The organism is Pseudomonas sp. K8 (genome assembly GCF_014889455.1).
Lineage (GTDB): Bacteria > Pseudomonadota > Gammaproteobacteria > Pseudomonadales > Pseudomonadaceae > Aquipseudomonas > Aquipseudomonas veronii.
Map to the genome: position 1 here is coordinate 57672 of NZ_VJWO01000015.1, position 57096 is coordinate 114767.

Sequence of the window (57096 nt, forward strand, 5' to 3'; positions counted from 1 at the left end):
GCTGGGCCTGCCGGCGGACACTGCCTGGGTCGACGTGGAATCACCGTTCAATGCCGCGCAGTTGCGGGTGCGGATTGTCGATGAGGTCTCCACCCGGTTCGTGCATCGCCAGGCCTCGCTGGAGCCCATCGTTGAATTGATTGCCAAGCAGTTCGCTCACCAACCGGGTAATTACCTGGCGTTCTTCAGCAGTTTCGATTATCTGCAACAAGTGGCGCTGTTACTCGCCGAGCGACACCCGCACATCGCACTGTGGCAGCAGTCTCGCGGCATGGCCGAAGCCGAGCGCCGGGCGTTTCTCGAACAGTTCACCGAACACAGCCAGGGCGTCGGTTTTGCGGTGCTGGGCGGCGCGTTTGGCGAAGGCATCGACCTGCCCGGTGCGCGCTTGATCGGCGCGTTCATCGCGACCCTGGGGCTGCCGCAACTGAACCCGGTCAACGAACAGATGAAGCAGCGCATGGGCGTGATCTTCGGCTCCGGCTACGACTACACCTACTTGTACCCGGGCATTCAGAAAGTCGTGCAGGCAGCGGGGCGGGTGATCCGCAGCCAGCAGGACCAAGGCGTGGTGATGTTGATCGATGACCGGTTCGGCGAAGCGCGGGTGCGGCAGCTGTTGCCTCGGTGGTGGGCGATAGCGACTAAAACGGCTTCCAGGCCAATGCCTGAATAACCACCGGTGACGATGGCAGTCATACCGTGCAAATCTTTACCCGCCAACGCTTGCATAGCGGTTGTCGTGCCGTCGAATCCGCTCTCGATAGGGCGTTGTTTATTGATCATAGGGAATTCTCCAGGGGGAGCCGTTATGTTCTCCCCTGGATGCCGGACGCGAAACGCCATAAAGTCCGTATTTCTGTCGCGATCGTCCGGAGTTTTTTTATGGATACCCTGTCCGACGTGGTGGCGCTGTTAAAGAGTCATCGGTCCTATTTCGCCGGCCTCAAGGCTGGCGGTGATTGGGCCCTGGATTTTCCACCGCCGGAGGGCATCAAGTTCAATGCCGTGGTGGAGGGAAAGTGTTGGCTGGAAGTCGAGGGCATGCCCGTACCGATGCCCTTGAGCGAGGGCGATTGCTTTTTGTTGACGCAGAACCGTCCCTGGAGGTTGTCCAGCAACCTTGCACTGGAGGGCGTTGACGCGCGCGCGGTGTACCGTGACGCTGTGGGGGGGATCGCTCGCCTGGGTGAGACTGTGGATCTGTTCCTGATAGGCGGGCGCTTTAGCTACGGTGACGACGCCCGTCTATTGCTGGAGGGGTTGCCGCCGGTGGTGCGTATCAGTGCGAGGTCCGAGCAGGCCAGCGTTTTGCGCTGGTGTCTGGATCGCCTGGCTCGGGAATATGCCAGCCCGATGCAAGGCGCGGCGTTGATGACCGAGCATCTGGCGCAAATGATGTTGGTGCAGATCCTGCGCCTCTATCAGTCATCCATGGGCGCCACTACCACCGGTTGGTTGGCGGCGTTGAACGATCCGCGGTTGGCGCCGGTGCTGCAGCAAATACACGCCGCGCCGGCACGCCGCTGGACCTTGAGCGACATGGCCGGTGTCGCGAGCCAGTCCCGGTCGACTTTTGCCCTGCACTTCAAGCAGCGGGTCGGAATGGCGCCCCAGGAGTATCTGACGCGCTGGCGCATGCACCTGGCGTTACAGGCCTTGAACACGTCTGCCAGGAGTGTTTCCTGTATCGGCCAGTCACTCGGGTATCAGTCGGACAGCGCGTTCAGCAGTGCCTTCAAGCGCCTGATGAACTGCTCCCCGCGGGAATACCGCGAGCGAAAGCACGCGCCCCTCGGTGTCTAAACCACCTCCAGGTACGAGTGGTGAATCGCCCGCGCCAATTCGCGTACCGTGTCGATGAATTCCGTCAGGCGGCTGTGCAAGCCTGCTTCGAGGATTTCATCGATCCCGGTATAGCGCAGCCGCGCTTCGAACTCGGCGGCCAAGCGCTGTGCGGTGCGCCCATAACTGCCTGGCAAGTCCGCCAGAATGTGGCTCAGTTCCTCGATACAGGCATGCAACGAACGCGGCACATCACTGCGCAACAGCAGCAACTCCGAGACCGAGCGTGCATTCAGCGCATTCGGATACAGCTCCGTGTACGCCTCGAATGACGACAGGGCGCGGAGCAGGGCGCTCCACTGGTAATAACCGCGTGCTGACAAGTCGCTGACTTCCTCCGATTCCTCGCCGAACATCTCGTAGCGCGCATCCAGCAGGCGTAAGGTGTTGTCGGCGCGCTCGACGAAGGTGCCCAGGCGAATGAACCGGTAGGCGTCATTGCGCATGATGGTGCCGGACGTCGCCCCGCGAAACAGGTGCGAACGCTGTTTGACCCAATCGCAGAAGTGGCTGATGCCATGGCGCGCCAGCCCGCCGGCGGCGATGCTGCGCATTTCCAGCCAGGTGGCGTTGAGGTTTTCCCACATGTCGGCGGTGATGCGCCCGCGCACGGCATGGGCGTTGCCCCGTGCGGCGCGCAGGCAGTTGTAGATGCTGGCCGGGTTTTCTTCGTCGAGGGCGAAGAAGTGCAGCATGCGCTCGGCATCCAGTTGGCCGTGGCGCTCCAGGTAGCTGTCCAGGGTGCCGCTGCTGAGCAGCGACATCGCCAGTTCGTCCAGGCCATCGCTGCGCCCGGCCTGGGGCATCAATGACAGCGAATAACTGACCTCGAGCATGCGCGCCAGGTTCTCGGCACGCTCCAGGTAACGGGACATCCAGTACAGGTCTGCGGCGGTTCTACTCAACATACTCAGCCCTCCACCACCCAGGTGTCCTTGGTTCCGCCGCCTTGCGACGAGTTGACGATCAACGACCCTTCGCGCAACGCCACGCGCGTGAGGCCACCGGGCACCAGGCGGGTCTCCTTGCCCGACAGCACGAACGGGCGCAGGTCGATATGCCGGGGGGCGATGCCGTTTTCGACAAATGTCGGGCAGGTGGACAGGCTCAGGGTCGGTTGGGCGATATAGGCGTGGGGACGCGCCTTGATGCGTTGGCGGAAGTCCTCGATCTCCGCCGCCGTGGAAGCGGGGCCGACCAACATGCCATAGCCGCCGGAGCCCTGGGTTTCCTTGACCACCAGTTCCGGCAGGTGGGCCAGCACATGGGACAGCTCATCCGGCTTGCGGCACTGAAACGTCGGCACGTTTTGCAGGACCGGTTCTTCGTCCAGGTAGAAGCGGATCATTTCCGGCACGTAGGGGTAGATCGACTTGTCGTCCGCGACGCCGGTGCCGATGGCGTTGGCCAGCACCACGTTGCCGGCGCAGTAGGCCGCGACCAGGCCGGGCACGCCGAGCATCGATTCCGGGTTGAACGCCAGCGGGTCGAGGAACGCGTCGTCGATACGGCGGTAGATCACATCCACGGCCTTGGGGCCGTCGGTGGTACGCATGAACACCTTGAGATCCTGCACGAACAGGTCGGCGCCTTCCACCAACTCCACGCCCATTTCCCGGGCCAGGAACGCATGCTCGAAAAATGCGCTGTTAAAGCGCCCCGGCGTCAGCACCACCACATTGGGGTTGTCCAGGCGGCTGGCGCTTTTCAGGGTTTTGAGCAGCAGGTTGGGGTAGTGGTCCACTGGCGCGATGCGCTGTTTGGCGAACACTTCGGGGAACAGGCGCATCATCATCTTGCGGTCTTCGAGCATATAGCTCACACCGCTGGGCGTGCGCAGGTTGTCTTCGAGCACGTAGTAGGTGCCGTCGCCATCGCGCACCAGGTCCACCCCGGAAATATGCGAGTAGATGTCGCGGTGCAGGTCGAGGCCGACCATCGCCTTCTGGTAACCCTCGTTGCCCAGCACCTGGTCCGCCGGAACGATCCCGGCCTTGATGATGCGCTGGTCGTGGTAGATATCGGCAAGGAACATGTTCAGCGCAGTGACGCGCTGGATACAGCCACGCTCGATGATGCTCCATTCACTGGCAGGGATGCTGCGCGGGATGATGTCGAAGGGGATCAGGCGCTCGGTGTCCTGCTCGTCGCCATACAAAGTGAAGGTGATCCCGGCGCGGTGGAACAACAGGTCGGCTTCGCGGCGACGCTGGTCCAGCAGTTCTGGCGGCGTATTGGCCAGCCAGCGGGAGAATTCCTGATAGTGCGCGCGGCATACACCGTGTGCGTCATTCATTTCATCAAAGAAAGATCGAGCCATTCCAGTACCTTGTCAGTGCCGAGGGAAGCGCGGGGGGCACTGCCGCTTTGAAAAACGCATTTTTTATGAGCCCGTGGCGCAGGGTGCCATCGGGCCAGGTCCTTACTTTCTTATGGGGTCGGCTCTGGGTCGGGGGGTAACGAATGCTCCTGTATCCGGGCATGGCGGGTGAACGATGAATGGATTAAGCAATGCCTGTGCCGAAACCGGCAAAGCGTCTCTATTCCCTTGTGGCGAGCGCGTTTGCTCGCCACCAGGGAACGGCGCGCGCACTACAACGGTGCATACGCGAACTTGAACGTCTCTGAATGCCCGGCCAGGGATTCATCGGAACTTTAACGACCCGCGCAGGGCCTCATCTTGACGCAGGCCGCGTTCTTCAAAAGAGCTACGCTATGTCAAGGCGATCAGAGGAGACGGTCATGTCAAAAGATTCGGAAGAAGACCTCAACGACCCCGGCAACGAAGACCCGGGGTCGCTGATGGATGATGCAGAAGTGCCGCTCAAGGAACCGGATGACGCCGCGGACCCTGGCAGCGGTGAACATCAAGACTGATTGTTCATACTTTGCCAGCGTTGGCCGGCTGCCGGTATGAGCATTAGTTGATCATGTTCCTATCCAGGAGTGTTCGGCACCAATCTTTATCTGGAGTTGGTGAAGAAGTGATAGGTAGTGCTCCTTCATTTTTTTTATCTGATTACCCAGCAGGTCCGGCGGAGTAATACCCTTGCTCGCATAATATTGGCGCGCTTCACGTTCAATATCGACTATCGGTCCGGATGAGACCAGCTTACCGTCGACAATCTTCGATTCTTTAGCCAACCCATCGAGGCCCAGATGGTACATGTCAGGTCTTTTTGACTGGAGCACGTCATCAAACATTGTTGGGCCTACCGTCTCGAAAATCTTACTTTCGTAGGTGCGAAATTCAGAGGTGTATTGGATTTCCCCTCCGGGCCCTCTGGTGACGGTGGGGCGGTTGCTTTCAAAGTAAGCTTTGTTAGCGGAAAATCGCTTGTTCATCTCCGCGATCATATCGTTAATAACCGGATTGCCAGGCTGCGTCGCAAAGTTACTGGTGTTGTAGAAGGGTTTGTAGTCCGTAATAGTATGGGCGACGGGTCTGTTAAGCAGAATGTCGCTGGAGCCCGCCTTCAATGCGGTAGCGCCAATATTGACTGGAATCGCATCATCGGTGTCGAGGTAAATGCCTCCGTATTTATTCATCAGTGGGTAACGGGCGACATCCGAAGTGGCGGCGAGATTTTTACCTTGCCCCTGTCGAAAATAGTTGTACATTTCAGTGTCTTTCAATTGTTTGAAAAAATCGTCCTCCTGCAGATTCATGACGCTTAGGCCAGGCGCTTGAGTGTGCAATTTGCTTTTTATTTTTTCAAACATCGCCGGGCTGTCCGCATCTACATGGATAATGGATTTATACCCAGGTGCATTGGCGGAGTTGTTGGCGATGTTTTCTATCAGGTTCGGCGGAATGTCACTGCCAGCCCAAAAATAGTGAATCTGTTTGGGGATAGGGTGAGCATCTTTTGGAACCCGTAAAATTGTCGGAGGGGAAACATCAACATATTTAAACGCGCGGGCATCGACTTTTTTTGCGTGTTTAAACTCACTAAGCGTTCCCCGTTGCCATTTTCCTTTGCCACTCCTCCAGAAGTAATCCTGGTCTGGGGCACCGCTTGCTGGTTTGAGGTTGCTGGATTTCCACGTACCGGCATAGATGTTGAAGGTGACATCATGTTCTACGCCCTTGTGGTTCAGCGAATAGGGGCGTGTCGGGTTTCCCGTCAGGTGGATATCGTCCAGCGGGATTAAGTAGGTATTTTCTCCGGGGTTCCAGGGGTTGCCGCCCGCGCCCCCCAGGAGGCGGTCGGTTCTGGAGAGCGGTTCCCATCCGGAAAGCCCCAGATCCCTGACCGGTAGGTCAGGCCCCGTGCGCGCCGGATGCCGGATAACTCGCTGGCCATCCTTGAGGTGTGACTCATAAAACTTACCATCGATTTTTACATATTCTTTTTTACTGCGACCCACGTACACATTGGACTGTAAGCCTTTTGTCGATAACTCTTGGGGCGCAATGTACTTGACCTCATAGCCCAACAAATCGGCGTCCATCGACCTCACATCACCATTGGCCGCGACCCGGCTCGGTTTGAAATCCGTCAGCGGCGAGCCGAAGGCACGTTTATTGATCGCGTCGTAGCGATGCCAATTACCTTGAAACAAAACCACGTTACCTTCGACCGTCTCTTGCCCCACGGTGAATGTGCCGGTTGCTGCCACGCCGTGCTGCTGACTGGCGGTCTTCACCACATCATTACTGCCGATCGAGTGCAGGCTATTGGGGTCATTCAACCTCGGCGTGTCGACGCTGAAGTTGTCCAACGGCCTGCCGTATGCCTGCTTCGTGAGCGGATCGTAGGCGTACCACTTATTGGTCGCCTCATCGAATTTGCCCAGCGCTTTGCTTTCGCGTGTGCCATTAGCTGTTTTGAGTGTGCCTTCGGCGACATCGGTTTTTTTCGCCAATTCAAGTAGATCGACACCTCGGTAAGAGCCGCGCAGATGTTTGACCCCCTTGATCGCTGTGCTGACGCCTTGATGCAGGCCGTTCGCCACGCCGCGAACCAGGTCGGCAACCCCGTCCAATGGATTGAGTGCGCCCACAGTCGCGCGCCCTATAATCTTGGCGACCTGACCAACCTTGGCAACTGTCGATGCGCCGGCCGCCGCGACTTTCGCGCCTTTTGCCGCGGCTCCCAAGCCGACGGCGAAACCAAAGATATCGAAGGCAAGATCGACAACGCCCCCACCAATATTGCCATTGGTAAAATTAACAATGGCTGACCGTAACGGGATCAGGTTGAGCGCGATCTCCTCAACGGTCTCATGCAGCGGTACTTCAGAGTCAAAGGTGGTTCTGCCCTTGGCGTACTTCTCCACCGCCGGCAAGTTGATATCCTCTACCAATGCATCAACGATGTATTGGGTTCTAGCGCTACTGAAACTATTGGGTGCGCCTTGTGCATCTTTGTTTTCATGGGTTATCCCCGCTGCATAGTGACCTACGGGTTTTACCTCATCAAAACGTTTGCCTGCTTTTATAGAATGAACCGTCGGCTCATAGTCCCGATAAGTCTTGTCCGGCAGCTTGGTCACCGTCCCTTTTAGTCGATCGATTTCATAGCTCATGCGCTGGCCATTGCGCTCGGTCTCGACCAGCAGAACACCGTCCGAAACACGCCTGGGCTGATCGGCGCGGTGGAACGACATTTCTTTGCGGATTGTTATTTTGCCACACTCCAGATTCTGCCGATCCTCCAGCGGCTGTTTCGAAATAAGGTGCTTGAGCTGCGCGGCGGTCGTTGTTTTGACGGCACTGGAGTAATCCGAGAACGTCTCGTTGAATATCTCCGTCGGGCGCGGTAGTTCGTTAAGCCGTTCCAGCACATCGCTAATGCTGAACCCGTCCGAGGAGGACACCCATGCGCTGGGACGACCGTCCGGCCGCAGAGTGACGCCGCCAAATGTCAGTAGGGTCACGAAACCACGGCCCGCTTCCCCCCAATTATCCGCTGAATCCGGTGCGCCTTTGAGTCCTCGACCATCGATATACATGTCCAGTATCGAGTAAGGCCCGGGGAAGTGCCGGTTGGAAGGCTGCAGGGTGATAGTTTTTTCTTCGAACAGTTCCGGGTCGACGTGAGGCAGCGCTACTTTTAACTGTTCCAGCGCAATGCCCCTCGTCGTCGGCATTTGCCCGATGTGCGTTTGCGCAGCCTCTCTCAACTCTCGAATCTGCGCGCTGTAGGCCTCGCGGGCAGTCGTCATTGAGGCATCCGTCGACGGGTAATCCATACCGTTGGCAACGCTCCAGTGTTTGATTGCGTCGGTCTGGGCGACATATTCGACAGTGCGTTCGTCGTCAGAGATCGGCGCAACGCTGGCTTCGAGCATAACGTCGGCGTAGCTCATCGACGCCGTGTTTCCTGGCGCTTTCGCTTCGATTCGGGCAACCGCCGTGGCAAGACTGACCCAGCTGTGGGTGCCCACGACGACGCCTTCCGGGATGTCCTTGATCAGGAATTCCGGTGCCCGGCTGGCCAGTAACAGGTGAGCCTGAATCGTGGCTTTTTCCGGGGATGAGGCTTTACCTTTGGCGACCAGGTGATCCTCCAGCTCCTTGACAACCGTCGACGGTGATTTGCCCGAGTTCTCCGCCGAGACCAGCCGATAGCCTTCAATTTGACCAGGGGCTTGGTGATCGACGTCGTCGCCAGAGACGCTGGCGCTTTCGCTGTTCAGGGCCGTGAGCAGCCAGTCAGAAGCACTGCCTTTGACACCCCGCGCCTCGAACGCAGTTTGAATGGCCTCACCCAGCGCCTTGCCTCTGGGCGATGTGATCCAGGTATCGATCAGCCGTCGCGGGTTACTCTGTTCCGCCGCGGAAATTGTCCTGCCGCTCAGCAGGTAGTCCAAGACATTTTTTGACGGTCCTAAGTCAATATCGCCAATTTTGCCCGTACCAATATCTGCCTTCAGCTGTTGCAGGTCTCCCTGATCCAGCGGCACAGGCCAAGCCAGCGCTCCGCCGAGGTTACCGTGCGCTGGCATCTTGGGCGCCGGGGTTGAGAGGGCGGTTGCGAGGTTCTCCAGCTGTTCGTGATGGGTGGGAATATGCCAGCCATGATCTTCCAGGAATTGCACGAGGCTGACCCTGTTCGATTGGCTAGCACTGATGGGTTGGTAGGTACTCGGGGAAGACAGAGAGAGCGTCCGCCTCTTCAATTCGCCCGGGATTTGCTCGGGATTGCGGATGTCCACGGACTTTGCCAGGTGCCGCAGCTCGTTGATGGCCTCATACCGATTCAGCACATCGCCCACCGTGGCTTCCTGTTTTTGGAGCGCGTCCGCGCTACGCGATTCAATCAAGCCTGCCGCGCTGCTCGGGTCGAGAGGTGAAAAACCTTGGTCCCGGTCGAGCTCTTCAGCGCGCCTGCGCATCGCCGGCCCTGTAAGGTCTTGCCGCTCTTGATAAAACCGCCCCACCATAAACCAAGGTGCGGATTCACTGAGATCACTTGCCGGCGGCGTGAAGGCCGTATCCTCGTGCCCCGCGTTGATCACACGTGCGGCCTGGAGGATGGGGCCGCTGATCGCGCCCCAGCGCCTGTCGTCTTGCCCGACGGTATGCAGTTTCTGCTCGGGATCAACCGAAGGCTTGAGCTTGAAGGTGATCGTTCCCGATTCCGGCTTGAGTGTTATCGACTCAGCATTAATACCTTTGTCACGCATCCACTGAACGACGTCGGGTGATCGAAAGGCGGTACGCAACTGCCCCCACCACCGACCGAATGAGGAATCGGCAGGTATCGGGCGGATGTTGATATTGCTCTCGCGATTGGCCGCCAGCAGCAACGCAGTACTGTATTCGGCCGCCAATGCGCGATCGCCTTCGGTACGAGCGTCGCCTGCCGACTCGGTGGGGGCAGGGGCTTCGCGTTTGTGTCTGGCGAGTGGCAGGTGGGATAGGGCGAATGGCTGGGGTTGTGCGGTGATGTGCGTGGAAACACTGGTCATGAGGTCTGTCGCCTGAGGTTACGAGATGACGCCAGGGGAGCAGTGCCCGTGGCATTAACCTTGTGTAGCGACAGAAGCGGTCTTGATTCCTTCGTTCAGCCAAAACACCGTTACCCGGTATTACGCAGTACCAAGCGCAGGTGCGGTTCACCCTGCTTACAGGCGTTCGCGCAACAGACGTTTTCGGTTCGGTATGAATACACTCAAACGAGTGTATGGAAGGCAAGGGCGGCGCGCCGCCCTTTTACCGTGCAGTGCTACTCAGAGCTTCACGCTGCTGATCACTTGGGTAGCGTCATCCGGATTGGTGACGGTGTGGAAGCCCAACGCGTTAGTCAGCTCACGCAACGGGGTGTTGCTCGCTTCATCCACGGTGTACATCGACGTGAAGCCGTTTTTTTTCGCCGCTGTCATCAGGTGTTGCATCAAAATGTGCCCAAGTCCCAGGTGCTGCCAAGGGTCCGCCACGGTGACCGCGCATTCGCATTCGTGCTCTTTGGCCGCGGCATAGCGCGCAACGCCGATTTCGATCAGTTTGCCGTTGTCATGCACCAGGGCAATAAACGCCACGCGTTGCTGATTGTCGACGTCCATCAATTGATCGAGCAGGGTCTTGCCGGGCTCGTTGATTTCGCCGAGGAAGCGCGCGTGCCGGGACTCGCGAGACAAGCTCTTGATGAAGTTATATTCGCGGTCCCGGTCTTCGATTCTCAGCGGGCGCACCAGCACATGGCGGCCGTCATTGAGCTTATCGATCCAGTGCGGTTCCGGGCTTGTTTTATAGGCGATGGCGGCTTGTCTGTTGTGCTCTTCGACGGTAAGCATGGTGTGAGCTCCGAGGTTTGGGGGCGACAGGAGCGGCCCCCTGTTGCTTCGGTTCTACGCCTTTGCCGACAGATAAAGCTGATTTGGATCAGATGAGGCCCTGTTACTCGGGACCATGCCGATGACAGCCGGATATGAACGTCTTGAGTTTCGCCAGGTCGAGAATCTCGACATTGCGCGCGCTGATATGCACCAGGCCCAGTTTGCGTAACTGCGCAATGCTGCGGCACACCGTCTCCAGGCGCAGGCCCAGATAAGAGCCGATCTCTTCTCGTCGCATGCGTAATATAAAAGATCGCGATGAATAACCACGCGTACTCATACGCATTGATATATTCAATACAAATGCACAAAGCCGCTCATCGGCGTTCATATTACCCATCTGCAATAACATGCCGTGATCACGCACAATTTCGCGGCTCATGATTTTGTTCAAGTTATGTTGCAACGACGGTATTTGACCGGCCAGTCGCTCCAGTTGGTTGAAGTGCAGAGGGCACACTTCGCTGTCTTCCAGCGCAATCGCGTTGCAGGCATGGGCATCGGCACTGATGGCGTCGAGGCCGAGCATTTCCCCGGCCATCTGGAACCCGGTGACTTGCTCGCGACCATCCATGGACAGTATGCAGGTCTTGAAGAATCCGGTACGCACGGCGTAAAGCGAGCGTAACGGATCAGCGGTGCGATACAGCGAAGCACCTTTTTTGACTTTGACGCGTTGTGGAATCAATGTGTCCAGGCGACCCACTTCGATCTCGGTCAAACCCAGGGGTAAACACAACTCTAAAACGCTGCAGCTCGCGCAGGTTGTTTTTAAATGTTGGACTTGTACAAGAACTGGAGTTGACTTCATCACAAAAGCCTCTTGCACACACACATATATATTCCCCCTACTTAACATCCAAATATTGGAGAAAGATAGGTGCATGTTTCATATATTTGACCGCTGATCGCTTTCGAGTGTGATGAGTCTCGTTATGCCCCCTCAATGAATGCCTTTGACATGCCCTCGCTGCGAGTGTGCAGCGAGGGTGTGCATACGATCACCGCGCTCAGTCGAGCACTTCCGGTTTAACCATCCACACGCTGCAAGGCATTTTGTACAGCAGCATTTCGGCGGTACTGCCGAGCAGGCGCGATAGGCCGCGATGACCGACCCGGCCCATGACGATCACATCGACGTTGTAGGCATCGGCATAGCTGGACAGCACTTTCGCCGGGTTACCCAAGATCATATGGCGCTGCGCTGGCGGAATACCGTTGCGCGCGGCCAAGTCATTGAAGGCCTGCCCCTGTTCGTCGAACAGCCGTTTGGCGGCCACCGAAGAGAAGAACCCGGCACCGCTGCCGAGTCCATACTCCTGAGCCCCGAGATCGGAAAGGTCATGGGCATAAATTACCTCGACCTCGGCATCGCAGGCTGTCGCCAGTTTGACGGCTTCATGCAGGATGCGGTCGTTAAGGCTGTCGTAGTGCTCGTCGTGATGGAACGGGTCGACGGCCGCCACGATCTTGCGCGGTAACGCATGGGGCGCACCGCTGACAAAATGCAGTGGCACCGGGCATTCGCGAATCAGGTGGACGTCCAGCGGCGTAAACAACAAGCGCGACAACAGGGACTCATGCTCCAGCGCCTTGATCACCACGGCCATGGGCTCTTCCTTAAGACGAATCAGAATTTCCTGCAGCGGGCGCTCCACCCACGCCACTTCGGTGGTGACGGTCAGGCCGAGGTTGCGCAAGGGCCTGGCCTGATCCTCCAGCCACTGGTGATGGCGCTCTACATAGCCAATTCGCATCTGTTCCAGGGCCTGCTCGTTGACCAGGCCGGCGGTAGCCAAGCCTTCCAGGTAATCGAAGGCGAGGATGTGCAGCGCGGCGCCTTCAGCCTTGGCCAGGGCGGCGGCCCGGTCGAAGGCGGGGCTGTGTTCCATCAGTGGCGAAACCAGCAGTAAGAAACGTGCTTGAGCAGACATGGGCAATCTCCCTTGGGTAACCAGCAGATAGCATCGGGCAATGATACTTACTCTAGATCATGGCGCCGGGCGCCGGCGCCGGTTTGACTTGCATCAAGTCGCCTTGAGCCAGCGCACGCTCAGCGACATCCAGCCGGGTGTCTCGATCAATCAGAGGATTGTTGATAATGATCAACCCCTGTGTTGTCATCGCGGTGCAGTCTGGATGTCATTCAGGCTTTTCCAGACGCAGGAGGTCACGCCGTGGCAACCATGAGAGCAGCTGTCTTCGTTGAAAAAAACCGCATCGTCCTCGACGACAAACCCATCCCCGAAGTCGGCCCGCTGGACGCGTTGGTGCGTATCACCACCACGACCATCTGCGGCACCGACGTGCATATCCTGCGCGGTGAGTACCCGGTGGCCAAAGGGCTGACCGTGGGCCACGAACCGGTGGGCGTGATCGAGCGGCTGGGCTCCCAGGTGCGCGGTTTCGTTGAGGGGCAGCGGGTGATCGCCGGCGCCATCACGCCCAGCGGGCAGAGTTATGCCTGCCTGTGCGGCTGCGGCTCCCAGGACGGCCCCGACACCCGGCATGGCTTTCGCGCGGCCGGCGGCTGGAAGTTCGGCAATACCATCGACGGCTGCCAGGCCGAATACGTGCTGGTCCCCGATGCGCTGGCCAACCTGTGCCCGATCCCCGATGGGCTGAGCGACGAACAAGTGCTCATGTGCCCGGACATCATGTCCACCGGCTTTTCCGGCGCCGAGCGCGGTGAGGTGACCATCGGCGACACCGTCGCGGTCTTCGCCCTCGGGCCGATCGGCCTGTGCGCGGTGGCGGGCGCCCGGCTCAAAGGCGCGTCGATGATTATCGGTGTCGATGGCGTCAGCGAGCGCATGAACGTCGGCCGCAGCCTGGGCGCCACCCATATCGTCGACTTCAAGAAAGGCAATGTGGTCGAGCAGATCATGACCATCACCGACGGCCGTGGGGTTGATGTGGCGATCGAGGCCCTGGGCACCCAGGGTACGTTCGAGTCGGCATTGCGCGTGCTGCGTCCGGGAGGGCGGGTCTCCAGCCTGGGGGTCTATTCCAGCGACCTGCACATTCCCTACGACGCGTTCAGCGCGGGCTTGGGGGATTACAGCATCGTGTCGACCCTGTGCCCTGGCGGCAAGGAACGCATGCGCCGTTTGCTCGCCGTGGTGGCCAGCGGCGGGGTGGATCTGTCGCCCCTGGTGACGCACCGTTTCAAGCTCGACGATATCGAGGCTGCCTATGAGCTGTTTGCCCATCAGCGCGACGGTGTCATGAAGGTCGCGATCACGCCCTGAAGGCGCCTGTAAATGACGCAAACCCTCGGGCTGGCCGGTGCCGCCGCGGCGCTGGGCATCGGCATGCTGATCGGCCTTGAGCGCGAACGCCACAAGGGCCAGGGCGAGTTGCGCGCGTTTGCCGGTTTGCGCACCTATTCGATTACCGCGTTATTGGGCTACGTCTCGCAGCAAGTCGGCGGTGGCCTGTTGCTGGGCCTGATCGCCGGGTGCCTGGCTGTGATCGTCAGTACCGCTTACTGGAAGAGCCGGGACAACGACCCGGGGATCACCAGTGAAGTGGCGTTGCTCACGGTGCTGCTATTGGGCGCATGGTGTGGGGTCGCTCCCGAACTGGCCACGGCCGTCGGCGTGGTGGTGGCCGGCCTGCTGGCCTATCGCGACAAGTTGCACAACTTTGCTCGCAGTCAATTGACCGATGTGGAAATGCGCGACGGCCTGTTGCTGTTGGTCGTTGCGCTGGTGGTCCTGCCGTTGGCGCCGGATCGCTTTATCGGCCCCTACGGCGCGCTGAACCCGCGCACTATCTGCACGTTGACGGTGTTGTTGATGGCGGTCGGCGCGGTGGGGCACGTGGCGGTGCGCGCGCTGGGGCCACGTTATGGCTACGTCGTGAGCGCCATTGCTTCGGGGTTCGCCTCCAGTACCGTGACCGTTGCCGCCATGGGCCAGATGGTCGCCAAAGAGCCGGAGCACCTGCGCATCCTCGCGGCGGCGGCCATTTTCTCGAATATTGCGACGGTGGCCCAGGTGGCGCTGATCCTCGGCACCGTGGAACCGGCACTGCTGTCGCAGATGGCCTGGCCACTGCTCGCCGGGTTTGCCACCACCGCGTTGTACGGTGCGTGCCTGATGTGGCACGCGCCGACGGCGGCGGCCAGCCAAACCATCAAGGTGGGCGGCGCATTCGACCTCAAGCTGGCGCTGATCATGGTCGTGACCCTGACCGGCATTACCTTCTTGTCGTCGCTGATGCTCCATCACTTCGGCCAGGTCGGCGTGATATTGACTGCCACCCTGAGTGGCTTTGCCGATGCCCACGCGTCCATCGCCTCGATCGCGGCCCTGGCCACCAGCGGCCAGCTGTCCCTGGAGGCCGCGTCCATCCCGGTGTTGCTCGCGGTCAGTTGCAACGCGCTGAGCAAGTGCGTGGTGGCCGGGGTCAGCGGCGGTCGTCACTTCGCGGTGTATGTGATCGTCGGCCAGGTCTTGCTGGTCGGCGCGATGTGGCTGGTCACATGGGCCGGCTGATGCTCCGTCAGGCAGGGATTTCCAGGGTCGCCCGCAGGCCGCCGGCCGCCAGGTTTTCCAGGCTGACCTGGCCGCCCAGGCGTTGGGCGATGGTTTGTACGATGGTCAGGCCCAGGCCTGCGCCTTGGGCATTGCCACGGCTGTAGAAGCGTTCGAACAGGCGCTCGCGCTGGTTTTCGTCGATGCCAGGGCCCTGATCGTCGACGGTAAGGGCAAAACGCATGGCGTTCTTGCGCAAGCCCACGGTGATCACCCCGTGTTCCGGGGAGAAATTCGCGGCGTTGGTCACCAGGTTGGTCAGGGCGATATTGATCGCGGCGGCGTCGGTATTCACCGGGCACGGGCCATCCTCGACGTCGAATACCAGCTCAAGGCCTTTGCTCAACAGCCACGGGGTCAACTGAATCAGGGTTTCGCGCACTGTTGTCGCCAGGTCGATGGCCTGTACCGGCGGTTGCCCGGCGCTGGGCTCCAGGCGCGCCATGGTCAGCAATTGGTTGACCAGGCGGCTGGTGCGGTCGACGCCGGCGATCAGAAAGGCCAGGGACTCGCGCCGTTCGGTTTCTGTGCCGGCTTCCAGCAGGTTCTGGGCATGCACGCGCAATACCGCCAATGGTGTACGCATCTCATGGGCCGCATCGGCAATAAAGCGCCGTTCGCGGCCGAGCATTTCCTGGATCTGCGCGAGCATGCGGTTGAGCGCCGCCTGCATCGGCTCAAGCTCCGTGGGCAGCGGCGTCAGTTGCATCGGTTCGAGGGAGCCCGAATGCCGCGCGCGCAGGGTGGCGGCCATATCGGCCAGGGGCTTGAGGCCCCAGCCGATCGCCAGCCAGACCATCGCCGCGAGAATCAGGCTGCCCAGCACGTTGGGCCACAAGGTATGCCGCACGATGCGTTGCACCAGGTCGTCGCGCACGTCGTCGCGCTCGCCCACCCAGATCCGCAGGCCGTTGTCCTTGTCCTTGAGCACGAAGCCGCGCCATTGACGGCCGTTCAGGTCTTCGACGTTACTGAAGCCCGGCTGGGTGGGCGCGGGAACAAATGACGGGGCGCTGGCGGTGAACACCAGCAGTTCGCCCTTGGGGTTCCACACCTGGAAGGCGACTTTGCTTTCGTAGGGGTGCCCATCCACTTTGGGCATCGCTTCGCCCAAGGCTTTGTTGAATGCGCGGTACAGGTCTTCCTGGTCCTGACTGGCCAGCGGCATGCTCATCACGCCCTGGAGCAGGCGGGCGTTCTGCGCCAGTTGCGCGTCATAGACTTCGGCGATTTCGTGGTTGCTGTCATGCAGGTTGAGCGCGCTGATCAGCAGCAGACCGGCGAGCAGCAGGCCGATGATCAGGGTCAGGGTTCGCCGTCGTATAGAAGTCATCCGCGCTCCTCAACCAGATAACCGACGCCGCGAACGGTGCGGATCAGCTCGCTGGAGAACTTCTTGCGCAGGTGATGGATATGCACTTCCAGGGTGTTGCTTTCAGCTTCTTCGTTCCAGCCGTAGAGCAACTGCATCAACTGGTCGCGGGTCATGACGCGGCCCGGTGGCGACAGCAGTTCGTGCAGCAGTTGATACTCCTTGGGGGTGAGCAGCACCGGTTCGCCGTGGTAGCTGACCTGTTGCGTGCTCGGGTCCAGGCAGATGCCCGCGTGCTCGATCATCACCCGTGCGCGCCCGGCGCTGCGGCGCAGCAACGCGCGCAGGCGCGCCTTGAGCTCGGCCAGGTCGAAGGGCTTGATCAGATAATCGTCGGCGCCGGCGTCCAGCCCGGCGATCCGGTCTTCGGTGGCATCCCGTGCCGTGAGGATCAGCACCGGCAGGTTCGAGCCGCTGTCGCGCAAGCGGCGCAGCACCTCCAGCCCATCCATGCGCGGCAGCCCGAGATCGAGCACCGCCACGTCAAAGGTTTCGCTGAGCAGTGCATGTAATGCACTGCTGCCATCTTTGAGCCAATCAACGGTGTAGCCTTCCCGCACCAGCGCCTGGTGAATACCTTCACCCAATGCTTCGTCATCCTCGATCAGTAATAGGCGCACGCGGACTCCCGTCAGTTGAGTTTTTTGTTGATGTCGGCCAGCACGCTTTCGATCTCTTTGCGCCGCCCGGCGTCGGCGGTTTCCCGGCCCGGCCGTGGAGCGGCCAGCAGGGCTTTTTGCAGGGCCTCGCGGGCTTCGCTGTAGCGTTTTTGCCGGTACAGGTGATCCCCCCAGAAATACAGACTATCTATGCCTGTCGGGTTCAGTTGCAAGGCCTGTTTGAGTAACTGGTCAGCCTTGTCGGCGTCGCCGAAGCCGATCGGCCAGCCGGGAACCCGATCATACAATGCGGCGAGGCTGGTATAGGCCGAGCCTTGCAGGGCCTTGGGGTCGAGGGCGAGGGCTTTTTCCAGGTCGACCTTGGCCGCCTTGACCTTGCTCAACGCGCCAAGCCCGCCCTGGGCACCGGCCCAACTGCTGCTGACGATGCCGGACCAGATCCAGGCCTCGGCCGCTTGAGGGCGCGCCTGGGTGAAGGCTGTCGCCTGGGCGGCGAGTTGCTCAAAGGCCTTGGTGCGCTGTTCCTCGGGCAAGTTGTATTGAATATGGGCCCAGCGTGTCTGGATCTCGGTCAGGCGTTGCTGGTCGGCGCTGTCCAGCGCCCAGGTGAGTGGGCTCAGGGCGGTGAGCAGCAGCGCGGCGAAGAGGCGTTTCATGGGTTCAGATCCTTTTTCACGGGTTTATCGCTGAGGCGGCGGACCAGCGGCAGTTGTTTGCGCAAGCCTCGGTCGACCAGGTTCGGCAGCAGGCTGTTGAGGCGCACAAAAAAGCGCTCCGGCCAGCCCAGGTAAAGGTCGCGGCGGTCGTTGGCAATCGCTTTGATCACGGCGGCGGCCACGCTGTGCGGGTCGTCGACATTGGATTTGAGCGCATCGTTCAAGGCCTGCGCCGCAGGGCTGTTCATCCGCGTGTGGGTGGCACGCGGCGCGACGTACAACACGCCGACCCGCGTATCGGCCAGTTCCCGGCGCAGGGCTTCGGAAAACCCGCGCAAGGCGAACTTGGTCGCGCAGTAGGTGGCATAGCCGGGGTAACCGATGGAGCCGTAAGTGGAGCCGACGTTCACCACCATCGCGCTCGCGGCTTGCTTGAGCATGGGCAGCAGCAGCTTGGTCAGGCAGATCGGCGCGGTGATGTTCAACGCGAGCATGCCGTTGATCTCGTTTTCGTCGAGCTGTTCCAGCATGGCGAAGTGGTTGATCCCGGCTGCGTTGATCAGCAGGTTGACGCCGCCGATGGCTTGCGCGGCGGCCAGCACCTTGCGCCGGTCGTTGAGGAAGGTCAGGTCGGCGCCGACCCAGCACAGTTGTTCCGGGTATTGCGCCAACAAGGCTTCCAGCGGTTCGCGATGACGCGCCACGGCCAGCACATGCGCGCCACTGGCGCACAGTGCGGTGGCAATCGCCAGGCCAATGCCACCGCTGGCGCCGGTCAGCACCACACGGGCTTCAGACAGGCGCATGGGGAGCCTCCCCGCTACGCGGCAGGTTGCGGAACATGTCGGTATACAGCGCGTACACGACTTTGGAGGCGCGGATCACGGCGGCCTGGTCTTCGGGGTCGTCCAGGCTGTTCATCAAGCGGCGGTACGTTTCCATGTGCCCGATGTCCAGGGCACCGTGGGAGCTCAGGTAGCTGAACGCCGTCTCCGGCAGTTGCAGGTGATCGCGGATGCTGCCGGCGGCGTGGGTGGCCAGGGCGATGCTGGTGCCTTCCAGCACATTGACCATGCCGAACAGGCCGACCGGGTTGTCACGGGCGATCAGGTCGTAGAGGTAGCTGACCATCAACTCGATGGGCAAGCCCGGGCGTCCGTCACGTACCGCGTCGCGGTCGCCGCCACAGGCCGCGATGTCATCGAGCACCCATTGCTCATGGCCGTATTCATCCTCGATGTAGTCGCTGACTGCCTTGCGCAGCCACTCCAGGCGCGAGGGCAGGCGCGCACCGCAGGCCATCATCAACGGCACGGTGTGGCGCACGTGGTAGTAGGCCTGGGCGAGGAATTCACGGTAGCTCTCCAGGCTGACCTTGCCTTCCAGTGCATCACGGATGATCGGCAGGCTGAACAGGGTCTGGCGTTCTTGTTGGGTAGCGTCTTGCAGGGTGTCGAAAAAGTTCACGATGAAGTTTCCTCGTTGAGTGCAGGGGCAAGTTGAGATTGATAACGCGCGACGATGGCGTCACGCCGTGGCCGGCCATTGGCGGTGAGCAAGCCGTTGGCGGCGGTGAACGGTTCTTCCAGGCGCGTCCAGCAATGCACCTGTGCGTAGTCGGGCAGGCCGCTGTTGGCCAGGGCCACGGCGGCGGCCAGTTGGGCGTCGGTGCAGTCGGCGCGATGAGGCCACAGCAGCGCGTGGTTCTGCGGCAGGGCTTCGCCGTAGACGAAGGCCTGGGCGATGGCGCCGCCCTGGGTCAGTTCGGCCTCGACCCAGTCCGGGTTGACGTTGCGCCCGTAACTGGTGACGAACTGATGCTTCTTGCGGCCTTTGAGGTAGAGAAAACCGTCGTCGTCGAACGCGCCCAGATCACCGCTGGGCCACCATTGTTCGGGCTGTTCGGGCTGGCCCAGATAGCCGAGCAAGGTCGAGCCCTTGATCAGCACCTCGTTGTCTTCGGCGAGGCGGATCTCCACATGGGGCAGCGGCTGGCCAACACTGCCGGCGCGCTGGGCGCCGGGCCGGTTGAGGCAGACCACCGAGGCGCATTCCGACAGGCCGTAGCCTTCGAACACCGGCACGCCCACGTGCTGCGCGCGCAGCAGCAAGGCCTTGGAGACCCGCGCACCGCCCACCGCGGCAAAGCGCAGGCCTTGCGGGTTGAAGGCTTTCTGCTCGGCGGCGATGACCAGCATCAGCAGCAACTGCGGAACCAGGATCAGGCTGTGGGGTTGGCGCACCGCCAGGCAACCGAGCAATTGCGCGGCGTCCACCGCGCTGGCGCCCTGGATGCCCAGGCTCCTCTGGCTGGGCAGGCTCAAGGTGGCGCCGGCATACAGCGCGGCGTAGCACCCCAGGTTCTCGAGCAGGATGGCAAGCGGCAATAATGACAGGTGATGGCGCGGGTCGCTGGCATGGCTGGCCTGGTACAACTCGCGGGCCACCCGCAATACGCTGTCGGCGCTCAGGCACACGCCTTTGGGCGTGCCGGTGGTGCCGGAGGTAAAGGTCACTTTGGCCGTGCCCAGGGGCATCGAAGGGCGGCCGTCGAACGCGCGGCACCAGAAGTCGCCGGTTTTGCGGTAACCGCCAGCGTGCAATTCGGCGTCCAGGTAGGGCTCGGCGATCACGCGCTCGGCGTGGCTCTGTTCCAGGCAGTGGGCGCGCTGGGTCGGGCTGAAGAACGGCGGCAGAGTCAGGCAGGTCAGGCCTTCGAACAGGATCGCCAGGTCCCACAGCATGGCCTCGATGCCATTGTCCAGGGCCAGCGCCACCACCTTCACGCCTTCATCGCGCAGGCGTTCCTGTCGAGCGGTCACCTCGGCGAACAGCGCGGTGTAATCCATCTTCAAGGTGTCGCCCCACAGGGCGACGGTGCCGTCATTGCGTTCGGCATAGCCGCGAAGAACAGCGTGGAAACGGCGGGTTTCAGGCGACATGGCTGGCATCCTCAATCGTGGTCGGCAACCCCAGGCGCGAGAACAGGCCCATGTTGCGCAGATGGATGAAGCCGGCGCGGATATTGCCGACATGCACCCAGGGTTGGCTTTCGTAATAACTGCCCCAGTGATGGCGCTCATCGCCCAGGCGCTGCGGGTCGGCGGCGCACAGAGTGACGGGCTTCAGACCGAGGCGATGGAAACTGTTGACCAGGCCGATATTGCCGGTGAATGCCACCCACTCCAGGCCGGCCATGGCCAGCAACCAGGTGATGGCGATGATGCTCAGGCGCGCACTGCCGGTGTCGCTGGCGGCCAGGTTGCCGACTTCGGCGATGGCCCGGCGGTCTACCGGTTGCGCGGCGGCGGCGCTGATCAGCGGCTCGATCGGATGGTCGAGGTAGCGCTCCAGGAACAACGACTCGTCGCTCGCCAGGCGCACCCCGGCGACGGCGCAGAGTTCACCGTTGGCCTGGCTGACGCCAAACAGCTGCGGCATGAAATGACGGATATCGGCACCGTGGGCAATCCGAAAGCGCTGCTGGATGAAGGCTTCGAAGGCCGGGCGTTGGGGGTCTTGAGGCAGTGCTCGGGAAAGGCACAGCGATGCGCTGTCGGCTTGGCCGAACAGCAGGGGCAGGGGAATCTTCCAATCGATACCGGGCATTGGCGTTATGCCTCCCAAGTGAAGTTGGGAGAAGTATCAAAGGCATTTCTTAACGAAGTCTGAAGGTGGCGAAAATGATCGTTTCAGCGATCTTCAGATTGTCTTAAGACTAGCCGGGCAGGGTGACCGCGACTTTATCAAGGCCGGGTTCGGCCCCAACCCCTGCACAAGGTGCCTTTTCTATGAGCGAAAACCTGATGACAGCGCGCTATTCAAGGCTGTCGATGATTCTGCACTGGTTGATGCTGGCGTTGTTTGTCGGCGTGTACGGTTGCATCGAAATCAAAGGTCTGTTGCCCCGCGGGCACGCACTCAAGGGGCTGTTCCTCGGCGCCCATGCGCTGTTCGGTATCGGGATTTTCCTGCTGGTCTGGCTGCGCCTGCTCGGGCGCCTGACGCCGCGCCCACCGATCGTGCCGCGCCCGCCGGCCTGGCAGACGGGCGTGTCGCACCTGATGCACCTGGCGTTGTACGGCCTGATGATCGTCACGCCGCTGCTGGCCTGGCTGATGCTCAACGCCGCAGGCAAACCGGTGCCGTATTTCGAGTTTTCCTTGCCGACCCTGGTCGCAGCGGACCCCGACCTGGCCAGGCAGTTCAAGCACTGGCATGAATGGTTGGGCAGCGCCGGTTATTGGCTGATCGGCCTGCACGCCGCCGCCGGTTTGTTCCACCACTATTGGGTGCGGGACAACACCTTGCTGCGCATGCTGCCAAAACGTTAAGAACGCTGAGGTTGCGGTTAAGTCGCTTGATGAAACGTTTCATCAAGCGACAAACGGGCTACGCAAGCGCTTGCGTAAGCAAATCTATCTGATTAGAGTCGGTGGTGATCGGCTCTGATCCAAGGAGCGCGAATACAAAAATAATAAATTCAGGAGCTCAGTCATGAGCCTCGAACCCTTGCTTGAAATGCAGGGCATCAGCAAAACCTTCAGCGGTTTGCGCGTGCTCAAGAATGTCAGCCTGAAAGTCTACCCCGGCGAAATCCACGCCTTGATGGGGGAGAACGGCGCCGGCAAATCCACCCTGATGAAAATCCTCTCCGGCGCTTACCAGGCCGACCCGGGCGGCACCATCCGCATCGCCGGCCAGCCTGTCGCCACGTTCGACCCCGCCACTGCCAAAGCCCTCGGCATCGCCGTGATCTATCAAGAACTGAGCCTGTGCCCGAACCTGAGCGTGGCCGAGAACATCTACCTGGGCCGCGAACTGCGCCGTGGCTGGACCATCGACCGCCAGGGCATGCAGGCTGGTTGCGTGGAAGTGCTGCAACGCCTGGGTGCCGAGTTCACCGCGGCGACGCGGGTCAGCAGCCTGTCGATTGCCGAACGCCAATTGGTGGAAATCGCCCGCGCCCTGCATGCCCACGCCAAAATCCTGGTGATGGACGAGCCCACCACGCCGCTCTCGTCGCGCGAGACCGATCGCCTGTTCGCACTGATCAAACAGCTGCGCAGCCAGGGCCTGGCGATCATCTATATCAGCCATCGCATGGCTGAGATCTACGAACTGTCGGACCGGGTTTCGGTGCTGCGCGACGGCCAGTACATCGGCGAACTGACCCGCGACGCGCTGTCGGCCGAGGTATTGGTGAAGATGATGGTCGGCCGCGACCTCTCCGGTTTCTACAAGAAGGAACACGCGGCCTATGACCCTGGCGCGGTGGTGATGCGCGTGCGCGACATGGCCGATGGCAAACGCGTGCGCAACTGCAGCTTCGACCTGCATGCCGGCGAAGTGCTGGGCATCGCCGGCCTGGTGGGGGCAGGGCGCACCGAACTGGCGCGGCTGATCTTCGGCGCCGACCCGCGCACCGGCGGCACCCTGGAAGTGGTGGGCAAGACCGTCACCCAACTGCGCACCCCGGCCGACGCGATCCGCGCCGGCGTGGTGTACCTCACCGAAGACCGCAAGGCCCAGGGCCTGTTCCTGGACATGAGCGTGGCCGACAACATCAATGTCTGCGCCTGTGTGCCGGACGCCCATGCCGGTGGCGTGCTCAATCGACGGCATGCCGCGCAACGCTCGCAGGACGCGATCAAGTCGCTGTCGATTCGCGTGGCGTCGGGCAAGGTCAACGTCGGCGCGTTGTCCGGCGGCAATCAGCAAAAGGTTTTGTTGGCGCGGCTGCTGGAGGTCAAGCCGCATGTGCTGATCCTCGACGAACCCACGCGCGGCGTGGACATCGGCTCCAAATCCGAGATCTACCGCATCATCAATCAACTGGCGCAGGCCGGTGTAGGCGTCGTGGTGATTTCCAGCGAGTTGCCGGAAATCATCGGCACCTGCGACCGCGTGCTGATCATGCGCGAAGGCCAGTTGGTGGCCGAAGTCGGCGGGGCTTCGGGCCACGTCATTTCCCAGGAACGTATTATTGACCTCGCCACCGGTGGCGATCAGGTGGCTGCCCATGGCTGATTCGAACAACACAATGACCCTCCCGCCAATCGGCAAGGCCGAGCGGCTCAGGGAACTGATGCGCAGCGTCGGCATGCTGCCGGTGCTGGTCCTGCTGCTGGTGGGCTTTGCCCTGGCCAGCGAAAACTTCCTGACGGTGCAGAACCTGTCGATCATCACGCAACAGGCCTCGGTCAACGTGGTGCTGGCGGCGGGCATGACCTTTGTGATCCTCACTGCCGGCATCGACCTGTCCGTCGGTGCGATCCTCGCAGCGTCCGCCGTGGTGGCGTTGCAGGCCTCGATGTCGCCGCAGTTCGGCATGTTCGGGATTGCCGCCGGGATTGGCTTTGGCCTGTTGCTGGGCCTGGTCAACGGTGGGTTGATCGCGTTCATGCGCTTGCCGCCGTTTATCGTCACCCTCGGCGCGCTGACCGCCATGCGCGGCCTGGCGCGTTTGCTGGCCGACGACAAGACCGTGTTCAACCCCGACCTGCCGTTTGCCTTTATCGGCAATGACTCGATCCTCGGCGTGCCGTGGTTGGTGGTGATCGCGGTCGCGGTGGTGGCGTTGTCGTGGTTCATCCTGCGGCGCACGGTGATGGGTGTGCAGATCTATTCGGTGGGCGGCAACCCGGAAGCGGCGCGGCTCTCCGGGATCAAGGTGTGGAAGGTGCTGCTGTTCGTCTACGCGATGTCCGGTGCGTTGGCCGGGCTTGGCGCGGTGATGAGTGCTTCACGCCTGTTCGCCGCCAATGGCCTGCAACTGGGGCAATCCTACGAGCTGGATGCGATCGCTGCAGTGATCCTCGGCGGCACCAGCTTTACCGGCGGCGTCGGCACCATCGGCGGCACGCTGATCGGCGCACTGATCATCGCGGTACTGACCAATGGCCTGGTGCTGCTGGGCGTCTCGGATATCTGGCAGTACATCATCAAGGGCATCGTGATCATCGGCGCGGTCGCGCTGGATCGTTATCGCCAGTCCGGTGCGCGGACCTGAGTTCACTCCTACAACAATCACAAGAGAGACCCACATGAACCTAAAACACATCTTTCCCGTCATTGCCTTGGCTGCCCTGATGTCCCAAGCCGTGGAAGCGCGTGAATTGAAAGCCCTGGGCATCAGCATGGGCTCGCTGGGCAACCCGTATTTCGTGACCCTGGCCGACGGCGCCACGGCCCGCGCCAAGGAGCTGAACCCGGGCGTCAAGGTCACGTCGGTGTCGGCCGACTATGACTTGAGCAAGCAGTTTTCGCAGATCGACAACTTCATCTCGTCCAAGGTCGACCTGATTCTGATCAACGCCGTCGACCCCTCCGCGATGGCCTCGGCGATCAAGAAAGCCCGTGACGCCGGTATCGTCGTGGTGGCGGTGGACGTGGACGCCAAGGGGGTCAACGCGACCGTCCAGACCGACAACGTCGAAGCCGGCAAACTGGCCTGCCAATTCCTGGTGGACAAGCTCGCGGGTAAAGGCAACGTGATTATCCAGAACGGCCCGCAAGTGACTGCCGTGACCGACCGCGTCAAAGGTTGCAAGGCCGCCTTGGCCGCTGCGCCGCAGATCAAGGTGCTGTCCGATGACCAGGACGGCAAGGGCTCGCGTGAAGGCGGCCTGAACGTGATGCAGGGCTACCTCACGCGTTTTGCGAAAATCGACGGTCTGTTCGCGATCAACGACCCCCAGGCCATCGGCAGCGACCTGGCGGCCAAGCAGCTCAAACGCAGCGGTATCATCATCACCTCGGTGGATGGCGCACCGGATATCGAGAATGCGCTGAAGACCGACACCCAGATCCAGGCGTCCTCCAGCCAGGACCCATGGGCCATGGCGCAGACGGCGGTGAACATCGGCAATGACCTTCTCAACGACAAGGCGCCGGCCGAAACGGTTACGCTGCTCACGCCCAAACTGATCACCCGCGACAACGTCGCGACGTACAGCGGTTGGTCGAGTAAACACTGAGTCATTGAGGGGAACAGCGCCGTGGTCACCATGGATGACGTCGCAAGCAGAGCGGGGGTGTCGACGTCAACGGTGTCCCATGTGTTGAACGGCACCCGCAAGGTCAGCCCGGCCACGGTGCAAGCGGTGCAGCGCGCGATCCAGGAACTGGGTTATATCCCCAACACCCTGGCGCGCTCGCTGGCGCGTTCGAGCACCAACACTATCGGCGTGGCGATCTCGGCGCTGTCCAATCATTACTTCAGCGAAACCGTACACGCGATCGAAACCGAGTGCGCCAAGCACGGCTACATGATGCTGTTCGTCGATACCCACGACGACCCGGAGCAGGAGCTGCGGGTGGTCACGGCGCTGCATCACCGGCGCGTCGACGGCATTGTGTTGGCGCCTTCGAACGGTTCGCTGGCCCTGGAGTATCTACGGGCCAGCGAGATTCCGGCGGTGCTGGTGGACCGGATGATGAGTGAACAATTCGATCAGGTCGGGGTGGCGAATACCCAGCCCACCCAGGCGCTGATTGCCCACCTGATCGCCCATGGGCATCGCCGAATCGGCTTCATCGCCGGGCGCCTGGGGTTCAGCACCACGGATGAACGGGTGGCCGGTTACCGCGCGGCATTGGCGGCCGCGGGGCTGGCGTTCGATCCGCAACTGCTGGTCAACGGCGGCTCCAACACCGAACCGGCACGCCAGGCCACGGTGCAGTTACTGGGCCTGGCCGCGCCGCCGACCGCGATCATGGCCGGCAACAACCTGATGACCCTCGGCGCCATGCAGGCCTTGCGCGATGCACATATCGAAGTGCCGGCGCAGATGGCGCTGGTGGGCTTCGATGATTTTGATTGGGCGGATTTCTTCGTGCCGCGCCTGACGTTGATCGCCCAGCCGGTCCAGGCGCTCGGCGCTCGTGCGGTCAACCTGTTACTGCAACGCATGGCCGCACCCGATGCGCCGACCCGCAGTGTGCGTCTGGAGCCGACCCTGCAAATACGTAACTCCTGTGGCTGTGATTGATTGGAATGACACGCGTATGAACACTGCTGTTTCCCTCGGCATCGACCTGGGCACCTCGGAACTCAAAGCCATCCTGATGGACGCCAGCGGCGCGGTGCTGGCTCAGGCCGGCGTGCGCTTGAGCGTCTCGCGCCGGCACCCCGGCTGGTCCGAACAGGCGCCGCAAGACTGGTGGCAAGCCTGTTTGCAGGCGCTGGATGTGTTGCGCGCTCATGAATCGTTTGCCCGTGTGGCGTGCATCGGCCTGTCTGGGCAAATGCACGGCGCGGTATTGCTGGGGGATGACGATCGCGTGTTATACCCGGCGATTCTGTGGGACGACTCGCGCGCGGTGGCCGAAGCGGCACAGCTCGGCCCAGGGTTTGCCGACGTCACCGGCAGCTTGCCCATGGCCGGCTTGACCGCGCCGAAACTGCTCTGGCTGCAACGGCATGAGCCCGAGGTGTTCAAGGCCATCGATTGCGTGCTGTCGCCCAAGGACTACCTGCGCCTGCGCTTGAGCGGGGAGCGCGTCAGCGAGATGTCCGATGCGGCCGGAACGCTGTGGCTGGACGTGGCCAATCGTCAATGGTTCAGCCCCATGCTGCGGGCCACCGGCCTGGCGCCGGAACAAATGCCCAGGCTGGTGGAGGGCGGTGCGGCAAGCGCGTGTCTGACCGCTCGCGAGCTGGGTTTGCGCGCCGAGGTGGTGATTGCCGGCGGCGGTGGCGACAACCCGGTTGCGGCGGTCGGCATCGGCGCGATCAATGCCGGCGACGGTTTCATCACGCTGGGCACCAGCGCGGCGATTGTCGCCATCACCGACCATGCGGCGGGCAACCCGGCCAGCGCGGTACACAGCTTCTGCCATGCGCTGCCCGACCGTTGGTACACCATGGGCGCGATGCTGGCCGGCGCCAGTTGTTTGCGCTGGGTCACGCGCCTGACGGGCATGCCGGATGAACAGGCGCTGTTGGATCAGGTCCAGGCCCAGTTGCCCATCGGCCAATCGGTGCCGCTGGATACGCCGTTGTTCCTGCCGTACCTGGCCGGCGAACGCACCCCGCATAACGACCCTTTATTACGCGGCGGCTTTATGAACCTGGGCCACGACTGCACCCCGGCGATGCTGGGGTATGCGGTGATGGAAGGCGTGGGTTTTGGCCTGCTCGACGCGTTGCGCGCGGTGCAATCGAGCGGCGCCGACGTCACCGCCTGTGCGCTGGTGGGTGGCGGCGCGCGCAGTGGGTATTGGGCGCAGTTATTGGCCAACATTCTGCAGCGGGAAATCTTCACGCTGCACGGCAGTGAACTGAGCGCGTGCATCGGCGCGGCGAAGTTGGGCTTTTTGGCCATCGGGCAGGGCGCGGCGTTGCTCGCGGCGGGCATGCCGGTCAAGGCGCGGTATGTACCGGACGTGGCGCAACAGCCGGTACTGGAGGCGCGTTATCGCAAGTTTCAGGGGCTGTTGGGCGCGGCCAAGGCTCTGCACGACTGACTTGACCTGGCCCTGTGGGAGGGAGCTTGCTCCCGATAGCGGAGTGTCAGTCACCGCATAAGTGCCTGAACCACAGCTATCCCCACCTAAGGTTTGTCGGCGTTAGTCCGTCAGCGGTGGCAGGCGCCGCTTCACTGGGGTTTTCTTGACGATGGCGGTGTTGGTCTCGGCATAGGCGTTGAGCCGATCCAGCAGGCTGTCGAGGTGGTCCATGGTGCGTACATGCAGGCGTGCGATGAAGCAGTCCTCGCCGGTGACTTTGTCGCATTCGGTGAATTCGGGGATGGCCTGGATCTGCCGCTCCACTTCCTGCAACTGGCCGGGCAGGGGACGGATACGCACGATGGCTTGCAGCAGGTAGCCGAAGTGTTTGGGGTCGATGTCGACCGTGTAATGGGTCAGCACGCCGCGCTCCTCCAGGCGGCGCAGGCGTTCGCCGACGCTGGGCGAGGACAGGCCGGTGATGCCGGCCAGGGCCTTGAGGGACAGCCGGGAGTCGTCCATCAAAGCGCCGATCAGTTGTTGGTCGATGGTGTCGATCATGGTGTGCGCCTAATAAATAAAGGTCATTGAGGCTTTTCGCCTTTTTTAGGCGCTGGAGCCGCGGCGAACCAGCTTGCCATAATTGAGCCTCACTTGAGGAGTCTCAATCATGGATACATCCATCCGTCGCGGGTCGTGGGAAATGGTCGCCGCCATGCTGATCTCGGGCACCATTGGCTGGTTTGTACTGGTGTCGGGCGTATCGGTGCTCGAAGTGGTGTTCTGGCGCTGCGTGATCGGGGCGCTGACATTATTGCTGGTGTGCGCGCTGCTCGGGTATCTGCGCCGGGACTTGCTCAGTTGGGCCGGGCTCGGCCTGGCGATGCTCAGCGGAGTGGCCATTGTCGGCAACTGGTTGCTGCTGTTCGAATCGTATTCCCGCGCGTCCATCGCCATCAGCACTGCGGTGTACAACGTGCAGCCGTTCATGTTGGTGATGCTGGCGGCGCTGTTTCTCGGTGAAAAGCTCAGCGTGCCGAAGCTGGCGTGGCTGAGTGTGGCATTCCTCGGGATGCTGGCGATTGTCAGCGCCCATGGCAATCAGCCAACCGGCGACGATTACCTGGCCGGTATCGCCCTGGCCCTCGGCGCGGCGTTTCTGTATGCGCTTGCCGCGCTGATCATCAAGCGCCTGAAGGCAGTGCCGCCGCATTTGATCGCGCTGATCCAGGTCACGACCGGTGCGTTGTTACTGGCGCCGCTGGTGCCGTGGCACAGTCTGCCGGTGGCGCACAACGCCTGGGCGGCCTTGTTGACGCTCGGGGTGGTACACACCGGTTTGATGTATGTGTTGCTGTACGGGGCGATCCAGAAGTTGCCGACGGCCATCACCGGCGCGTTGTCGTTTATCTACCCGATTGCGGCGATTCTGGTCGACTGGATTGCCTTCGGGCATCGCCTGGGTTGGCTGCAATGGCTGGGCGTCGCCGCGATTCTGTTGGCTGCCGCCGGGTTGCAAAGGGGCTGGTGGTGGCGCCCCAAAGCTGTGGTGCAAGTGCAGTGATCGAGAGCGAGCGCGCCGTTGCAGCGCGCCCGCGGTTCGATCAATGCGGCGCGCGCGGGATGGTCTTGAGCAGATCGTCCGGGCTGATGTAGCCGACCACGCTGCCTGGCTGCGGCAACCCGAGGATGTGCCCCTTGATCTTGCCCACCACATGCATTTCGCAAGGCTTGCAGTCGAATTTCAGGGTCAGCACTTCATCGCCATGGATCAACTGCATCGGCGCAACCTTGGTCTTCACCCCCGTCACGCCCTTGGCCTGTTTGGGGCAGAGGTTGAACGAGAAACGCAGGCAGTGCTTGGTGATCATCACCGGCACTTCACCGGTTTCTTCGTGGGCTTCGAAGGCCGCGTCGATCAGTTTCACGCCGTGGCGATGGTAGAAATCCCGGGCCTTCTGGTTATACACGTTGGCCAGGAACGACAGGTGCGCTTCCGGGTACACCGGCGGCGGGCTGGTTTCGGCCTTGCGCCCACCACGCGGGTGAGCGTCGATGCGCGCCGCTGTCAGTGCTTCGATCACTTCACGGCGCGCGGCCTTGAGCTGCGAGTTGGGGATGAAGAACGCCTGCGGCGCATCCAGCTCGATGGCGGTGGCGTGGTATTCGGTGGTGCCCAGTTGGCCGAGCAGGTCACGCAGGGTGTCCAGCGCCTGTTCCGGCTTGTTGGCCGCGCCGAACGGGCCGGGCAGGGCGACGCTGGCGGTGATGCCTTCTTCGCTGGTGGCGTTCAGTTCCAGGCGATCTTCGCGCAGTTGGGCGACCCACGACAGGCCGATCCGGCGCTCGGCGGAGGTTTTGAGCAGCGCCTGTTGCCAGTTGTGGTCGAGGTTGCGGTTCAACGGGTGGTTGGGGCGCAACTGATGCAGGCCGGCCGGCATTTCGTTCGGCTCGACGCGATAGCGGTAGCGCTTCTCGCCGTCTTCCTCGAACTCGCCCTTGGCCTCGGCGATATTGGCGCGGAAACCCACCACTTCGCGCTTGACCAGCACATTCAGGCCGTCGCCGTTGGACAGCGGCTCATGGGTGATCACTTGCAGGTCGCGTTTGCCGGCTTTTTCCACCACGCCCACCGGTAGGCCGGTGAAGGTCGGGGTGTCGAAGGCGCCGATGTCGATCTTGCGGTCGCTGACGAAATAATCGGTGCTGCCCCGGTGGAAGGTCTTTTCCGGGTCGGGCAGGAAGAAATGCGCGGTCCGGCCGCTGGAGGCGCGGGCCAGGTCGGGGCGGTCTTCGAGGATCTCGTCGAGGCGCTGGCGGTAATAGGCAGTGATGTTCTTCACATAGCCCATGTCCTTGTAGCGCCCTTCGATCTTGAACGAGCGCACACCGGCATCGACCAGGGCGCGCAGGTTGGCGCTCTGGTTGTTGTCTTTCATCGACAGCAGGTGCTTTTCAAAGGCGACGACGCGGCCTTGATCGTCTTTGAGGGTGTACGGCAGGCGGCACGCCTGGGAACAGTCGCCGCGGTTGGCGCTGCGGCCGTTCTGCGCGTGGGAGATATTGCACTGCCCGGAGAACGCCACGCACAGGGCGCCGTGGATGAAGAACTCGATAGCGGCATCGGTTTCATCGGCAATGGCGCGGATTTCCTGCAGGTTCAGCTCGCGGGCCAATACCAGTTGCGAGAAGCCGGCCTGGTCGAGAAATTTGGCGCGGCCCAGGGTGCGGATGTCGGTCTGGGTGCTGGCGTGCAGCTCGATCGGCGGGATATCCAGCTCCATCACGCCCAGGTCTTGCACGATCAACGCGTCGACGCCAGCGTCGTAGAGCTGATGGATCAGCTTGCGCGCCGGTTCCAGTTCGTTGTCGTGCAAGATGGTGTTGAGGGTAGTGAAGACGCGGGCGTGGTAGCGCCGGGCGAATTCGACCAATTGCGCGATATCGCTGACCTCGTTGCAGGCGTTGTGGCGGGCGCCGAAGCTTGGGCCGCCGATGTAGATGGCGTCGGCGCCATGCAGGATGGCCTCGCGCGCGATGGCGACATCGCGGGCAGGGCTGAGCAATTCCAGGTGATGTTTGGGCAAGGACATAGTTTTTTTAGTCAGGCTTGTCACGGTCGAGGCGCGCATTGTAGCCGTGAAACGCCTGACCGGCACCTACCGCAGGGCCGCCGGCGGGCTTGGCCTGCAAGGTGCCAGGCCAATGACGGGTGTTTCAATCGACGCGGGTTCAGGCCTTGGCGGCCATCGCGGTGACTTCCACGCGCATGCCTTCCACCGCCAGGGCCGCCACGCCAACTGCGGCACGCACCGGCCACGGCTTGGCGAAGAAGCGCTTGTAGACCTCGTTGAACGCCGCGCGGTCGGCCATGTCGGTCAGGTAGATGGTCAGGTGCATCACCCGGTCCATGGAACTGCCGGCGCGTTCAAGGGCAACTTTCAGCGCTTGCAGCGTGCATTCGCTTTGCGCGGTGATGTCGCCCAGTTCCAGGTTGCCGTCGGCGCGGGTCGGGATCTGGGTGGAGACCAGGATGCCGTTGAAGCCGATCACGTCGGAGGAAATCGAGTCGGCATCCGGATCAGGGGTGAAGGACAGGTCGTGGTTGGCCATGACGTTCTCTTGGCAGGGAAAAGGGGCGCCAATTTAAACACAGGGGGCGCGAGGATCAGTACTCTTCGGCTTTGCAGGCGTGGCGAGCGACGAGTATTTGACGTCAAATGATATTTATTTTTCATCGGTCAAGTCCGGTATTTATTGGCCGATAGTGCAGGAGATAACCCCCGATTCTACGCACGGCTGAGGCTACGTCATGTTCAATCACACACTAAAAACAGAACTGGCGGCCAGGAGGGCCGAAGTCGCTGAATACCAAGGATTGATTGCCGCGCTTGAGCGCTCCATGGCCGTGGTCGAATTCGACCTCAATGGCAAGGTGTTGCGCGCCAATGACAACTTTATGAAAACCCTGGGTTACAGCAGCGCTCAATTGGCCGGCAAGACCCACCGTGATTTTTGCCCGTCGGCGCTGACCAGCAGCCCTGCCTATGCCGAGTTCTGGCAGGAACTCAGGGCCGGCAAGTTCGTCTCGGGCACATTCAAACGCGTGGACGCCCACGGCAAGATCATCTGGCTGGAGGCCAGCTACAACCCGGTGCTGGATGAGCGTGGCCAGGTCGTGAAAGTGGTCAAGTACGCCCTCGACGTCACGCGCAAAGTGGAGCAGGAGGCAGCGACCCGTAGCAAGCTGGCTGCGCTGGACCGGGCGATGGCCGTGATCGAGTTCGATTTGAACGGGCAAGTGCTCGATGCCAACGAGAATTTCCTCACGGTCATGGGGTATTCACTGACGGAACTCAAAGGCAAGCATCACCGTATGTTTTGCGAACCGGCCCAGGTCAACAGCCCTGAGTACGCCGACTTCTGGCGGCGCTTGAACAATGGTGAATTCTTCACCGGGCAATTCAAGCGTATCGGCAAGCACGGCCGCGTGGTGTGGTTGGAGGCGAGTTACAACCCGGTGTATGACGGCGACGGCAAGCTGATCAAAATCGTCAAGTTCGCCAGCGACATCAGCGAGCGTGTCGAGAAGTTCGAGGAGGATTCACGCGGTGCTTCCCGCGCTTACCATATTTCCTCGGAAACCGAGCGATTCGCCGAGCATGGCACCCAGGTGATCCACGAAACCGCCAGTGAAATGCGCCGCATTGCCGATAACATCGGCGCCTCGGCACGCCTGGTGGGGCAGTTGGGCGATCGTTCCGAGCAGATCACTGCGATCGTCAATACCATTCGCGGTATTGCCGACCAGACCAACCTGCTGGCGCTCAACGCCGCCATCGAGGCCGCGCGCGCGGGCGATCAGGGCCGTGGTTTTGCGGTGGTGGCCGATGAGGTCAGGCAACTGGCGGGGCGTACCAGCCGTTCCACCGCCGAGATTGCCGAGATGATCGGCCTGATTCTGTCGGAAACCCGTGACGCAGTCGCCAGCATGAGCGCGACCCAGGAAGGCGCGCAACGTGGCGTCAGCCTGGCCGACCAGGCGGGTGCGGTGATTCTGCAGATCCGCACCAGCACCAGCGATGCGGTACAAGCCGTGAGCATGTTTGCGTCAAAGCTGGATGAGTCGGAGGTGGTTCCGAAAACCGCTGTCGGCTGGGTCGGCTAGACGCGCACCCGGGGTCAGTCTCACTCCTCTACATCCATGAACTCTTTGGCCCAGGCCACGTAGCTCTCCGGCAGGGTGTAGGTGTGAGTAAGCTCGGTGGCACTGAGGTTCGAGGTGCTGTGGGTGAGCTGACGTTGGGCGCGCAGGCTGTCGTAGGTGGCCTTGATCGCTGCGAAGTAGGCGCCGTGGCCGGCCACCACGATGCGTACTCCCAGGCTTGCCAGGCGCTGGCTGTCATTGAGTTTCGGGTTGCCGTAGGTCACCAGCATCAAGGGCACCGTGAGTTGTTGCGCAATCTGCTCAAGGTGCTCGAAGTCGCTGACACCCACCATGCAGATCCCATCGGCACCGGCTTTTTCATAGGCCAGGGTGCGTTCGATCACAGCCTCGGTCGGCAACACCTTCGCGTTAGTGCGGGCGATGATGGACAGCTCGGGGTCGACCCGTGCTTCAAGGGCGGCCCTGACTTTGCCAATGCCTTCCTCGATGGAAATCAGATCGGTCGATTTGCGCCCGAACTGCGCCGGCAACAGCGTGTCTTCAATCGTCAGTGCCGCAACGCCTGCGCGTTCCAGCTCCGCGACGGTACGCATGACATTCAGGGCATTGCCATAGCCGTGGTCGGCATCGGCAATCACCGGCAACTGCGCAACGCGGCCGATCCGGGTGGCCTGTTCAACGAACTCACTCAAGGTGATCAACGCAAAATCGGGTGCCGCCAGTACCTGCAGCGAAGCGACCGAGCCCCCCAGAATGCCGACCTCGAAGCCCAGGTCGGCGGCGATACGCGCCGACATCGGGTCGAACACAGAGGCCGTCTCAACGCACAGTGGCGTAGCAAGCAGTTCACGGAAATTACGACGCAGGGCTGAGTGGGACACTTTGGGCATGATCTTTCCTGGTTCTGGTCATTGTCGACTGACGATCAATGCCTATTCATAGTCGTCAGAGATTACCACGCCACAAAACCCAGGATTATGACGTTTGAGAATGGGCTATGCCCACCGCACATACGGTGGGCGCGAGGTGTGCGCCGTTCAGTCGGCAGGCTGGCTAAGCAGGTTGAAATGACAGGCGCTGCCACCGCGTCGTTTAGCCTGGTACATCGCGTCGTCGGCCCGTGCGAGCAGTTGCTCGACGCTTGCCCCGTCCCATGGATACAGGCTGATGCCGACGCTGATATGTGTGTTCAGGCGGTGGGCATCGATCATGAACGGCTGGTTGATCGCGCCGATCAATTTATCGGCCAACACCTCGACCTGCCTGGCGTGGTCCATGCCGGTCACCAGGATCGCAAACTCGTCGCCGCTCAAACGGCCGACGACATCGGACCTGCGCACCGACTGGCTGAGGCGTTCGGCCACCGCCACCAGCAATTTGTCGCCGCATGCATGCCCATGGGTGTCGTTGACCGCTTTGAAACGGTCCAGGTCGATAAACATCAACGCCAGCGGCTGTTGCTGCTGGGTGGCATGACTCATCGCTTGATTGAGCAGGCTCAGAAACAGGCTGCGGTTGGGCAAGCCGGTCAGTCCGTCATGGAACGCCAGTTGTTGCATGCGCGCACGTTCTTCGTCCATCACCTTGAAGTTGTGCAGGATCGCGATGAAGTGCGTGACCACGCCCTGCGGGTCGAGCACCGGGGTAATGACCTGATTGATCGTACAGTTGGAGCCGTCCTTGCGGCGCTCGACCATCTCGCCCTGCCAGGTCAGGCCCGCCATGATGGTCATCCACAGCTCCCGATAGAACGTGGTGGTTTGCCGTCCCGACGACAAAAGGTGCGGGGTTTTGCCGACCAGCTCCAGCTTCGAATAGCCACTCAACAGGCTGAACGCTCGGTTGATCCACACAATGCAACCCGATCTCTCGGTGATCAGCACCGGGTTTGTCGCCGCGTCCAACGCCCTCACCAACACTTGCTGCTCATCTTCGATCATGGTGCCCTCCGACGGAGCCGGTGACGCTGCAAGTCTTGATGCAGGCTAGGGGCAAGGGGCCCGGCGGCTGTTGATGAAAATCAACTTTTGCGGGCACCAACTGATAAAGATCAAGTAGCCGCTGAGCCGGAACGCTCAATCTGAAGACCTATCCACCGAATCAGATGGCCGCGTGCCGAGGTGCCCCCATGTTGCAGACTCAGCGTTTACTGTTGATTGCCCCTTCGTCCATGACCCGCACACCGGCGTTCGATCGTGCAGCTGCCTTGGCGCGCGCGATGCAGTTGCCGTTGCATATCGTGGCATTCGACTATTTGCAGGCCCTGGCGATCGCCGGGCTGTTTGCGCCCGAACAGATCAATCGGGCCCGGGAAGGGTACCTGGACACCCATCGCCACTGGCTCGCCGAGCAGGCCGAGGTGATGCGCCAGCGCGGGGTCGAGGTCACCAGCGAGGTGGTCTGGGTGCATCATCCTTATGAGGAAATCCTGCATTTCGTCAACGAGATGTCGCTGGCCCTGATCATCAAGGATGCCGAGGAAGAGCCGGCGTTGAAACGGGTGTTCTTCACCCCGCTGGATTGGCAACTGCTGCGCGACTGCCCGGTGCCGGTGCATCTGGTCACCGACTCGCGCCACCCGTTGCCACGCAAGGTGCTGGCGATTGTCGATGTGTTGCGCAGCGAGGAGCAGGACCAGATCTTCAACGACCAGATTGTCGAAGCGGCGGTCAAGCTGGCCGCGCAATGCCAGGCCCAGCTGGAGTTGCTGCATGTGTACGACTGGGCCGCGGTGTATGCCAAGGACATGGGCTTCGGCGCGGTGCCCCTGGCCGCCGGGCTCTATGAGTCGTTGAATGAAGCCCAGCATGAGGCGTTTGCCGCGTTGGCCGAGCGCCAGGGGATTCCCGTCGAGCATCGGCACTTTATCGAGGGCACGCCGCTCTTCAACATTTGCGACTTCGCCCGCGATCACCAGATCGACATCATCGTCATGGGCACCGTGCAGCACTGGGGCTTGAACAAGCTGTTGGGCACTACCGCCGAAAGCCTGCTGCACCACGCGCCGTGCAGCATGTGGGCGATCAAACCGACGCGCAACTGATGAAGGATTGAACCTGGCGCCAGGACCAACCGGTGCCCGACGAGGTGCGAAATGAGCCAATATCAACGTCTGTTGCTGATCACCGACCGTTCGTTGTATCACTCCCCGGCGCTGCTGCGCGCGGTGGCCCTGGCCAAGGCCAGCGGCGCGGCGCTCGATATCAGGGCGTTTATCGAACCTGCGCCGATCATTCATTTGTGGGAAGAACACGTCGATGAGTCGGTTTTCCAGGACTATCTGCACCGCTATCGCGATTGGCTGGTCGACGAAGTCCAGCGCCTGGGCGGTAACGGCCTGAAGGTGACGGTTGAATTGCTCTTTACCACCCACCCTGTGCTGGAGATCCTGCGCACGATCGCCGATCTGAACCCGGACCTGGTGATCAAGGACGTGAAGCTGGAGCCGGTTCTCAAGCGCATATTCATCACCCCGCTCGATTGCCACCTGCTGCGCGAGTGCCCGACCCCCCTGCATCTGGTGAGTCAGGCGCGCTACGGTTTGCCCCATCGCGTGGTGGCGGCCGTCGATCCGTTCGAGCCCGGCACGCAGATCAGCGGTCTGAACGACACCATCATTCAGTGTGCCTACTCCATGGCCCTGCAATGCGATGCGCCGCTGCATCTGTTGTACGCCTATGACCTGTCCCCGGCATTCAACGGCGATGCGCCGATGGCCATGGGCGGTTGGAACGTGGACTTCGCCGAAGAGCTGCGCCAGTCGTTGCACCAGGCATTCGTCACCTTGGCCGACCGTTATGGCGTACCGCCGGAAAGACGGCACTTTGTCATGGGCCAGCCAGTGCCGGTGATTCAGGAGTTTGTCGAGCAATTCCAGGCCGACGTGGTGGTCATGGGGACTGCTCACCGGGTCGGGCTCGACCGACTGATCGGCAGCAACACCGAACGGGCGCTGTATTCGGTGCCGGGCAGCATTTTAGCGATCCGCCAGCCGGGAAACGACGTCAAGGGCTAGCCCGGGCTCTGATCCTTTATTGACAAAGGTCAGAGGCACGGCGGGCTCACGTCGGATACTGAAAATGTGCGTTGTTGATTTCTTACCGCGATGAATCGAGGGGAAACACCATGAACCGCTACCTGTCCGTTTCACTGTTGGCGCTGGTATTGGCAACGTCCGCCGGGTGCAGTCAACATGTCAAGGAGCTTGAGGCTCGCCTGGACTCCGCAGAAAACAATGCCGCCACGGCGCGCCTGCGCGCTGACGAAGCCTACCTCAAGGCGGAGCAGGCGATGGCGCTGGCCAACCAGGCCCAGCGCACCGCTGACGAAGCCAACGAAAGAGCGATCCATATGCTGACCAGCGCGACCCGCAAATAGCCGCTGCTGCGTGTTATGGGGTCAGCACGATCGCGCCGTTGAACTGCCCGCTGCGCAGGTGCGCGAGTGCCTGATTGGCGTCTTCCAGGGCGAAGCGGGTGATGTCGCAGTGGATCGGCGTGTGCTGCACGGTTTGAAAGAACGCCGTGCCGTCCTGTCGGGTCAGGTTCGCCACTGAGCGCACGCTGCGCTCGCCCCATAGCAGTCGATAGGGGAAGGCCGGAATATCGCTCATGTGAATCCCGGCGCAAATCACACAGCCGCCCTTGACGGTGGCGGCCAATGCCAGCGGTACAAGCGCTCCGACCGGGGCGAATATCAGGCTGGCATCCAGCAGGTGCGGCGGCAGTTGGTCCGAAGGCCCGGCCCACACGGCGCCCAATGAGCGTGCATAGGCCTGGCCTGCGCTGTCACCCGGGCGGGTGAACGCGTACACCTGTTGCCCGCGGCCCAGCGCCACCTGGATCGCCAGATGGGCGGCCGCACCGAAGCCGTAAAGCCCCAGGTGGGCGGCGTCGGCGGCCATTTGCAAGGCGCGAAAGCCGATCAGGCCGGCACACAACAGGGGCGCGGCTTGAACGTCCGACAGTGTGTCGGGAATCGGCAGGCAGAAGCGTTCGTCCGCCACCGTGTATTCAGCGTAGCCGCCGTCCAGATTGCAGCCGGTGAACAGCGCCTGATCGCAGAGGTTTTCCCGGCCCGATCGACAGAAGGCGCACTCGCCGCAGGTCCAGCCGAGCCACGGCACCCCGACGCGGCGGCCGATCCAGTCAGCCCCGACCGCGGCGCCCACGGCCGTCACTTCACCGACGATTTCATGGCCTGGCACCCGTGGCAGTTGCGCTTGCGGCAACTCGCCGTCGACCAGGTGCAGGTCGGTGCGGCACACGCCACAGGCCAGGACCTTGATCAACAGCTGCCCGCTTCCGGGTGTCGGGATCGGGCGCTGCTCCAGTTGCAGCGGCTGGCCGGGGGTGTGCAGAACCATCGCACGCATGACGAATCTCCAGGTGTTCGGGCGGTAATGCTAGATCGGTCGGCGGCAGCCCGCGACCAGACGCTTGAGACCTTCCAGGTCCAGGATCGTGACGTTGCGGCCGACGATCTGCGCCAACCCCTGGTCGCGCAGGTGCGCGATGCCGCGGCAGATGGTTTCCAGGCGCAAGCCCAGGTAGGAACCGATTTCCTCACGGCGCATTTTCAGCACAAAGTGCCTGGCCGAATACCCGCGTGAGCTGAAGCGTTGCGACAGGTTCAGCAGGAACGCGGCCAGGCGTTCATCCGAACTCATGTTGCCCATCAGCATCAGCAGGGTGTGATCCTGCACGATTTCACGGCTCAGCAGCCGCGTGAGGTTGTGCTGCAGCGACGGAAGGTTACGCGCCAGGCTCTCCAGATGGGCGAAGTGGATGGGGCAGACCTCACTGTCCTCAAGGGCGACCGCCGTGCAGGCGTGTGCATCGTCACTGATGGCGTCCAGGCCGAGCATATCGCCGGAGAGTTGAAAGCCGGTCACTTGTTCACGGCCATCGACAGACACGATGCCGGTCTTGAACGAGCCGGTGCGAACCGTATACAGCGAACGCAAGGGATCGCCGGTACGGAATAAAGCTGCGCCTTTTTTGACCTTGAAGCGTTGCACCACCAATGCATCCAAGTGGGACACGTCAGGACTATCGAGACCGATTGGCAAGCTGCATGCCGACACGCCGCAACCGGAACATGCCGTTTTGGGGGGGATTACCGGTCTGGGGCAAGAGGTGTGCGGTAGCACCGTCGAGCGACCGACTAAACGCAGGTGATGGGCATTCATGCATGCGCTCCGTCCAGGCATGTGCCTGAGTGATAGAGAGAACGAGGAAAATGCGCTGCCAGCGCTTTTACTCAATATCCCGAGTTCCTGTTTCAATTGAGCTTCAGCGCCGGCTTTAAGACTTGATATACATCAAGCCTCGCGCAGTTGAGGCACCCAGAATCGACGAACGACAATCCACGGGTCGAGCCTTGACGGAGGGGTGTATGAGCGATTTTTTGAGTGCAGAGGAGCTGGAAGGGCTGGACGCGTATTGGCGGGCGTCCAATTACCTGGCGGTCGGGCAGATCTACCTCAAGAGCAACCCGTTGTTAAAGACACCCTTGACCCTGGCGCACATCAAACCGCGCCTGTTGGGGCATTGGGGCACCACGCCGGGGCTGAATCTGCTCTATACGCACCTCAATCGGCTGATCAACCAGTACGACTTGAACATGCTCTTTGTCGCCGGCCCCGGGCATGGCGGGCCGGCGGTGGTCGCGCAGACCTACCTGGAAGGCACCTACACCGAGTGTTATCCCTCGGTGGAGCGTAATGCCAATGGCCTGCTGCGGCTGTTTCGGCAGTTTTCCTGGCCCTATGGGATTTCCAGCCACGTTTCGGCGCAGATCCCGGGCTCGATCCATGAAGGCGGCGAGCTGGGTTACTGCCTGGCGCACGCCTACGGCGCGGTCTTCGATAACCCGGACCTGATCGTCGCCTGCGTGATCGGCGACGGCGAGGCCGAAACCGGCCCGCTGGCCGCCAGCTGGCACTCCAACAAATTCATCAACCCCGCGCGCGATGGGGCAGTGCTGCCGATCCTGCACCTCAACGGCTACAAGATCGCCAACCCCACGGTCCTGTCCAGGATCAGCGAAGATGAACTGTCGGCGCTGTTGTATGGCTATGGTTACGATGCGTACTTCGTCGAAGGCGATGACCCGGCGCAGGTGCATCAGGAGCTTGCCCGCACCCTTCACACCATGCTGCTGAAAATCCGCGAGATTCAGCACGCGGCACGCCAGCCCCGGCGGGCCGAGACGCCGGAGCGCCAGCTGTGGCCGGTGCTGGTATTGCGCACGCCCAAGGGCTGGACCGGGCCGAAATTTGTCGATGGCTGTCGGGTCGAAGGCACCTGGCGCGCACACCAAGTGCCGTTGGCCAACTTTCAGGCGCCGGGGCATGTGCAGCAACTGGCGGAATGGCTGAACAGCTACCGTCCCGACGAACTGTTCGATGCCGACGGTGCCTTGCTCCCGGAAATCGCCGCGCTGGCCCCCACCGGGCACCGCCGCATGAGCGCCAACCCGCACGCCAACGGCGGGCTGGTATTACGCACGCTCGACTTGCCATGCTTTACCGACTACGCGGTAGCCCTGCCGGCCCCCGGTTGCCTGCGTGCCGAGGCGACCCGGGTATTGGGCAGCTTTTTGCGCGACGTGATGAAAAACGCACAGGGCGCCGCCAACTTCCGCCTGTTCGGCCCGGATGAAACCGCCTCCAATCGCCTGGACGCCGTGTACGAGGTCAGCGCCAAGGCCTGGATGGACCCGTTGGAGGCTGACGACGTGAACCTGGCAGCGGATGGTCGGGTCATGGAGATTCTCAGCGAACACGTGTGTGAGGGCTGGCTCGAAGGCTACCTGCTCACCGGGCGTCATGGCCTGCTGTCGTGTTACGAAGCGTTCATCCATATCGTCGATTCGATGGTCAACCAGCATGCCAAGTGGCTGAAAACTGCGGCCGACGTGCCCTGGCGCAAGCCGCTGGCGTCGCTCAACCTGCTGCTGACGTCCCATGTCTGGCGCCAGGACCACAACGGGTTCTCTCATCAAGACCCCGGCTTCATCGACCTGGTGGCGAACAAGAAGTCCGACGTGGCGCGCATCTACCTGCCGCCGGATGCCAACTGCCTGCTGTCGGTGGCGGATCACTGCCTGCGCAGCCGCAATTACATCAATGTCATCGTGGTGGGCAAGCAGCCGGAGTGGCAGTGGCTGGATATCGACGCGGCCGTGCGTCATTGCCTGGCGGGCATCGGCCGCTGGGACTGGGCCTGCCGCGATGATCAGGAGCCGGACGTGGTCATGGCCTGCGCCGGCGACGTACCGACCCTGGAAACCCTGGCCGCCGTGACATTGCTGCGCGAATACGTGCCGGATCTGCGGGTCAGGGTCATCAATGTGGTGGACCTGATGGTGCTGCAGTCGTCATCGCAGCATCCCCATGGCCTGGCGGATGCCGCCTTCGATGAGTTGTTCACCACCGACAAACCGGTGATCTTTGCCTTCCACGGCTACCCGGCGCTGGTGCATCGGCTGCTGTACAAGCGCACCAATCACGACAACTTCCATGTGCGCGGCTTCATCGAGGAGGGCGCCACCACCACCCCGTTCGATATGGCGGTGATCAACAACCTGGATCGCTACCGGTTGGCGTTGGACGTCATCGAGCGCGTGCCCCGGCTGCACGAGCAACGCCACACCGCGCAGGCGCGCTACTGGGCGATGATGGAGAAACACAAGCTGTACCTGATCGAACACGGCGAAGACCTGCCCGAGGTGCTGAACTGGCAATGGACCCCGGCCGGCTAGGGGCTACTTGTTCTTCCAGTACTTCTGCATTTCCAGGAACAGAAAGGACGCCGTCCACGTGATCAGCACCAGACCGGTCAGCGCTTGCAGGCCGGTCAGGAACTTGATGTAGCCCATGGGGGTGATATCGCCGAAACCGATGGTGGTGTAGGTCGTGAAGGAAAAGTACACGCAGTCCATGAACGAGCCATCGAACTGGCCCGACAGGCGGCCCCACTCGCCGTCGCGTGTCATCAGGTAATAGACCAGGGCGAAGCACCAGACTTCGATCGCGTGGGCGAGCAGGGCACCGAAGACCCCGATGACCATCCTGAAGCGGCTCCAGACCTTGAGCCGCGGCAACCAGTCGTTCAGGCGCAACAGGCATTCGTAATGAATGACCACGGCGATGATGACCACCAGCGTATTAATCAGCGTGACGGCCAGCATGGCGAGCCTCAGTGCGTGGTTTCAGGGCGACGCTCAACCTGCGGCGACCGGCACGGGTTTCATTGGCAGCAGCGCGGGGAAGTCCTCTGGGGTCAGGCTTTCCTTTTCCATCAACAGGCGCGCGCCGGCCTCCAGGTCGGCGCGATGCGCCTGGAGTAAGCTCTTGGCGCGGGCGTAGGCTTCGTCGAGCAGGGCGCGTATACACAGATCGACTTCCCTGGCGGTCTGTTCCGAATAATCTTTCTGCCCCGTACTCTGCATCTGCTCACCCAGGTAGGTCATGTTTTGTCGCTCCAGCACCGACTGCCCCAGTTCGGCGCTCATGCCGAAGCGGGTCACCAACTGCCGCGCGATATCGGTCGCACGGGCCAGGTCATCGGCGGCCCCGGTGGACGTCTGAGCATATATCAGAAATTCGGCGGCGCGGCCGGCCATCAGCACGACGATGCGGTCTTTGAGCATCTGGTAACTGATCAGGAAGTGGTCCTCCGTCGGGCGCTGCAGCGTGTAGCCCAACGAGCCAATGGCGCGCGGCACGATGGACACCTTGTGTACCGGGTCCATGGCCGGCAGGTGGCTCGCCGCCAGTGCATGGCCCATCTCGTGGTACGCCACCACCTGGCGTTCTTCGGGGCGCAGCACGCTGCTCTTGCGTTCGATGCCCGCGATCAGGCGTTCCACGGCCGCGGTGAAGTCGTCCAGGCCGACCGTGTCGGCGCCACGGCGGGTGGCGACAATCGCCGCTTCGTTGACCAGGTTCGCCAGGTCGGCGCCGGTGAAACCGGTGGTGATGTCGGCAATGCGCTCGCTGTCGAGGGCCTTGTCCACGGTGATTTTCTGCAGGTGGACCTTGAGAATCGCCTGCCGCCCCTTGCGGTCAGGGCGATCGATCAACACCTGGCGGTCGATCCGGCCGGCGCGCAGCAGCGCCGGGTCGAGAATCTCCGGGCGATTGGTCGCAGCGAGCAGCACCACGCCCTCGCGGGGATCGAAGCCGTCCAGTTCGGCCAGCAGCTGGTTGAGAGTCTGTTCCTTTTCGTCATTGCCGCCCATTACACCGACGCCACGCATCTTGCCCAGGGCATCCAGTTCATCGATGAAAATGATGCACGGCGCCGCTTGGCGCGCCTGTTCGAACAGATCGTGGACCCGCGCAGCGCCGACGCCGACAAACATCTCGACGAATTCCGAGCCCGAGATCGAGAAAAACGGCACCCCGGCTTCGCCGGCGATGGCTTTGGCCACCAGGGTCTTGCCGGTGCCCGGCGGACCGACCAGCAGCGTGCCTTTGGGAATATGCGCGCCCAGCCGTGCGTACTTGGCCTTGTCCTTGCGGAACGAGACGATCTCCACCAGTTCGGCCTTGGCTTCGTCGATGCCGGCGACATCCGCGAAGGTGATCCCGGTGTCGCGCTGGACAAACACCTTGGCCCGGGACTTGCCGATGTTCATCAGCCCGCCCAGGCCCTGTTTTTCCGCGACGCCGCGAAACAAAAAGTGCCAGACCACCATGATCAGCATAAAAGGCAGCAGCCAACCCAGCAGGCCGCTTAAAAAGGTATTGTCAGTGACCCCGGTGAAGCTCGCGCCCGACTGCGCCAGGCTGGTGGCCAACGTCGGGTCGACCCGCACCGTCGTGAACAGGTTATGGCCGTCGATCGGCACTTGCAGCTTGCCGCTGATCTGGTCTTTCTCGACCTGCAGGTCGCTGACTTTCTGCTCGTTCAGCAACTGCCGAAACTGACTGTACGGGATGCTTTGCACCACGCGGTGTTCCGTCCATAGAAACTGCACAACGGTGAACACGACAAACGCGGTCAGAAAGTAAGACAGGTTCCACTGATGGTTCTTTTTCATGACCTTGACTCAAAAAAGGGCACGCAAGGCAGACACAAACGTTGAATGCCCCAGTCGGCGCACTGGAGCATGCATCACCTCAGGCGAGCAGCAGGTGATCTTCCACCCGCGTGACGCCCGGCACCGACCAGGCCGCCCGTTCTACGAGCTTGCGCTCGCGCCACAGGTGAACCTTGCCGTCGAGCCGGACCACATCACCGTCGACCCTGACATGAATGTCCTTGGCGTCCACTTCAGCATTGCGTTTGAGCGCATCTTCGATGCGTTTGCGGATATCGACGATGTCTACCCGCGGGCTCAGGGTCAGCCGATTATCCACCCCAAGCACGCCGGACAGCTTGCGCACCGCCTTCTCTACGGTTTCTTTCTGGTACTGCCAGTCGACTTGGCCTTCGAGGGTGATCCAGCCGTTCTGAACGATGACCTTAACCGCATTCGCCGGTACGTCGGCGCTCCAGTTGATGATGCTCAGGGCGCGGGAGGCGATGGTGTCGTCCGCGGTACCGGCGCCTTTGTGCAGGCGCACCTGGATCTCCTCGGCGACTGCGCGCACGCCTTTGATGCCTTTTACCGCGCGCTCGGCGCAGACCTTCTGTTCATAGCTACTGACATGTCCGGTGAGCGTGACAACGCCGTTTTCCACGGCAACACCGATGCTGGCTGCATCGATCTGCGGTTGGAATTCAAGCTCTTCCATAATGGCTTTGCGCAAACTCAAGTCGCTCATGATGGTGTCCTCAATCGAATTCGTGGCTGATGACGGGCCGAGAGTGGCCAGTCACTGGTTTCTACGCTCGAACCACGGAAAATCATTGAGCTATATCAACAAGGCCTGAGTGATTCACTCATTGTGTGAAAGCCAGCCATTAGTTGACAAAGATCAGAGCGCACGCCCCATGGCGCCAGATACTTGACCGACGGTTTTCAGTCACAACAACAGGGCACCACGCTACTCGCTAGGACGTCGGGTTGCAGTCAGGTGATTACATGCGCCCAGGCCGAGGTATCTAATGCTGCCACTCAAACGTATTTTATTGATTGCACCCTCGGAGATGACACGCACCCCGGCCTTTGACCGGGCCCAGGCACTGGCCATTGCAACCGGCGCGTTGTTGCACATTGTGGCGTTTGATTATGTCGCATCGCTGGAGGTGGCCGGCCTGTTTGACCATGACGCGATGGCCCAGGCCAGGGAAGGCTACCTGCAGGTCCACCGCCACTGGCTGGAGCAGCAAATGCGCGTTCAACGGCGTGCGGGGCTGGCGGTCAGCTGTGAAGTGGTGTGGGCCAAACCCAACCTGGCGCACGTGCTGGCGTATGTGAACGACTTTCACGCCGACCTGGTGATCAAGGACGTCCAGCATGTCTCGGCCCTTGACCGGACCTTCCATCAACCCCTGGATTGGCTGTTGTTGCGCGATTGTCCGGCCTGCCTGCACCTGGTCACCGACGCCAGGCACCCCAAACCGTTGAAAGTACTCGCGGCCATTGACCTGTCGCACCTCGAAGAACTCACATACGGGCTGAACGAGCGCGTGCTCGAACTGGCTTCGACATTGGCGCATGTGTGCGATGCCCATCTGCACCTGCTCAATGTCAGCAACTGGTCGGTGGTGGGCGATACCCCCACGAGCGTGCCGACCCAAAGCCTGGATAGCAGTTTGGGCGAGGCGGTCAATGACGCGCAGGTGGAAGCCTTCGATGTGCTCGCCGAACGCTATGGGGTCGAGCAGGAACGCCAACATGTGCTGACCGGCATTCCGCACAAAGTGATCAGCTTGTTCGCCCGGCGCAATGCATTCGACGTGGTGGTGCTTGGCACGGTCTATCGCGACAAGCTTGACCGGCTGATCGGCAGCACCGCCGAGAGTGTGCTGAACCGCACCTCCTGCAGTTTGATGATCGTCAAGCCATCACCCTGGGTTGACTGAAACCACCGATCCCATGAGACCTCAAGGACATAGCCATGCGTATGACATTTCTCGGGGCGGCCGGTACGGTCACCGGCAGCAAGTACTTGCTGGAGCATCGCGACCTGCACGTACTGATCGATTGCGGCCTGTTCCAGGGCTATAAGCAATTGCGCCTGCACAACTGGGACACGTTCCAGCTGCCGGTTCAAGACCTGCACGCCATCGTGTTGACCCACGCCCACCTGGACCACAGCGGCTACCTGCCGGTACTGGTGCGCAACGGCTATCGCGGGCCGGTGTATGCCACGCCGGCCACCTGCGAGCTGGCGAAAATCCTCCTGCGTGACAGTGGCCGCCTGCAGGAAGAAGAGGCCGAATTCGCCAACCGGCATGGTTTCTCCAAGCACGACCCGGCGCTGCCGCTCTATACCGAACAGGACGCCGAGCGTGCGTTGAAGCTGCTGCGGCCGATCGAGCTGCACCACCGGGTCGCGATCGCGCCGGGCTTGACCATCCTGCTGCGTGACGCCGGGCATATTCTTGGCGCGGCGACGGTCGAAGTCGTCGCCGATGGCGTCACGCTGGTGTGTTCCGGCGACCTGGGGCGGCCAAACGATCCCCTGATGTTCGCCCCGGAAACCATCGAGCAGACCGATTACCTGCTGGTGGAATCCACCTACGGCGATCGTCGACACCCCGCTGAGCCTCCCGAACAGCAACTGGCGGACGTGATCAACCGCACGGCGCTGCGGCGCGGCATCACCCTGGTGCCGTCGTTTGCGGTGGGGCGCGCGCAACTGCTGATGTATCACCTGTATCGACTCAAACAACAGCATGCGATTCCGGACCTGCCGATCTACCTCAATAGCCCGATGGCCACCGAGGTCACCCGCCTGTACCAGCGTTTTCGCTCTGAGCATCGGCTGTCGCTGGAGGACTGCCAGGGCATGTGCGATGGCACGCACTTTGTGTGTTCCGTGCAACAGTCGATTGACCTGGACCAGCAGCGCACCCCCGCGATCATCATTGCCGCCAGTGGCATGGCCACCGGTGGGCGGGTGCTGCACCACCTCAAGGCGCTCGCGCCCAACCCGCTCAACACCCTGTTGGTGCCAGGCTTTCAGGCCGGCGGCACACGTGGCGCGCAGATTGTCGCGGGTGTGCCGTCGGTGCGTATCCACGGCCAGGACGTGCCGATCAACGCCGAGGTGGTGCCGATGCAAACCCTGTCCGCACACGCCGATGCCGATGAAATCATGCAGTGGCTGCGCGGCTTCAAGCGTGCGCCAAAACACACCTACGTCGTACACGGCGAGCCGAACGCCTCGGACGTGCTGCGGCGGCGCATCAGCCAGGAACTGGGCTGGTCGGTGTCGGTGCCGGAGTATCGGGACAGTGTCGAACTGCCGGCGGTTGCGCAGCCCTTGCCGGGCTAGGGCGAAAAAACGCGCCTGAATCACCGCTCCCGCGCCAAGGATGGGTACTTTCCGACCTGCTGAAAAACATCGCAACCGGATACGCTTTGGCTGATTGAGACTTTTGAAAAATTCTGGAGCTTTTTTATGAATACCGATGAAAAGCTTAGGCAACAGGTGATCGAAGAACTGAATTGGGACCTGGCACTCAAAGCCGATCAGATTTTGGTTCAAGTGTCCGATGGCATCGTCACGCTTTCCGGCAATGTCGCCAGTCACGCCGAACGCTGGCACGCGGAACAGGCGGTCGCACATGTCGCCGGTGTCGTGGATCTGCTCAACCAGATCGATGTCGTGCTGCCTTCCAGTCATGTGCGGACCGACAGCGATCTCGTCGCGGCCGCCGTTTCCGCATTGCAATGGAATACCTCGCTGGCGGACCACCGCGTCAAAGTCAGCGTGACCGATGGCTGGCTGGTGCTCAGCGGAGAAGTGGATTCTGAGCATCAGCGCCAGACGGCCGGCTATGCGGTGCGTTATCTGCAAGGGATCAAGGGGATCAGTAACGATATCGTCGTCAAGGCCCATGCCTCTGCGCAAACCATCAAGACCGATATCGAATCAGCGTTTCGCCGCAAGGCGATCATCGACGCCCACGCTATCGACGTGCGTGTGGAGGGCGGGGAAGTCACGCTCTCGGGGGTTGTCGGATCGCTCCCGGAGCGGGATATGGCGCGGTTGACGGCATCGGGCACTGCGGGTGTGCAGAAGGTTGTCGACAATCTGATGGTATCGCCCAGCGGCCTTGAATCGCCGGGTTCGACATAACCGTCCGCGATTACCCGCCGATGGGCCCGTTGCGTTTGTCATTGGTAGCCGCCGAGAGTGTTTTTTCGCCGGCTGCCAGGGCGATGCGGGCGAGTTCGGGAATTGACCTGGCTTCGGTCCTGCTCATGATCGACGCTCGGTGCTTTTCCACTGTCCGTTGACTGATCCCCAGGTTGGCAGCGATGTTTTTGCTCGGATGACCGTCCAGCACCATCGCCAGAATCTGGCGCTGCCGTGCGGTGAGGTGGCTGATATGGTCAATCGCAGCCTTGCGAAGGACCTGGGAACTCTCGGTTGCGACTTGGCTGGCCAACGCTTTCTTCACGCTGGTTAACAGCTGCTGATAACGAAACGGCTTTTCAATGAAGTCGCATACCCCAGCCTTCATCGCATCGACGACATCGGCAACACGGCTGTTGCAACTGATCATCAGAACGGGCAACTCGTCGCCCTGTGCTTTAAGACGGGCCACCGTCTCAAGCCCGCTGATGCCCGAGCGGCGCGCATCAATGATCAGGCAGCCCGGTTGGTCAGCGGTATAACTGTCGAGAAACTGCTCGGCAGTGCCGTAGTCGCGCACCAGGTAACCTTCCGACTCCAATAGCGTGCGCAAGTCGCTGCGCAGCGCGGCGTCGTCGTCCACCACGTAAATGACGGGTTGGCGCGACGGGGGCATGGCGTGAACAGCGTGTACTGCGGCGTGTGTACTCAATGCACTGGCGAGGGTGACGCGCAGCAGGTTCAGGCTCACCGGTTTGCGAAGGAGCATGCAGTCGGCGGTCAGGGCGGACTGGGAAACCTGCTTTTTCGTCTCGGCGGTCAATATGACCGCGGGTGTGGCTCGACTGAATTGATCGCGAATCTTTTGCACCAGTTGGACACCGTCCGAGGACCGCTCGAGCACATGCTCGGTCAAGATCAGGTCCGGTTGAATGCCCGAACGCGCGATCCATTCCAACGCGGCGACGCTATCGCGCACCGCTGCCGTTCGATAGCCCAGCGCCCCCAAACCGCAACTGAGCATATCGCCTAGCAGGGCGTCCGGTTCCACGATCAACAGCAGGCACGTGCGAGCCATGCCCAGCGCTCGAGCGTTCTGTTGTCTGCGCGCGCTGGGCTGAGCGACTGACGGCGATAACGGCGCGCTGATGGAGATCAGCGTCGCGCGTTCGTCAGCGGTTTTGACCTGTAGCTGTAAACCCAGCATCGCGCTGAGTTCCGCTATCGAGCGAAGGGCAGGCTTGCCACAGGCACCCGGCAGCGAAGCCTCATAGACAGGCATCGACACGATACGCAAGGCGTCGTCGCGGCTTTTGCAGCCCGCGAACCACAGCTCGATGCTCAGCCACTCCGAGTGGCGCCTGCAGCCCAGTGTCAGGCGTAGCGTACTCGTACTGTCCACGATGTTGGCAAGCAGACCGCTCAAGAGTTGCCTGAGGCAATCGGGAAGGCTCCTGACCCACGACGAACACGGCACGATCCGCAGGTTGCGGCGCTGGGCGGCGGCCAACGGCAAAAAGTCTTGAGCCAATGCCTTGAAGAGGGCCTGTATGGGGAAATCCACCGCTGCGTGGCGATCATAGTCTGTCGCGGGGGCGGGTTGGTCGAGCCCGAATCGACTCAACAATTTCTCCAGCGTGGCATCCAATTGTTCAAGCACCCTGCGCGCCGGTGTCGCGGGGTCGAATTCACAGGCCTCAAGCTGCCCGACGATGAGTGAAACCAATTGCGCGGTCTGGCGAAGTTTCTGATCGATGCCGCCCAACCGTTCAGCGGGGAGGGGACAGTAGGCCGATGCCGGGCCTGATGCCTGACGTGGCAACACATCTTCCGACATGGATTGCTTGACTTGCATGATTACCCCTCCTGACAAGACGCAAAGTCGTATTGCCTGATGCGTAATCCTATGCAGTTTGTAAGGCGGCTTAATTGATCTATGTAAGTATTTACCGAGCCCCGACGGTTCTAAACCGCTCGGTTGATCGCGAGCGAGCAGGCCATTCACGCTGAGCGCCTTGTTCAGGCCGCCTTTCGGTTCACATCACCGCGCTTTGCGCCAACGAAGTGCGCCGACGGCACCGTTAGAGTGCCCGCTCTTCAGGCCCTGGCCCGGGCTCAAGGGGGCAGACGTAAGTAGTTTCCGACGCTAGCCAGCTGAATGCATTCAGGCCAACGTAATGCCGGTTCGTGGGGACGGCGGCTGAAGGTAGCCGGTTGACGTTGGTTAACTCAATCTCATGGGAAGGCAACCGTTATGGCTTATACAACGATCAATCCATACAACGGCGAGTTGCTCGCACAATTCGATACGCTGACGGCTGAGCAACTGGAGCACAAACTGGCGGCTGCGGCGCAGTGCTATGCGACGTGGAAACACACAACGTATGCCCAGCGCGCCTCGATCATCGCGAAGGCCGGTGAATTGATGCATCAGCGCTTCGATGCCCTGGCCCGTAAGATCACACTGGAAATGGGCAAGCGCATCGACGAGGCCCGAGGCGAAGTCAAATTCAGCGCCGATATCATGGCGTACTACGCCAAGAACGCGGAACGCTTCCTGGCCCCGCAAGCGCTGGAGCCGAGCCAAGGCGAGGCGCACATGGAGAGCAGCCCCATCGGCGTGATCTTCGGGGTCGAACCGTGGAACTTTCCGTTCTATCAGTTGGCTCGCGTGGCCGGTCCGCATTTGATGGCAGGCAACGTGTTGGTGATCAAGCATGCCGGTTGCGTGCCTCAATGCGCGATGGCCTTCGAGCAAATCCTGCTCGAAGCCGGCGCGCCTGCCGGGCTGTATACCAACCTGTCGATCTCCCATGAGCAGTCCAGGCAGGTGGTCGATGACCCGCGTGTTCGCGGGGTTGCACTGACCGGCAGTGTCGCCGCGGGCCGCAGCCTGGCGGCCTGGGCCGGGCAGAACCTGAAACCGTCTTCCATGGAGCTGGGCGGCAGCGACGCATTCATTGTGCTCGAAGACGCCGACCTGGAGCTGGCCGTCAAATGGGCGATCTGGGGGCGGATGTACAACTGCGGGCAGACCTGTTGCGCGGCAAAACGCTTCATTGTCGTGGATAAGGTCGCCGATGCGTTCCTGAAGGGCTTTCAGGCCGGGCTCGCGGCGCTGAAACCCGGCGATCCCATGGACGAAGCGACGACCCTGGGCCCGCTGTCTTCGGAAGCGGCATTGGTGCAGTTGCTCGGGCAGGTTCGCACGGCGACCGATCACGGAGCGAAGGTTCTGCTCGGGGGCACACGTATCGATCGCCCCGGCGCCTTTATGACGCCGACCATTCTCACTGACATTGCCCCTGAAAACCCGGCGTTCCGGGATGAGTTCTTCGGCCCGGTGGCGCTGTTTTTCCGCGTCAAGGACGAAGACGCCGCGATTGCCCTGGCCAACGACTCCGACTTTGGCCTTGGCGGCTCGGTGTTCACACGTGACCTGGACAGGGGGCGTCGTGTGGCAAGTCGCGTCGAGACCGGGATGATGTTCATCAACAACATCAGTTGGAGCGATGCCGAGTTGCCCTTTGGCGGCATCAAGGACTCCGGCTATGGCCGCGAGCTGGGCGACATGGGTATCCAGCAGTTCGTGAATAAAAAACTGGTGCGTTACGTGTTGGCTCAGGCGCCGGTCTGAAGCCTTGTCCTGTTTACATTCCGGGTGCCCGGCCATGCGCGGGTGCCTTCAACGGAGCGCGCGATGTACGTCAATGTGGCTGTGCTGAAAGAAACCCACCCGCACGAACGACGTGTGGCCCTCGTGCCTGGCCTCTGCGCGAAGTTATGTGCGCTGGGGGCAAGGCTTCATATGCAGGCGGGGGCGGGTGAAGCGAGTTTTTTGCCGGACGCTGCTTATTCGGATGTGCTGTTCGTGTCCAGTGGCGGACAGTGGCTGCATGAGGCCGATGTGCTTCTCGCGGTGCAGGCGCCCTCGCTGGAAGTCGTAGGCAAGATGAAGCCCGGGGCGGTACTCCTGTGTTTTGTGTATGCGCAGAAGAATCCGGCCTTGGTGCAACGTTTACTGGAGCGCCAAATCACGTGTTTTGCCATGGAGCGCCTGCCGCGCATCACGCGGGCCCAGTCGATGGATGCACTGTCCAGTCAATCGGCGCTGTCTGGGTACTATGCGGTCCAACTGGGCTCGGTGCAGATGTCTCGCATCCTGCCAAAAGTCACCACCGCGGCGGGTATCGTGGGGCCGGCGCGGGTATTGGTCCTGGGGTTGGGCGTGGCGGGGCTGGAGGCGATCGCGACCGCCCATCGCCTGGGCGCGGTGGTGGAGGGCTACGACGTGCGCCCGGAAACTGCGGAACAGGCGCGGTCCCTGGGGGCCGAGTTTGTCGATGTCGGGGTCGATGCGCGAGGCAAGGGCGGCTATGCACGGGAGCTGAGTGAGGCTGAGAAAACCCAAGCCGCTCAAGTGCTGACGGAGCATATCCAACAGGCGGACCTGGTCATTACCACGGCGGCAGTGCCGGGGCGGCCGTCTCCGCGGCTGATCAGTGCCGCACAGCTTGCCGGGATGAAACCTGGCGCGGTGATCGTCGATCTTGGCGCCGAAGGCGGCGGCAACTGCGAAGGCTGCGTGCCCGGACAGACCGTCACGATCGGTCGGGTAACCCTGATGGCGCCGTTGAATCTGCCCTCATCGTTGAGCCAGGACGCCAGCCTGCTGTATGCGAAAAATCAGTTCAACCTGTTGGCGCTGATGTTGAAGAACAACGTCATCAGCATCGATTGGGACGATCAGATTCTGGCGCAAACGGTACTCACCCATGCCGGCAAACTCATGCATTCGCTGAACCCTGCGGATGCCGCAACCCAGGAGAAGACCTCATGAACAGTGTTGGCTTCGTCGGGCTTTATATTTTCATGCTCGCCGCGTTCGCCGGCTGGGTCATCATCGGGCGGGTCCCGGCGATTCTGCACACGCCGTTGATGTCGGGCTCGAATTTTATCCATGGCATCGTGGTGATCGGCGGGCTTATCGGCCTGCTCGATGCGGCGAGCGTGGCCGAACAGGTGGCTGGTTTTGTCGCGGTGTTGCTGGGCGCGGGGAATGCCGCGGGCGGGTACGCCGTCACGGGCCGGATGCTGGCGATGTTCCAGACCAGCGCGCCGGAACCCAAGCGGCGCAAAGCTCATCACTCTGCCACCCGGAAGCCTGAAAAGGTTTGAGGTTTGATCATGCTGATTATGACGTCGCAGTGGCTGATAGGGCTGGTGTATTTCTTCGCCGCTTTTCTACTGATTTTCGGGTTGTGGCGCATGTCTTCGCCGGTTACGGCGGCCGGTGGCATCCATGTCGCCGGTTGGGGCATGGCGGCCGCCGTTATCGTGAGTTTTCTCTACGTATTTTCGGTGAGTGAGGCGGCCCGGCCACATTTGCCTGTCAACGTCAGCCTGGCGCTCGTCGCGCTGCTGCTGGGCGGTGGCGCAGCGTGGTGGAGCGGGCGCAAGGCGGCCATGACCGCCATGCCGCAGATGGTCGCGATATACAACGGCATGGGCGGGGGCGCCGCCGCCGCGATCGCCGCCATGGAGTTGTTCGGGGGCCGAGTGTTCGACCTTTCGGCATTGGCCGGCACCTTGTTTGGCGCGTTGATCGGTGCGATTTCGTTATCCGGCTCGTTGATTGCCTGGGCCAAGTTGGATGGCCGCATCAACAAACCACTGCACATGAAAGGCCTGCAACTGATCAACGCCTTGCTGATGCTGGTGACGCTGTGCGTAGGCGCTTGGCTGATGGTGGTCATGCACGCCGAACACGGTTCGTTGAACGGCGTGCTGTGGTTGATTGGAGTGTTCTTCGGCTGCGCGCTGTTGTTCGGTGTGCTGATGACGTTGCCCATTGGCGGTGCCGACATGCCGGTGGTCATCTCCATCTACAATGCCTTCACCGGCCTGGCGGTCGGCCTGGAAGGGTTTGTGTTGCAGGTTCCGGCCATGATGATCGCCGGCATGCTGGTCGGCGCCGCGGGCGTGCTGCTCACATTGCTGATGGCCAAGGCCATGAATCGCACGGTCGCGCATGTGTTGTTTGCCCGATTTGGTGGCCAACCCGTGCGCAAAGGCGCGGCGATCGTGGGTGAGCTCAAGCCGACGGCGGCCAGTGATGCCGGCGTCGCCATGCGGTACGCCAATAAAGTCATCATCGTGCCCGGCTATGGCCTGGCCGTGGCGCAGGGCCAACAAAAGCTCTATGAGTTCGTGAAGTTGTTACAGGCCCACGGCGTGCTTGTGCGATTCGCGGTCCACCCGGTGGCGGGGCGTATGCCGGGACAAATGGACGTGCTACTGGCAGAGGCCGGCGTGCCTTACGACCTGATCTTCCAGTTGGACGACATCAACACCGATTTCGCCGACACCGATGTGGTGTTGGTGATCGGAGCAAACGACGTGGTCAACCCCGCCGCGCGCAGCGACAAAGCCTCGCCCATCTACGGCATGCCGATCCTGGATGTGGACAAGGCTCATCATGTGTACGTGGTCAAGCGCGGGGAGGGCAAGGGCTATGCTGGTATTCAGAACCAGCTGTTTTATGCGGAAAACTGCAACATGGTGTACGGCGATGCACAGGCCGTCCTGGTCAAGATGATCGAGGCGGTCAGAGGCTTGGGGTAACCAAGCGGGGCGACGTCACCGCGCAGGCGGTGAGTGACTTCAGTAGCGATCGAGAGTGTGAAAAGCATGAACACGTTGAGCCCCGACCTCGATAACGGCGCGCGCCAGGCGGCCTTGCTGACGGTGCGCCAGATGGCGGAAGCCGACCGGCTTTCGGTGGTTGCCGGCGTGTCGTCTTTCGAGTTGATGAGCAATGCCGGCGCGGCGGTGGCACGCGAAATCCAGCGGCGCTGGACACCCCGGCCGCTGCTGGTGCTCTGCGGGCCGGGCAACAACGGCGGCGATGGGTTTGTCTGCGCGTACCGGCTTGCGCAAGCGGGCTGGCCAGTGCGGGTGGCGATGTGGGGCAGTCGCGCCGCGCTGAAAGGCGAAGCCGGGCAACATGCACAGCGCTGGCCGGGCGAGGTGCAAGCCCTGAGCCCCGCGGTGCTTGAAGGGGCCGAGCTGATTGTCGACGCGGTATTCGGCGCCGGTCTCGCCCGTGCGCTGGAGGGGCAGGTGTTGGACACCCTGGCTGCGGCTGGCCGTGGCACGGTGCCGATTGTCGCGGTCGACACGCCCAGCGGAGTGATGGGCGATACTGGTGAGTCGTTGGGCGCGGTGGCGGCGGTGCTGACGGTGACGTTTTTTCGCAAAAAGCCGGGGCATCTGCTGTTACCGGGGCGCGATCTGTGTGGAGAAGTGATTGTGGCCGATATTGGCACGCCCGAAGCGGTGCTCGACGCCATCGTCCCCCAGGCATTTGAGAATCACCCTGGGTTGTGGCTGCCCGATTTACCGCGAGCCGGTCTCGATACCGTCGCGGGGCACCCACCGGTCGTTGCGGCGGATGCCACGCAGGTGCTGACCCTTCACGAGAGCGAATTTCGGCGGATGTTCGACTTCGTCGGCGACAAACTGACCCGCACTCGAGCCGCTGCCCAGCACGGCTCGGCTGTGGTTGTGCATCGCGGCAGTGACACGGTGATTGCCTGCCCCGATGGCCGCGCCGTGATCCATTGCAGTGTGCCCTCGGCCGCCACCGGCGAGCTGTTGGGCGGCATTATTCGGTGGCTGCGGACCCAGGGCATGCCGGCCTTTCCGGCTGCGGCAGCGGGCGTGTGGTTGCATGATGTGGCCGCTGCCGAATTCGGCCCAGGGTTACTGGCCAAAGAAGTGCCGCATCTTTTACCTGGGTTATTGCGTCGACTGTACGGCTGATTGTCCGTGGACATGTCGGCGAGTGGTGTATTGCACGTCAAATGTCCGATTTGAAACGTGGATGGCCGTGCGTTTGATATTTATCAAGTACGCTTTGCCGGAAAAGCGCAGTTTACCCCCCAG

The 57096-nt window shown here is 61.7% G+C and carries 48 protein-coding genes and 2 pseudogenes (1 of these 50 cut by a window edge); 26 read left to right on the top strand and 24 right to left on the bottom strand.

The genetic code is table 11. The features are described from left to right. Positions 1 to 676, top strand: partial view of an ATP-dependent DNA helicase gene (locus tag INT12_RS13430; RefSeq protein ID WP_193040490.1) — the final stretch only. The gene continues 1610 nt to the left of window position 1, outside the view; 676 of the gene's 2286 nt are visible here — the last part of the coding sequence; its start codon lies off the left edge, out of view; the stop codon is at positions 674 to 676. A 209-nt stretch (positions 677 to 885) separates the two neighbouring features. Then, a complete protein-coding gene (locus INT12_RS13435) occupies positions 886 to 1806 on the top strand; it encodes an AraC family transcriptional regulator (RefSeq protein ID WP_046383354.1) in 921 nt (306 codons plus the stop codon). Here the strand turns inward: INT12_RS13435 and INT12_RS13440 are convergent. Then, a complete protein-coding gene (locus tag INT12_RS13440) occupies positions 1803 to 2753 on the bottom strand; it encodes an alpha-E domain-containing protein (protein ID WP_193040491.1) in 951 nt (316 codons plus the stop codon). The two genes, INT12_RS13435 and INT12_RS13440, sit on opposite strands and share 4 nt — an antisense overlap. 2 nt (positions 2754 to 2755) lie before the next feature. After that, positions 2756 to 4165: a circularly permuted type 2 ATP-grasp protein gene (locus INT12_RS13445; RefSeq protein ID WP_026139870.1), complete on the bottom strand. Its 1410-nt coding sequence runs from the start codon at positions 4163 to 4165 to the stop codon at positions 2756 to 2758. A gap of 422 nt (positions 4166 to 4587) precedes the next feature. On the opposite strand from INT12_RS13445, the gene INT12_RS31650 reads away from it, so the two are divergent. Further along, on the top strand, positions 4588 to 4722 hold the full coding sequence (locus INT12_RS31650; RefSeq protein ID WP_256350977.1) for a hypothetical protein: 135 nt from the start codon (positions 4588 to 4590) through the stop codon (positions 4720 to 4722). Between the two features lie 51 nt (positions 4723 to 4773). On the opposite strand, the gene INT12_RS13450 is transcribed toward INT12_RS31650, so the two are convergent. The 4 genes from INT12_RS13450 to INT12_RS13465 form a co-directional block, all read right to left on the bottom strand. After that, positions 4774 to 9765 (bottom strand): glycosyltransferase family 32 protein, encoded by a 4992-nt coding sequence (locus tag INT12_RS13450; RefSeq protein WP_193058873.1) that lies wholly within the window; start codon positions 9763 to 9765, stop codon positions 4774 to 4776. 261 nt (positions 9766 to 10026) lie between these two features. Continuing rightward, a complete protein-coding gene (locus INT12_RS13455) occupies positions 10027 to 10590 on the bottom strand; it encodes a GNAT family N-acetyltransferase (RefSeq protein ID WP_017845726.1) in 564 nt (187 codons plus the stop codon). A 103-nt stretch (positions 10591 to 10693) separates the two neighbouring features. Then, the gene (locus INT12_RS13460; protein WP_032804245.1) at positions 10694 to 11443 is read right to left on the bottom strand and encodes a helix-turn-helix domain-containing protein; all 750 of its coding nucleotides are present in this window, start codon (positions 11441 to 11443) and stop codon (positions 10694 to 10696) included. A gap of 199 nt (positions 11444 to 11642) precedes the next feature. Next, a complete protein-coding gene (locus tag INT12_RS13465) occupies positions 11643 to 12566 on the bottom strand; it encodes a universal stress protein (protein WP_017845728.1) in 924 nt (307 codons plus the stop codon). A 243-nt stretch (positions 12567 to 12809) separates the two neighbouring features. Between INT12_RS13465 and INT12_RS13470 the strand changes: the two genes are divergently transcribed. Next, positions 12810 to 13883 (top strand): NAD(P)-dependent alcohol dehydrogenase, encoded by a 1074-nt coding sequence (locus tag INT12_RS13470; protein WP_156176538.1) that lies wholly within the window; start codon positions 12810 to 12812, stop codon positions 13881 to 13883. Positions 13884 to 13895: 12 nt separating this feature from the next. After that, complete coding sequence (locus INT12_RS13475; RefSeq protein ID WP_193040493.1) at positions 13896 to 15134, top strand: MgtC/SapB family protein; 1239 nt, start codon at positions 13896 to 13898, stop codon at positions 15132 to 15134. 7 nt (positions 15135 to 15141) lie between these two features. Here INT12_RS13475 and INT12_RS13480 read toward each other — a convergent pair whose 3' ends face one another. The 7 genes from INT12_RS13480 to INT12_RS13510 are packed head-to-tail and all read right to left on the bottom strand — an operon-like array spanning position 15142 to position 21430. Then, positions 15142 to 16506 (bottom strand): ATP-binding protein, encoded by a 1365-nt coding sequence (locus INT12_RS13480; protein WP_017845732.1) that lies wholly within the window; start codon positions 16504 to 16506, stop codon positions 15142 to 15144. After that, positions 16503 to 17165 (bottom strand): response regulator, encoded by a 663-nt coding sequence (locus tag INT12_RS13485; RefSeq protein WP_017845733.1) that lies wholly within the window; start codon positions 17163 to 17165, stop codon positions 16503 to 16505. Before INT12_RS13485 ends, INT12_RS13480 begins: the two co-directional genes overlap by 4 nt. 11 nt (positions 17166 to 17176) lie before the next feature. Beyond that, complete coding sequence (locus INT12_RS13490; protein WP_017845734.1) at positions 17177 to 17821, bottom strand: tetratricopeptide repeat protein; 645 nt, start codon at positions 17819 to 17821, stop codon at positions 17177 to 17179. Next, positions 17818 to 18627, bottom strand: coding sequence for an SDR family oxidoreductase (locus INT12_RS13495; RefSeq protein WP_046383363.1), 810 nt, complete (start codon positions 18625 to 18627; stop codon positions 17818 to 17820). Before INT12_RS13495 ends, INT12_RS13490 begins: the two co-directional genes overlap by 4 nt. After that, the gene (locus INT12_RS13500) at positions 18614 to 19288 is read right to left on the bottom strand and encodes a TenA family transcriptional regulator (RefSeq protein WP_193040206.1); all 675 of its coding nucleotides are present in this window, start codon (positions 19286 to 19288) and stop codon (positions 18614 to 18616) included. The genes INT12_RS13495 and INT12_RS13500 overlap by 14 nt, the downstream gene beginning before the upstream one ends. After that, positions 19285 to 20763 (bottom strand): AMP-binding protein, encoded by a 1479-nt coding sequence (locus tag INT12_RS13505; RefSeq protein WP_193040205.1) that lies wholly within the window; start codon positions 20761 to 20763, stop codon positions 19285 to 19287. Before INT12_RS13505 ends, INT12_RS13500 begins: the two co-directional genes overlap by 4 nt. Beyond that, a complete protein-coding gene (locus tag INT12_RS13510) occupies positions 20753 to 21430 on the bottom strand; it encodes a thermostable hemolysin (protein ID WP_017845738.1) in 678 nt (225 codons plus the stop codon). The genes INT12_RS13505 and INT12_RS13510 overlap by 11 nt, the downstream gene beginning before the upstream one ends. Before the next feature lie 182 nt (positions 21431 to 21612). Between INT12_RS13510 and INT12_RS13515 the strand changes: the two genes are divergently transcribed. From INT12_RS13515 to xylB, 6 genes are all read left to right on the top strand, one after another. After that, a complete protein-coding gene (locus INT12_RS13515) occupies positions 21613 to 22155 on the top strand; it encodes a cytochrome b (protein WP_102617458.1) in 543 nt (180 codons plus the stop codon). Between the two features lie 163 nt (positions 22156 to 22318). After that, entirely contained in the window at positions 22319 to 23851 is a 1533-nt protein-coding gene (locus INT12_RS13520; protein WP_017845740.1) for a sugar ABC transporter ATP-binding protein, read from the top strand. A gap of 13 nt (positions 23852 to 23864) precedes the next feature. Continuing rightward, the gene (locus INT12_RS13525; protein ID WP_086005473.1) at positions 23865 to 24833 is read left to right on the top strand and encodes an ABC transporter permease subunit; all 969 of its coding nucleotides are present in this window, start codon (positions 23865 to 23867) and stop codon (positions 24831 to 24833) included. A 34-nt stretch (positions 24834 to 24867) separates the two neighbouring features. Then, positions 24868 to 25800 (top strand): ABC transporter substrate-binding protein, encoded by a 933-nt coding sequence (locus tag INT12_RS13530; protein WP_057004076.1) that lies wholly within the window; start codon positions 24868 to 24870, stop codon positions 25798 to 25800. Positions 25801 to 25821: 21 nt separating this feature from the next. Beyond that, positions 25822 to 26814, top strand: a complete 993-nt coding sequence (locus INT12_RS13535; protein ID WP_046484198.1) for a LacI family DNA-binding transcriptional regulator — start codon at positions 25822 to 25824, stop codon at positions 26812 to 26814. Between the two features lie 16 nt (positions 26815 to 26830). Further along, entirely contained in the window at positions 26831 to 28291 is a 1461-nt protein-coding gene (xylB, locus tag INT12_RS13540) for a xylulokinase (protein WP_193040204.1), read from the top strand. Positions 28292 to 28393: 102 nt separating this feature from the next. Here xylB and INT12_RS13545 read toward each other — a convergent pair whose 3' ends face one another. Beyond that, positions 28394 to 28834 carry an Lrp/AsnC family transcriptional regulator gene (locus tag INT12_RS13545; protein WP_193040203.1) on the bottom strand — a complete coding sequence of 147 codons (441 nt, stop codon included), beginning with the start codon at positions 28832 to 28834 and terminating at the stop codon, positions 28394 to 28396. Positions 28835 to 28943: 109 nt separating this feature from the next. On the opposite strand from INT12_RS13545, the gene INT12_RS13550 reads away from it, so the two are divergent. Then, the gene (locus INT12_RS13550) at positions 28944 to 29837 is read left to right on the top strand and encodes a DMT family transporter (RefSeq protein WP_057004079.1); all 894 of its coding nucleotides are present in this window, start codon (positions 28944 to 28946) and stop codon (positions 29835 to 29837) included. 40 nt (positions 29838 to 29877) lie between these two features. On the opposite strand, the gene INT12_RS13555 is transcribed toward INT12_RS13550, so the two are convergent. Together INT12_RS13555 and INT12_RS13560 are read right to left on the bottom strand one after the other, a co-directional pair. Continuing rightward, complete coding sequence (locus tag INT12_RS13555; RefSeq protein ID WP_193040202.1) at positions 29878 to 31866, bottom strand: peptidase U32 family protein; 1989 nt, start codon at positions 31864 to 31866, stop codon at positions 29878 to 29880. Between the two features lie 139 nt (positions 31867 to 32005). Further along, the gene (locus tag INT12_RS13560) at positions 32006 to 32386 is read right to left on the bottom strand and encodes a RidA family protein (RefSeq protein WP_193040201.1); all 381 of its coding nucleotides are present in this window, start codon (positions 32384 to 32386) and stop codon (positions 32006 to 32008) included. Positions 32387 to 32585: 199 nt separating this feature from the next. On the opposite strand from INT12_RS13560, the pseudogene INT12_RS31970 reads away from it, so the two are divergent. Both INT12_RS31970 and INT12_RS31975 read left to right on the top strand, forming a co-directional pair. After that, positions 32586 to 33353: pseudogene (locus INT12_RS31970) on the top strand (PAS domain-containing protein); the annotation flags it as partial. Between the two features lie 111 nt (positions 33354 to 33464). Then, positions 33465 to 33941: pseudogene (locus INT12_RS31975) on the top strand (methyl-accepting chemotaxis protein); the annotation flags it as partial. A 20-nt stretch (positions 33942 to 33961) separates the two neighbouring features. Here the strand turns inward: INT12_RS31975 and INT12_RS13570 are convergent. Both INT12_RS13570 and INT12_RS13575 read right to left on the bottom strand, forming a co-directional pair. Beyond that, positions 33962 to 34831, bottom strand: coding sequence for an isocitrate lyase/PEP mutase family protein (locus INT12_RS13570; RefSeq protein WP_017845749.1), 870 nt, complete (start codon positions 34829 to 34831; stop codon positions 33962 to 33964). 147 nt (positions 34832 to 34978) lie between these two features. Further along, a complete protein-coding gene (locus INT12_RS13575; protein WP_017845750.1) occupies positions 34979 to 35881 on the bottom strand; it encodes a GGDEF domain-containing protein in 903 nt (300 codons plus the stop codon). A gap of 188 nt (positions 35882 to 36069) precedes the next feature. Between INT12_RS13575 and INT12_RS13580 the strand changes: the two genes are divergently transcribed. From INT12_RS13580 to INT12_RS13590, 3 genes are all read left to right on the top strand, one after another. Then, positions 36070 to 36984: a universal stress protein gene (locus INT12_RS13580; RefSeq protein WP_104903156.1), complete on the top strand. Its 915-nt coding sequence runs from the start codon at positions 36070 to 36072 to the stop codon at positions 36982 to 36984. 51 nt (positions 36985 to 37035) lie between these two features. Then, positions 37036 to 37956 (top strand): universal stress protein, encoded by a 921-nt coding sequence (locus INT12_RS13585; RefSeq protein ID WP_046484209.1) that lies wholly within the window; start codon positions 37036 to 37038, stop codon positions 37954 to 37956. A 110-nt stretch (positions 37957 to 38066) separates the two neighbouring features. Beyond that, positions 38067 to 38318 carry an Lpp/OprI family alanine-zipper lipoprotein gene (locus tag INT12_RS13590; protein ID WP_017845753.1) on the top strand — a complete coding sequence of 84 codons (252 nt, stop codon included), beginning with the start codon at positions 38067 to 38069 and terminating at the stop codon, positions 38316 to 38318. 13 nt (positions 38319 to 38331) lie between these two features. Here INT12_RS13590 and INT12_RS13595 read toward each other — a convergent pair whose 3' ends face one another. Both INT12_RS13595 and INT12_RS13600 read right to left on the bottom strand, forming a co-directional pair. Then, entirely contained in the window at positions 38332 to 39315 is a 984-nt protein-coding gene (locus INT12_RS13595; protein ID WP_126585283.1) for a zinc-dependent alcohol dehydrogenase family protein, read from the bottom strand. A 30-nt stretch (positions 39316 to 39345) separates the two neighbouring features. Next, positions 39346 to 39975, bottom strand: coding sequence for a helix-turn-helix domain-containing protein (locus INT12_RS13600; protein WP_017845755.1), 630 nt, complete (start codon positions 39973 to 39975; stop codon positions 39346 to 39348). Positions 39976 to 40337: 362 nt separating this feature from the next. Here INT12_RS13600 and INT12_RS13605 point away from each other — a divergent pair, with 362 nt between their 5' ends. Further along, positions 40338 to 42707, top strand: a complete 2370-nt coding sequence (locus tag INT12_RS13605; protein ID WP_017845756.1) for a phosphoketolase — start codon at positions 40338 to 40340, stop codon at positions 42705 to 42707. Positions 42708 to 42710: 3 nt separating this feature from the next. Here the strand turns inward: INT12_RS13605 and INT12_RS13610 are convergent, their stop codons facing one another. The 3 genes from INT12_RS13610 to INT12_RS13620 all read right to left on the bottom strand — a co-directional run bounded on the left by INT12_RS13610 (position 42711) and on the right by INT12_RS13620 (position 45720). Continuing rightward, complete coding sequence (locus INT12_RS13610) at positions 42711 to 43136, bottom strand: potassium channel family protein (RefSeq protein ID WP_193040200.1); 426 nt, start codon at positions 43134 to 43136, stop codon at positions 42711 to 42713. A 33-nt stretch (positions 43137 to 43169) separates the two neighbouring features. Further along, positions 43170 to 44993, bottom strand: a complete 1824-nt coding sequence (gene ftsH / locus INT12_RS13615) for an ATP-dependent zinc metalloprotease FtsH (protein ID WP_193058874.1) — start codon at positions 44991 to 44993, stop codon at positions 43170 to 43172. Between the two features lie 79 nt (positions 44994 to 45072). After that, positions 45073 to 45720, bottom strand: a complete 648-nt coding sequence (locus INT12_RS13620; protein WP_017845759.1) for a BON domain-containing protein — start codon at positions 45718 to 45720, stop codon at positions 45073 to 45075. A gap of 283 nt (positions 45721 to 46003) precedes the next feature. On the opposite strand from INT12_RS13620, the gene INT12_RS13625 reads away from it, so the two are divergent. The 3 genes from INT12_RS13625 to INT12_RS13635 all read left to right on the top strand — a co-directional run bounded on the left by INT12_RS13625 (position 46004) and on the right by INT12_RS13635 (position 49149). After that, a complete protein-coding gene (locus INT12_RS13625; RefSeq protein WP_102617451.1) occupies positions 46004 to 46924 on the top strand; it encodes a universal stress protein in 921 nt (306 codons plus the stop codon). Positions 46925 to 46959: 35 nt separating this feature from the next. Then, complete coding sequence (locus INT12_RS13630; RefSeq protein WP_193058875.1) at positions 46960 to 48342, top strand: MBL fold metallo-hydrolase RNA specificity domain-containing protein; 1383 nt, start codon at positions 46960 to 46962, stop codon at positions 48340 to 48342. Between the two features lie 126 nt (positions 48343 to 48468). Next, on the top strand, positions 48469 to 49149 hold the full coding sequence (locus INT12_RS13635) for a BON domain-containing protein (RefSeq protein WP_017845762.1): 681 nt from the start codon (positions 48469 to 48471) through the stop codon (positions 49147 to 49149). A 10-nt stretch (positions 49150 to 49159) separates the two neighbouring features. Here the strand turns inward: INT12_RS13635 and INT12_RS13640 are convergent, their stop codons facing one another. Then, positions 49160 to 51004 carry a response regulator gene (locus INT12_RS13640; protein ID WP_193040199.1) on the bottom strand — a complete coding sequence of 615 codons (1845 nt, stop codon included), beginning with the start codon at positions 51002 to 51004 and terminating at the stop codon, positions 49160 to 49162. A 399-nt stretch (positions 51005 to 51403) separates the two neighbouring features. Here INT12_RS13640 and INT12_RS13645 point away from each other — a divergent pair, with 399 nt between their 5' ends. The 5 genes from INT12_RS13645 to INT12_RS13665 all read left to right on the top strand — a co-directional run bounded on the left by INT12_RS13645 (position 51404) and on the right by INT12_RS13665 (position 56973). Next, a complete protein-coding gene (locus tag INT12_RS13645; protein WP_017845764.1) occupies positions 51404 to 52786 on the top strand; it encodes an NAD-dependent succinate-semialdehyde dehydrogenase in 1383 nt (460 codons plus the stop codon). Positions 52787 to 52849: 63 nt separating this feature from the next. Further along, positions 52850 to 53989, top strand: coding sequence for an NAD(P) transhydrogenase subunit alpha (locus tag INT12_RS13650; protein WP_126585278.1), 1140 nt, complete (start codon positions 52850 to 52852; stop codon positions 53987 to 53989). Further along, on the top strand, positions 53986 to 54327 hold the full coding sequence (locus INT12_RS13655; RefSeq protein ID WP_126585277.1) for an NAD(P) transhydrogenase subunit alpha: 342 nt from the start codon (positions 53986 to 53988) through the stop codon (positions 54325 to 54327). The genes INT12_RS13650 and INT12_RS13655 overlap by 4 nt, the downstream gene beginning before the upstream one ends. Positions 54328 to 54336: 9 nt before the next feature. Continuing rightward, positions 54337 to 55773 (top strand): NAD(P)(+) transhydrogenase (Re/Si-specific) subunit beta, encoded by a 1437-nt coding sequence (locus tag INT12_RS13660; protein ID WP_017845767.1) that lies wholly within the window; start codon positions 54337 to 54339, stop codon positions 55771 to 55773. 66 nt (positions 55774 to 55839) lie between these two features. After that, the gene (locus tag INT12_RS13665) at positions 55840 to 56973 is read left to right on the top strand and encodes an NAD(P)H-hydrate epimerase (protein WP_046484224.1); all 1134 of its coding nucleotides are present in this window, start codon (positions 55840 to 55842) and stop codon (positions 56971 to 56973) included. Positions 56974 to 57096: the final 123 nt, after the last annotated feature.

What these genes read in the sequence shown, in the direction of transcription:
- INT12_RS13435 (WP_046383354.1), top strand. Translation starts at nt 886, where the DNA reads ATGGATACCCTGTCCGACGTGGTGGCGCTGTTAAAGAGTCATCGGTCC.
- INT12_RS13440 (WP_193040491.1), bottom strand. Translation starts at nt 2,753, where the DNA reads ATGTTGAGTAGAACCGCCGCAGACCTGTACTGGATGTCCCGTTACCTG.
- INT12_RS13445 (WP_026139870.1), bottom strand. Translation starts at nt 4,165, where the DNA reads ATGGCTCGATCTTTCTTTGATGAAATGAATGACGCACACGGTGTATGC.
- INT12_RS31650 (WP_256350977.1), top strand. Translation starts at nt 4,588, where the DNA reads ATGTCAAAAGATTCGGAAGAAGACCTCAACGACCCCGGCAACGAAGAC.
- INT12_RS13450 (WP_193058873.1), bottom strand. Translation starts at nt 9,765, where the DNA reads ATGACCAGTGTTTCCACGCACATCACCGCACAACCCCAGCCATTCGCC.
- INT12_RS13455 (WP_017845726.1), bottom strand. Translation starts at nt 10,590, where the DNA reads ATGCTTACCGTCGAAGAGCACAACAGACAAGCCGCCATCGCCTATAAA.
- INT12_RS13460 (WP_032804245.1), bottom strand. Translation starts at nt 11,443, where the DNA reads ATGAAGTCAACTCCAGTTCTTGTACAAGTCCAACATTTAAAAACAACC.
- INT12_RS13465 (WP_017845728.1), bottom strand. Translation starts at nt 12,566, where the DNA reads ATGTCTGCTCAAGCACGTTTCTTACTGCTGGTTTCGCCACTGATGGAA.
- INT12_RS13475 (WP_193040493.1), top strand. Translation starts at nt 13,896, where the DNA reads ATGACGCAAACCCTCGGGCTGGCCGGTGCCGCCGCGGCGCTGGGCATC.
- INT12_RS13480 (WP_017845732.1), bottom strand. Translation starts at nt 16,506, where the DNA reads ATGACTTCTATACGACGGCGAACCCTGACCCTGATCATCGGCCTGCTG.
- INT12_RS13490 (WP_017845734.1), bottom strand. Translation starts at nt 17,821, where the DNA reads ATGAAACGCCTCTTCGCCGCGCTGCTGCTCACCGCCCTGAGCCCACTC.
- INT12_RS13495 (WP_046383363.1), bottom strand. Translation starts at nt 18,627, where the DNA reads ATGCGCCTGTCTGAAGCCCGTGTGGTGCTGACCGGCGCCAGCGGTGGC.
- INT12_RS13505 (WP_193040205.1), bottom strand. Translation starts at nt 20,763, where the DNA reads ATGTCGCCTGAAACCCGCCGTTTCCACGCTGTTCTTCGCGGCTATGCC.
- INT12_RS13510 (WP_017845738.1), bottom strand. Translation starts at nt 21,430, where the DNA reads ATGCCCGGTATCGATTGGAAGATTCCCCTGCCCCTGCTGTTCGGCCAA.
- INT12_RS13515 (WP_102617458.1), top strand. Translation starts at nt 21,613, where the DNA reads ATGAGCGAAAACCTGATGACAGCGCGCTATTCAAGGCTGTCGATGATT.
- INT12_RS13520 (WP_017845740.1), top strand. Translation starts at nt 22,319, where the DNA reads ATGAGCCTCGAACCCTTGCTTGAAATGCAGGGCATCAGCAAAACCTTC.
- INT12_RS13525 (WP_086005473.1), top strand. Translation starts at nt 23,865, where the DNA reads ATGACCCTCCCGCCAATCGGCAAGGCCGAGCGGCTCAGGGAACTGATG.
- INT12_RS13530 (WP_057004076.1), top strand. Translation starts at nt 24,868, where the DNA reads ATGAACCTAAAACACATCTTTCCCGTCATTGCCTTGGCTGCCCTGATG.
- xylB (WP_193040204.1), top strand. Translation starts at nt 26,831, where the DNA reads ATGAACACTGCTGTTTCCCTCGGCATCGACCTGGGCACCTCGGAACTC.
- INT12_RS13545 (WP_193040203.1), bottom strand. Translation starts at nt 28,834, where the DNA reads ATGATCGACACCATCGACCAACAACTGATCGGCGCTTTGATGGACGAC.
- INT12_RS13550 (WP_057004079.1), top strand. Translation starts at nt 28,944, where the DNA reads ATGGATACATCCATCCGTCGCGGGTCGTGGGAAATGGTCGCCGCCATG.
- INT12_RS13555 (WP_193040202.1), bottom strand. Translation starts at nt 31,866, where the DNA reads ATGTCCTTGCCCAAACATCACCTGGAATTGCTCAGCCCTGCCCGCGAT.
- INT12_RS13560 (WP_193040201.1), bottom strand. Translation starts at nt 32,386, where the DNA reads ATGGCCAACCACGACCTGTCCTTCACCCCTGATCCGGATGCCGACTCG.
- INT12_RS13570 (WP_017845749.1), bottom strand. Translation starts at nt 34,831, where the DNA reads ATGCCCAAAGTGTCCCACTCAGCCCTGCGTCGTAATTTCCGTGAACTG.
- INT12_RS13575 (WP_017845750.1), bottom strand. Translation starts at nt 35,881, where the DNA reads ATGATCGAAGATGAGCAGCAAGTGTTGGTGAGGGCGTTGGACGCGGCG.
- INT12_RS13580 (WP_104903156.1), top strand. Translation starts at nt 36,070, where the DNA reads ATGTTGCAGACTCAGCGTTTACTGTTGATTGCCCCTTCGTCCATGACC.
- INT12_RS13585 (WP_046484209.1), top strand. Translation starts at nt 37,036, where the DNA reads ATGAGCCAATATCAACGTCTGTTGCTGATCACCGACCGTTCGTTGTAT.
- INT12_RS13590 (WP_017845753.1), top strand. Translation starts at nt 38,067, where the DNA reads ATGAACCGCTACCTGTCCGTTTCACTGTTGGCGCTGGTATTGGCAACG.
- INT12_RS13595 (WP_126585283.1), bottom strand. Translation starts at nt 39,315, where the DNA reads ATGCGTGCGATGGTTCTGCACACCCCCGGCCAGCCGCTGCAACTGGAG.
- INT12_RS13605 (WP_017845756.1), top strand. Translation starts at nt 40,338, where the DNA reads ATGAGCGATTTTTTGAGTGCAGAGGAGCTGGAAGGGCTGGACGCGTAT.
- INT12_RS13610 (WP_193040200.1), bottom strand. Translation starts at nt 43,136, where the DNA reads ATGCTGGCCGTCACGCTGATTAATACGCTGGTGGTCATCATCGCCGTG.
- ftsH (WP_193058874.1), bottom strand. Translation starts at nt 44,993, where the DNA reads ATGAAAAAGAACCATCAGTGGAACCTGTCTTACTTTCTGACCGCGTTT.
- INT12_RS13620 (WP_017845759.1), bottom strand. Translation starts at nt 45,720, where the DNA reads ATGAGCGACTTGAGTTTGCGCAAAGCCATTATGGAAGAGCTTGAATTC.
- INT12_RS13625 (WP_102617451.1), top strand. Translation starts at nt 46,004, where the DNA reads ATGCTGCCACTCAAACGTATTTTATTGATTGCACCCTCGGAGATGACA.
- INT12_RS13630 (WP_193058875.1), top strand. Translation starts at nt 46,960, where the DNA reads ATGCGTATGACATTTCTCGGGGCGGCCGGTACGGTCACCGGCAGCAAG.
- INT12_RS13635 (WP_017845762.1), top strand. Translation starts at nt 48,469, where the DNA reads ATGAATACCGATGAAAAGCTTAGGCAACAGGTGATCGAAGAACTGAAT.
- INT12_RS13640 (WP_193040199.1), bottom strand. Translation starts at nt 51,004, where the DNA reads ATGCAAGTCAAGCAATCCATGTCGGAAGATGTGTTGCCACGTCAGGCA.
- INT12_RS13645 (WP_017845764.1), top strand. Translation starts at nt 51,404, where the DNA reads ATGGCTTATACAACGATCAATCCATACAACGGCGAGTTGCTCGCACAA.
- INT12_RS13650 (WP_126585278.1), top strand. Translation starts at nt 52,850, where the DNA reads ATGTACGTCAATGTGGCTGTGCTGAAAGAAACCCACCCGCACGAACGA.
- INT12_RS13655 (WP_126585277.1), top strand. Translation starts at nt 53,986, where the DNA reads ATGAACAGTGTTGGCTTCGTCGGGCTTTATATTTTCATGCTCGCCGCG.
- INT12_RS13660 (WP_017845767.1), top strand. Translation starts at nt 54,337, where the DNA reads ATGCTGATTATGACGTCGCAGTGGCTGATAGGGCTGGTGTATTTCTTC.
- INT12_RS13665 (WP_046484224.1), top strand. Translation starts at nt 55,840, where the DNA reads ATGAACACGTTGAGCCCCGACCTCGATAACGGCGCGCGCCAGGCGGCC.